This is a genomic window from Aquicoccus sp. SU-CL01552, from assembly GCF_040365005.1.
Taxonomy (GTDB): domain Bacteria; phylum Pseudomonadota; class Alphaproteobacteria; order Rhodobacterales; family Rhodobacteraceae; genus Antarcticimicrobium.
This window is the reverse complement of sequence record NZ_BAABWV010000016.1, coordinates 1-54,007: the sequence shown is the minus strand read 5'-3', so window position 1 is coordinate 54,007 and position 54,007 is coordinate 1. Positions and strand designations below refer to the sequence as shown.

56 protein-coding genes and 3 tRNA genes (1 of these 59 cut by a window edge) are annotated in these 54,007 nt (G+C 67.2%); 26 read left to right on the top strand and 33 right to left on the bottom strand.

Annotated features, from left to right (window positions below; genetic code table 11):
- On the top strand, positions 1-1,313 hold the 3' portion of the coding sequence (locus tag ABWV23_RS17370) for a divergent polysaccharide deacetylase family protein (protein ID WP_353349979.1). Its footprint begins 262 nt before the window's first position; 1,313 of the gene's 1,575 nt are visible here — the last part of the coding sequence; its start codon lies beyond the left edge, outside the window; it ends in the stop codon at positions 1,311-1,313.
- A gap of 20 nt (positions 1,314-1,333) precedes the next feature.
- Here ABWV23_RS17370 and ABWV23_RS17365 read toward each other — a convergent pair whose 3' ends face one another.
- The 5 genes from ABWV23_RS17365 to ABWV23_RS17345 all read right to left on the bottom strand — a co-directional run bounded on the left by ABWV23_RS17365 (position 1,334) and on the right by ABWV23_RS17345 (position 5,622).
- Complete coding sequence (locus ABWV23_RS17365; RefSeq protein WP_353349977.1) at positions 1,334-2,809, bottom strand: inorganic phosphate transporter; 1,476 nt, start codon at positions 2,807-2,809, stop codon at positions 1,334-1,336.
- 91 nt (positions 2,810-2,900) lie between these two features.
- Positions 2,901-3,380: an NUDIX hydrolase gene (locus tag ABWV23_RS17360; protein WP_353349975.1), complete on the bottom strand. Its 480-nt coding sequence runs from the start codon at positions 3,378-3,380 to the stop codon at positions 2,901-2,903.
- A 94-nt stretch (positions 3,381-3,474) separates the two neighbouring features.
- Positions 3,475-4,272 carry a glycoside hydrolase family 25 protein gene (locus tag ABWV23_RS17355; RefSeq protein ID WP_353349973.1) on the bottom strand — a complete coding sequence of 266 codons (798 nt, stop codon included), beginning with the start codon at positions 4,270-4,272 and terminating at the stop codon, positions 3,475-3,477.
- Between the two features lie 100 nt (positions 4,273-4,372).
- Positions 4,373-5,152 carry an exodeoxyribonuclease III gene (xth, locus tag ABWV23_RS17350; protein WP_353349971.1) on the bottom strand — a complete coding sequence of 260 codons (780 nt, stop codon included), beginning with the start codon at positions 5,150-5,152 and terminating at the stop codon, positions 4,373-4,375.
- A gap of 146 nt (positions 5,153-5,298) precedes the next feature.
- Positions 5,299-5,622, bottom strand: a complete 324-nt coding sequence (locus tag ABWV23_RS17345) for a HesB/IscA family protein (RefSeq protein WP_300243216.1) — start codon at positions 5,620-5,622, stop codon at positions 5,299-5,301.
- 78 nt (positions 5,623-5,700) lie between these two features.
- Between ABWV23_RS17345 and ABWV23_RS17340 the strand changes: the two genes are divergently transcribed.
- The 7 genes from ABWV23_RS17340 to ABWV23_RS17310 all read left to right on the top strand — a co-directional run bounded on the left by ABWV23_RS17340 (position 5,701) and on the right by ABWV23_RS17310 (position 12,788).
- Entirely contained in the window at positions 5,701-6,861 is a 1,161-nt protein-coding gene (locus tag ABWV23_RS17340; RefSeq protein WP_353349968.1) for a deoxyguanosinetriphosphate triphosphohydrolase, read from the top strand.
- 70 nt (positions 6,862-6,931) lie between these two features.
- A complete protein-coding gene (gene argS, locus ABWV23_RS17335; protein ID WP_353349966.1) occupies positions 6,932-8,677 on the top strand; it encodes an arginine--tRNA ligase in 1,746 nt (581 codons plus the stop codon).
- Between the two features lie 89 nt (positions 8,678-8,766).
- The gene (locus tag ABWV23_RS17330) at positions 8,767-9,867 is read left to right on the top strand and encodes an SPOR domain-containing protein (RefSeq protein ID WP_353349964.1); all 1,101 of its coding nucleotides are present in this window, start codon (positions 8,767-8,769) and stop codon (positions 9,865-9,867) included.
- Positions 9,864-10,871, top strand: coding sequence for a beta-N-acetylhexosaminidase (nagZ, locus tag ABWV23_RS17325; protein WP_353349962.1), 1,008 nt, complete (start codon positions 9,864-9,866; stop codon positions 10,869-10,871). The genes ABWV23_RS17330 and nagZ overlap by 4 nt, the downstream gene beginning before the upstream one ends.
- Positions 10,861-11,658 carry a segregation and condensation protein A gene (locus tag ABWV23_RS17320; RefSeq protein WP_353349960.1) on the top strand — a complete coding sequence of 266 codons (798 nt, stop codon included), beginning with the start codon at positions 10,861-10,863 and terminating at the stop codon, positions 11,656-11,658. Before nagZ ends, ABWV23_RS17320 begins: the two co-directional genes overlap by 11 nt.
- Before the next feature lie 50 nt (positions 11,659-11,708).
- Positions 11,709-12,317, top strand: a complete 609-nt coding sequence (gene scpB / locus ABWV23_RS17315) for an SMC-Scp complex subunit ScpB (protein WP_502901669.1) — start codon at positions 11,709-11,711, stop codon at positions 12,315-12,317.
- Positions 12,318-12,386: 69 nt separating this feature from the next.
- Positions 12,387-12,788 carry a hypothetical protein gene (locus ABWV23_RS17310; RefSeq protein WP_353349955.1) on the top strand — a complete coding sequence of 134 codons (402 nt, stop codon included), beginning with the start codon at positions 12,387-12,389 and terminating at the stop codon, positions 12,786-12,788.
- A 27-nt stretch (positions 12,789-12,815) separates the two neighbouring features.
- Here ABWV23_RS17310 and ABWV23_RS17305 read toward each other — a convergent pair whose 3' ends face one another.
- The 8 genes from ABWV23_RS17305 to ABWV23_RS17270 all read right to left on the bottom strand — a co-directional run bounded on the left by ABWV23_RS17305 (position 12,816) and on the right by ABWV23_RS17270 (position 18,329).
- Positions 12,816-13,892, bottom strand: coding sequence for a 2'-deoxycytidine 5'-triphosphate deaminase (locus tag ABWV23_RS17305; RefSeq protein WP_353349953.1), 1,077 nt, complete (start codon positions 13,890-13,892; stop codon positions 12,816-12,818).
- A 61-nt stretch (positions 13,893-13,953) separates the two neighbouring features.
- Positions 13,954-14,030, bottom strand: a tRNA-Pro gene (locus ABWV23_RS17300).
- 60 nt (positions 14,031-14,090) lie between these two features.
- Positions 14,091-14,819 carry a MerR family transcriptional regulator gene (locus tag ABWV23_RS17295; protein ID WP_353349951.1) on the bottom strand — a complete coding sequence of 243 codons (729 nt, stop codon included), beginning with the start codon at positions 14,817-14,819 and terminating at the stop codon, positions 14,091-14,093.
- Positions 14,820-14,834: 15 nt separating this feature from the next.
- On the bottom strand, positions 14,835-15,137 hold the full coding sequence (ihfA, locus tag ABWV23_RS17290) for an integration host factor subunit alpha (RefSeq protein WP_300243200.1): 303 nt from the start codon (positions 15,135-15,137) through the stop codon (positions 14,835-14,837).
- Positions 15,138-15,234: 97 nt separating this feature from the next.
- Positions 15,235-16,206: a beta-ketoacyl-ACP synthase III gene (locus ABWV23_RS17285; RefSeq protein WP_353349949.1), complete on the bottom strand. Its 972-nt coding sequence runs from the start codon at positions 16,204-16,206 to the stop codon at positions 15,235-15,237.
- Complete coding sequence (gene plsX, locus ABWV23_RS17280; RefSeq protein ID WP_353349947.1) at positions 16,203-17,348, bottom strand: phosphate acyltransferase PlsX; 1,146 nt, start codon at positions 17,346-17,348, stop codon at positions 16,203-16,205. The genes ABWV23_RS17285 and plsX overlap by 4 nt, the downstream gene beginning before the upstream one ends.
- A gap of 22 nt (positions 17,349-17,370) precedes the next feature.
- Positions 17,371-17,577: a 50S ribosomal protein L32 gene (gene rpmF, locus ABWV23_RS17275; protein ID WP_353349945.1), complete on the bottom strand. Its 207-nt coding sequence runs from the start codon at positions 17,575-17,577 to the stop codon at positions 17,371-17,373.
- A gap of 215 nt (positions 17,578-17,792) precedes the next feature.
- Positions 17,793-18,329 carry a YceD family protein gene (locus tag ABWV23_RS17270; RefSeq protein ID WP_353349943.1) on the bottom strand — a complete coding sequence of 179 codons (537 nt, stop codon included), beginning with the start codon at positions 18,327-18,329 and terminating at the stop codon, positions 17,793-17,795.
- Positions 18,330-18,434: 105 nt separating this feature from the next.
- Here ABWV23_RS17270 and ABWV23_RS17265 point away from each other — a divergent pair, with 105 nt between their 5' ends.
- From ABWV23_RS17265 to ABWV23_RS17255, 3 genes are all read left to right on the top strand, one after another.
- Complete coding sequence (locus ABWV23_RS17265) at positions 18,435-18,902, top strand: outer membrane protein assembly factor BamE (RefSeq protein ID WP_353349941.1); 468 nt, start codon at positions 18,435-18,437, stop codon at positions 18,900-18,902.
- Positions 18,903-18,985: 83 nt separating this feature from the next.
- Positions 18,986-19,714, top strand: a complete 729-nt coding sequence (locus ABWV23_RS17260; protein WP_353349939.1) for a GNAT family N-acetyltransferase — start codon at positions 18,986-18,988, stop codon at positions 19,712-19,714.
- Positions 19,715-19,782: 68 nt separating this feature from the next.
- Positions 19,783-21,591, top strand: a complete 1,809-nt coding sequence (locus tag ABWV23_RS17255; RefSeq protein ID WP_353349937.1) for an ABC-F family ATP-binding cassette domain-containing protein — start codon at positions 19,783-19,785, stop codon at positions 21,589-21,591.
- Between the two features lie 204 nt (positions 21,592-21,795).
- Here ABWV23_RS17255 and ABWV23_RS17250 read toward each other — a convergent pair whose 3' ends face one another.
- Positions 21,796-22,551, bottom strand: a complete 756-nt coding sequence (locus ABWV23_RS17250) for a 3-hydroxyacyl-CoA dehydrogenase (protein WP_353349935.1) — start codon at positions 22,549-22,551, stop codon at positions 21,796-21,798.
- A 343-nt stretch (positions 22,552-22,894) separates the two neighbouring features.
- Positions 22,895-24,151 carry a tyrosine--tRNA ligase gene (tyrS, locus tag ABWV23_RS17245; protein WP_353349933.1) on the bottom strand — a complete coding sequence of 419 codons (1,257 nt, stop codon included), beginning with the start codon at positions 24,149-24,151 and terminating at the stop codon, positions 22,895-22,897.
- Positions 24,152-24,213: 62 nt separating this feature from the next.
- On the opposite strand from tyrS, the gene ABWV23_RS17240 reads away from it, so the two are divergent.
- Positions 24,214-25,323, top strand: a complete 1,110-nt coding sequence (locus ABWV23_RS17240) for an anhydro-N-acetylmuramic acid kinase (RefSeq protein WP_353349931.1) — start codon at positions 24,214-24,216, stop codon at positions 25,321-25,323.
- Positions 25,324-25,418: 95 nt separating this feature from the next.
- Here the strand turns inward: ABWV23_RS17240 and ABWV23_RS17235 are convergent, their stop codons facing one another.
- Entirely contained in the window at positions 25,419-25,847 is a 429-nt protein-coding gene (locus ABWV23_RS17235; RefSeq protein WP_353349929.1) for a cupin domain-containing protein, read from the bottom strand.
- A gap of 69 nt (positions 25,848-25,916) precedes the next feature.
- Between ABWV23_RS17235 and ABWV23_RS17230 the strand changes: the two genes are divergently transcribed.
- Positions 25,917-27,335, top strand: coding sequence for a protein adenylyltransferase SelO (locus ABWV23_RS17230; RefSeq protein ID WP_353349927.1), 1,419 nt, complete (start codon positions 25,917-25,919; stop codon positions 27,333-27,335).
- Positions 27,336-27,419: 84 nt separating this feature from the next.
- Here the strand turns inward: ABWV23_RS17230 and ABWV23_RS17225 are convergent, their stop codons facing one another.
- Positions 27,420-28,295, bottom strand: a complete 876-nt coding sequence (locus ABWV23_RS17225; RefSeq protein ID WP_353350133.1) for a DMT family transporter — start codon at positions 28,293-28,295, stop codon at positions 27,420-27,422.
- 120 nt (positions 28,296-28,415) lie between these two features.
- On the opposite strand from ABWV23_RS17225, the gene ABWV23_RS17220 reads away from it, so the two are divergent.
- Complete coding sequence (locus ABWV23_RS17220; RefSeq protein WP_353349925.1) at positions 28,416-29,120, top strand: endonuclease/exonuclease/phosphatase family protein; 705 nt, start codon at positions 28,416-28,418, stop codon at positions 29,118-29,120.
- A gap of 271 nt (positions 29,121-29,391) precedes the next feature.
- On the opposite strand, the gene ABWV23_RS17215 is transcribed toward ABWV23_RS17220, so the two are convergent.
- A complete protein-coding gene (locus tag ABWV23_RS17215) occupies positions 29,392-30,681 on the bottom strand; it encodes a DEAD/DEAH box helicase (protein ID WP_353349923.1) in 1,290 nt (429 codons plus the stop codon).
- A 384-nt stretch (positions 30,682-31,065) separates the two neighbouring features.
- Between ABWV23_RS17215 and ABWV23_RS17210 the strand changes: the two genes are divergently transcribed.
- Positions 31,066-31,476 carry a Fur family transcriptional regulator gene (locus tag ABWV23_RS17210; protein ID WP_353349921.1) on the top strand — a complete coding sequence of 137 codons (411 nt, stop codon included), beginning with the start codon at positions 31,066-31,068 and terminating at the stop codon, positions 31,474-31,476.
- Between the two features lie 9 nt (positions 31,477-31,485).
- Here ABWV23_RS17210 and ABWV23_RS17205 read toward each other — a convergent pair whose 3' ends face one another.
- Positions 31,486-32,538: an AbrB family transcriptional regulator gene (locus ABWV23_RS17205; protein ID WP_353349919.1), complete on the bottom strand. Its 1,053-nt coding sequence runs from the start codon at positions 32,536-32,538 to the stop codon at positions 31,486-31,488.
- Between the two features lie 114 nt (positions 32,539-32,652).
- On the opposite strand from ABWV23_RS17205, the gene ABWV23_RS17200 reads away from it, so the two are divergent.
- Both ABWV23_RS17200 and eno read left to right on the top strand, forming a co-directional pair.
- Positions 32,653-33,540 carry a DMT family transporter gene (locus ABWV23_RS17200; RefSeq protein WP_353349918.1) on the top strand — a complete coding sequence of 296 codons (888 nt, stop codon included), beginning with the start codon at positions 32,653-32,655 and terminating at the stop codon, positions 33,538-33,540.
- Positions 33,541-33,606: 66 nt separating this feature from the next.
- Complete coding sequence (eno, locus tag ABWV23_RS17195) at positions 33,607-34,884, top strand: phosphopyruvate hydratase (RefSeq protein WP_353349917.1); 1,278 nt, start codon at positions 33,607-33,609, stop codon at positions 34,882-34,884.
- Between the two features lie 100 nt (positions 34,885-34,984).
- Here the strand turns inward: eno and trpE are convergent, their stop codons facing one another.
- The 4 genes from trpE to fabI all read right to left on the bottom strand — a co-directional run bounded on the left by trpE (position 34,985) and on the right by fabI (position 39,822).
- The gene (gene trpE, locus ABWV23_RS17190) at positions 34,985-36,499 is read right to left on the bottom strand and encodes an anthranilate synthase component I (protein ID WP_353349915.1); all 1,515 of its coding nucleotides are present in this window, start codon (positions 36,497-36,499) and stop codon (positions 34,985-34,987) included.
- Between the two features lie 9 nt (positions 36,500-36,508).
- A complete protein-coding gene (locus ABWV23_RS17185; RefSeq protein ID WP_353349913.1) occupies positions 36,509-38,353 on the bottom strand; it encodes a peptidyl-prolyl cis-trans isomerase in 1,845 nt (614 codons plus the stop codon).
- Between the two features lie 123 nt (positions 38,354-38,476).
- Positions 38,477-38,980: a xanthine phosphoribosyltransferase gene (gene gpt, locus ABWV23_RS17180; RefSeq protein ID WP_353349911.1), complete on the bottom strand. Its 504-nt coding sequence runs from the start codon at positions 38,978-38,980 to the stop codon at positions 38,477-38,479.
- Between the two features lie 35 nt (positions 38,981-39,015).
- Positions 39,016-39,822 carry an enoyl-ACP reductase FabI gene (gene fabI / locus ABWV23_RS17175; protein WP_353349909.1) on the bottom strand — a complete coding sequence of 269 codons (807 nt, stop codon included), beginning with the start codon at positions 39,820-39,822 and terminating at the stop codon, positions 39,016-39,018.
- A gap of 135 nt (positions 39,823-39,957) precedes the next feature.
- Between fabI and pdxH the strand changes: the two genes are divergently transcribed.
- The 6 genes from pdxH to ABWV23_RS17145 all read left to right on the top strand — a co-directional run bounded on the left by pdxH (position 39,958) and on the right by ABWV23_RS17145 (position 42,986).
- Positions 39,958-40,563: a pyridoxamine 5'-phosphate oxidase gene (gene pdxH, locus ABWV23_RS17170; RefSeq protein ID WP_353349907.1), complete on the top strand. Its 606-nt coding sequence runs from the start codon at positions 39,958-39,960 to the stop codon at positions 40,561-40,563.
- A gap of 151 nt (positions 40,564-40,714) precedes the next feature.
- The gene (locus tag ABWV23_RS17165; protein ID WP_353349905.1) at positions 40,715-41,257 is read left to right on the top strand and encodes a cold-shock protein; all 543 of its coding nucleotides are present in this window, start codon (positions 40,715-40,717) and stop codon (positions 41,255-41,257) included.
- Complete coding sequence (locus ABWV23_RS17160) at positions 41,257-41,718, top strand: DUF192 domain-containing protein (RefSeq protein WP_353349903.1); 462 nt, start codon at positions 41,257-41,259, stop codon at positions 41,716-41,718. Before ABWV23_RS17165 ends, ABWV23_RS17160 begins: the two co-directional genes overlap by 1 nt.
- A gap of 41 nt (positions 41,719-41,759) precedes the next feature.
- Positions 41,760-41,836, top strand: a tRNA-Pro gene (locus tag ABWV23_RS17155).
- Between the two features lie 189 nt (positions 41,837-42,025).
- On the top strand, positions 42,026-42,625 hold the full coding sequence (locus ABWV23_RS17150; RefSeq protein ID WP_353349901.1) for an RNA polymerase sigma factor: 600 nt from the start codon (positions 42,026-42,028) through the stop codon (positions 42,623-42,625).
- 109 nt (positions 42,626-42,734) lie between these two features.
- Positions 42,735-42,986, top strand: a complete 252-nt coding sequence (locus ABWV23_RS17145; RefSeq protein WP_353349899.1) for a zf-HC2 domain-containing protein — start codon at positions 42,735-42,737, stop codon at positions 42,984-42,986.
- 31 nt (positions 42,987-43,017) lie between these two features.
- Here the strand turns inward: ABWV23_RS17145 and ABWV23_RS17140 are convergent, their stop codons facing one another.
- The gene (locus ABWV23_RS17140) at positions 43,018-43,692 is read right to left on the bottom strand and encodes a hypothetical protein (protein ID WP_353349897.1); all 675 of its coding nucleotides are present in this window, start codon (positions 43,690-43,692) and stop codon (positions 43,018-43,020) included.
- A 520-nt stretch (positions 43,693-44,212) separates the two neighbouring features.
- Between ABWV23_RS17140 and ABWV23_RS17135 the strand changes: the two genes are divergently transcribed.
- Entirely contained in the window at positions 44,213-45,034 is an 822-nt protein-coding gene (locus tag ABWV23_RS17135) for a YiiX/YebB-like N1pC/P60 family cysteine hydrolase (RefSeq protein WP_353349895.1), read from the top strand.
- Between the two features lie 10 nt (positions 45,035-45,044).
- On the opposite strand, the gene ABWV23_RS17130 is transcribed toward ABWV23_RS17135, so the two are convergent.
- The 6 genes from ABWV23_RS17130 to rocF form a co-directional block, all read right to left on the bottom strand.
- Positions 45,045-45,695, bottom strand: a complete 651-nt coding sequence (locus ABWV23_RS17130; protein WP_353349893.1) for an ATP-binding cassette domain-containing protein — start codon at positions 45,693-45,695, stop codon at positions 45,045-45,047.
- Positions 45,692-47,398, bottom strand: a complete 1,707-nt coding sequence (locus ABWV23_RS17125) for an ABC transporter permease (RefSeq protein ID WP_353349891.1) — start codon at positions 47,396-47,398, stop codon at positions 45,692-45,694. The genes ABWV23_RS17130 and ABWV23_RS17125 overlap by 4 nt, the downstream gene beginning before the upstream one ends.
- Positions 47,395-48,576 carry an ABC transporter substrate-binding protein gene (locus ABWV23_RS17120; protein WP_353349889.1) on the bottom strand — a complete coding sequence of 394 codons (1,182 nt, stop codon included), beginning with the start codon at positions 48,574-48,576 and terminating at the stop codon, positions 47,395-47,397. Before ABWV23_RS17120 ends, ABWV23_RS17125 begins: the two co-directional genes overlap by 4 nt.
- Positions 48,577-48,651: 75 nt before the next feature.
- A complete protein-coding gene (locus ABWV23_RS17115) occupies positions 48,652-49,266 on the bottom strand; it encodes a CDP-alcohol phosphatidyltransferase family protein (RefSeq protein WP_353349887.1) in 615 nt (204 codons plus the stop codon).
- 546 nt (positions 49,267-49,812) lie between these two features.
- On the bottom strand, positions 49,813-50,874 hold the full coding sequence (gene ocd / locus ABWV23_RS17110; protein WP_353350131.1) for an ornithine cyclodeaminase: 1,062 nt from the start codon (positions 50,872-50,874) through the stop codon (positions 49,813-49,815).
- Positions 50,875-50,879: 5 nt separating this feature from the next.
- A complete protein-coding gene (gene rocF / locus ABWV23_RS17105; RefSeq protein ID WP_353349885.1) occupies positions 50,880-51,806 on the bottom strand; it encodes an arginase in 927 nt (308 codons plus the stop codon).
- 108 nt (positions 51,807-51,914) lie between these two features.
- Here rocF and ABWV23_RS17100 point away from each other — a divergent pair, with 108 nt between their 5' ends.
- Positions 51,915-52,340: an Lrp/AsnC family transcriptional regulator gene (locus ABWV23_RS17100; RefSeq protein WP_353349883.1), complete on the top strand. Its 426-nt coding sequence runs from the start codon at positions 51,915-51,917 to the stop codon at positions 52,338-52,340.
- Here the strand turns inward: ABWV23_RS17100 and ABWV23_RS17095 are convergent.
- Both ABWV23_RS17095 and ABWV23_RS17090 read right to left on the bottom strand, forming a co-directional pair.
- Complete coding sequence (locus ABWV23_RS17095) at positions 52,337-52,798, bottom strand: disulfide bond formation protein B (protein WP_353349881.1); 462 nt, start codon at positions 52,796-52,798, stop codon at positions 52,337-52,339. The genes ABWV23_RS17100 and ABWV23_RS17095 overlap by 4 nt on opposite strands.
- Positions 52,795-53,373, bottom strand: a complete 579-nt coding sequence (locus tag ABWV23_RS17090) for a YqaA family protein (RefSeq protein ID WP_353349879.1) — start codon at positions 53,371-53,373, stop codon at positions 52,795-52,797. The genes ABWV23_RS17095 and ABWV23_RS17090 overlap by 4 nt, the downstream gene beginning before the upstream one ends.
- Before the next feature lie 152 nt (positions 53,374-53,525).
- On the opposite strand from ABWV23_RS17090, the gene ABWV23_RS17085 reads away from it, so the two are divergent.
- Positions 53,526-53,611, top strand: a tRNA-Leu gene (locus ABWV23_RS17085).
- 79 nt (positions 53,612-53,690) lie between these two features.
- Here the strand turns inward: ABWV23_RS17085 and ABWV23_RS17080 are convergent.
- A partial coding sequence (locus ABWV23_RS17080) for a site-specific integrase (RefSeq protein ID WP_502901668.1) occupies positions 53,691-54,007 on the bottom strand: 317 nt, incomplete at its 5' end.

Genomic DNA, 54,007 nt, shown 5'->3' with positions numbered 1-54,007 from the left:
CCCAGCCCGCGGACAAGCCGCGCGTCGGCGATGCGACCGCCGGGCTGAACGACCCGGAGCAGGCCCCGGGTGCGCCGGAACTGGCGGCGGGCGGGGAAATGCCGGTCACGCCGCAGGGCCCTTCCGGTGGTCCCGACGCCCCGATGCAGGAGGCCGGGGTCCCGTCGGTCTCGGACCCGGCGCAGCCCGCGCCCCCGACGGTGCCGCAGACCGGATCCGGTTTCGACACGACCCCGCCCGAGGGCGAGGGGGCGCCCGAGGTCGCCTCGCTTGCGGATCCCGAACGGTCGGCGGCACCATCACCGGCGGCCGGCACCAGCCCGGACGGGGAAACCGCGCCCGAGGTGGGGACCGATCCCGGTGCCGCGCCGCAGGCGCAACCCGCCCCGGAGGCGGTCGCGGGCGCCGACAATGCGCCGGCCATGCCCGAGGGCACGCCACCGGCCACGACCTCCATGGCCGACGATATGCCCGGCGCCGATCCCGATGCTGACGATGCGCCGGACTCCCGAATCGCCGCGCTGCCACAGGCTGGGGCCGAGCCCGGAGCCTCTGACCGCGGCCCGGCCATCGGCATCCCGGTCAAACCGCTGACCGAGCGCGACGAACCGCAGGGTGCGGCCCCGGATGGCCCGCCCCCGTTGGAACGCTACGCCGCGCCCTTCGACAACCCCGAGGACCGACCGCTGATGTCGATCGTGCTGATCGACGACGCCGGCTCGATCGGGGCCGAGGCGCTGGCGGATTTCCCCTATCCGCTGACTTTCGCGGTCGATCCGGCCCTGCCGGACGCGGCGGACCGGATGGCGCGCCACCGCGCCGCCGGGTTCGAGGTGGTGTTGCTGGCCGATTTGCCCGCTGCCGCCACGCCGCAGGATGCAGAGGTCGCGCTGGAGGTGTGGCGCGACACGCTGCCCGAGGCAGTGGCGATCCTCGAAGGGACGGGCACGGGAGTGCAGGGCAACAGGGCGCTGTCGGACCAGGTGACCGATATTGCGCAGGGGACGGGGCTGGGGCTGATCACCCAGGCCAACGGGTTGAACACCGTGCAGAAACTGGCGGTGCGCGCCGGCGTGCCCTCGGCGGTGGTGTTCCGCGACTTCGACGGCGCCGGGCAAACCCCGGTGGTGATGCGCCGGTTCCTCGACCAAGCGGCGTTCCGGGCCGGACAGGAGGGCGCGGTCATCATGCTGGGCCGGGTGCGGCCCGACACGATCAGTGCGCTGCTGCTCTGGGGGTTGCAGGACCGGGCAGAGCGGGTCGCGCTTGCCCCGGTCTCGGCGGTGCTGACGCGGACGCCCGAGGCGCAATAGCCCGGCCGCCGCGCCGGGGCCTAGACGAACAGTGCGTGGAGGACCGTGAAAACCACCGCCGAGAGCAGCGCCGCGGCGGGCACGGTGATCAGCCAGGCTGCGACGATGGTCAGGAAATGCGACCTGCGCACCAGCTTGCGCCGGCGCCGCTCTTCGACGGCGAGTTTCTTGCGCTCAAAGGGCATGTTGCGGGGCCGCCGCCGTTCGCTGTGCCATTCGCGGAAGAACCCGACCCCGAACACCGCACCCACCGCGATATGGGTCGAGGACACCGGCAGGCCCAGCCAGCTTGCCACGATCACGGTGATCGCCGCCGAGAGCGCCACGCAATAGGCGCGCATCGGGTTCAGCTTGGTGATCTGGCTGCCGACCATCCGGATCAGCTTGGGGCCGAACAGCACCAGGCCGAAGGAAATGCCAAAGGCCCCGACGATCATGACCCAGCTGGGGATCGCGACCTTGCCCGCGAACTCGCCGAACTCCACCGAATGCACGATGGCGGCCAGCGGGCCGACCGCGTTGGCCACGTCATTGGCGCCATGCGCAAAGGACAGAAGCGCGGCAGAGATCACCAGCGGCAGGGCGAACAGGGTCTTGAGCGACTTGTTGCGGTTCTCCATGCCGATGGACTGGCGCCGGACCATCGGCGCGGCGACGGCATAGCTCACCGCGCCGACCAGGACCCCGATCAGAAGCGCGGTGCCCAGGTCGATATGGATCACCTTCTTCAACCCCTTGACCGACAGGTAGGCGGCAAAGGCCCCGGCCATGATCCCCACCAGAACCGGCACCCAGCGCCGGGCGGCGGCGATCTTGTCGTCCTGGTAGATGATCTGCGACTTGATGAAGGCGAGGAAGGAGGCGGCGATGACCCCGCCGAGGACCGGAGAGATCACCCAGCTTGCGGCGATCGCGCTCATGCTCGACCAGTTGACGGCGCCGAACCCGGCGGCGGCGATGCCCGCGCCCATCACCCCGCCGACCACCGCATGGGTGGTCGAGACCGGCGCGCCGATCCAGGTGGCCAGGTTGACCCAGAGCGCCGAGGAGGTCAGCGCCGCCATCATCGCCCAGATGAAGATCGAGGTATCCTCGAGGCCGGCCGGGTCGATGATCCCCTTGGAGATGGTCGAGACCACGTCGCCACCGGCCAGAAGCGCGCCCGCGCTTTCGCACAGCGCGGCGATCACGATGGCACCGCCCAGCGTCAGGGCATTGGCGCCGACCGCCGGCCCCATGTTGTTGGCCACGTCATTTGCGCCGATGTTGATCGCCATGTAGGCGCCGAGGACGGCGGCGGCGATGATGATCGCCGAGGTGGCGCCGCTGCCGGTGAAAACGGCTGCGATCAGCCCGACGAGAACCATGAAGGCCAGCGCGATGCCCAGCCCCACCATCGGGCGCGCGACATAGAGCGTTGCCAGTTCAAGCTGGCCGATCCGGCCAAGATCCTTGTCGAGGGTTTTCCAGTTCCGGGGGGAAGGGGGCTGGGACATTCACGCTTTCCAGTGCCATCCGGGTCCGCCCCGCGCACCTGTCATGAGGCTGTTGCAATCAGGGGGCGGATAAGGCGGATCTGCCTTCAGATCAAGCGCGCGCGACCATCTTTTCGGCGAACTGTTGCAGCGCGTCGCGCAGGCCCGGCTCTTCCGCCTTCTCGATCGCCTGTGCAATCGGCAACCAGACGATGTCGCGCCGGTCGGCCTCGGGGAAGTCGTCGCACATCCGCGTCACCTCGATCGGATAGACCCAGATGGTGCAGTCCCGTTCGAGCCCGCTGTCGTGCTGCTTGACGCAATCGTAGCTGGTCAGCGGCTCGGGCCAGGGTTTGCCGTCCTGCACGCCGGCCTCTTCCCAAGCCTCCTGCAGTGCGATCTGTGCCCCTTCCAGCCCGTTGATCGGCCAGCCCTTGGGCGCGATCCAGCGCCCGCGCGAGGAGGTGACCAGCAACACTTCGGGCGTGCCATCGGCACCGGGGCGATAGCAGAGCGCAGCAAATTGAACCGCCTTCGGGCGGCTCAGGATCAGCTTGATATTCTCCAGCCACGGAATCGTGTGCGTGCTCATGTCAGCTATGCCTCGGATGCTCGTCTGTTGGTCTTTTTTTAATTTTGGGACAAAATTGACCTAGATCAATATCTGGCATGGAAGAGGCAAAGAATCAACCCGGCCAGCCGGTCCAGGCCTCGGGGCGACCGGAAAACACATTGATATCAACCGGTCCCTTGACCCCTGGGACAACCCCGGTGCCGGTGTATTGCCAGAATGTCCAGCGCGCTCCGGGATAGACCTCGCGGGGGTGACCGGCGACCGAGCGCAGCCAGAATTGCGTTCCCGCCAGCCTGCCAATTCCGGTCTCGCGGTAGAAATCGGGCGTCGTGTAGATCACCGGGCGGTGGCCATAATGGCGTTCGAGGATATCGAGAAATCGGCGCGCCTCGGCCCGGACTTTGGCGCCGTCGGGGCGCTTGGTGCAGGTGCGGGAGCGGTGGTTCCACTCCATGTCCAGCACGTGGGGCAGGGCGGTGGCGTCGCGCGGCACATGGCGGATGAACCAGCGCGCCTGTTCCGCCGCCGGGCGGCAGAAGTAGAAATAATGATAGGCGCCGCGCCGCACCCCGGCCCGTTGCGCGCCGCTCCAGTGGTCGCGGAACATCGGATCGGAATGATCACCGCCCTCAGTGGCCTTGATATAGGCAAAGGCGATGCCGCCGCGCCGGGCTGCCTGCCAGTCGATCTCTCCCTGGTAGCGCGAGACGTCGATGCCATGCACCGGGTAGCGGTGGGGTGCGATGCCCTGCCAGTCATGCGGGTCAAGATCGTCGAACCGCGGCGCGGCGAGAAAGGACATGTGCGGATGCGCGGTGGTCTCGACCGCCGAGGGCGCGGGCGGAGCCGAGCCTTGGCCGCAGGCCACCAGCAGCAGCAGCGTCGAAAGCCGCAGGATCGCCCGAACCATGTTACACCCTTTCACCAAAACCATGAGCAACCATTAACGCGTGAAGCGTAGGGCATGGCAACGGGCCGGCGCCCCAACCGGCGGAAACACGCGGAGGCGGTCAGATGTCCAGGTCGACCCAGACGGGAACGTGGTCCGAGGGCTTCTCATACCCGCGGATCTCCTTGTCGATACCGACGTCGACCAGCAGGTCGGCCGCCTGCGGGGTCAGCAGCAGGTGATCGATGCGGATCCCGTCGTTGCGGTTCCAGGCCCCGGCCTGGTAATCCCAGAAGGTATAATGGCCGGGCCCGCGCAGCCGGGCGCGCACCGCATCGGTAAAGCCGAGGTTGACGATGCGCTGAAAGGCGGCGCGGCTGTCGGGGCGGAACAGGGCGTCCTCGATCCAGGCTTCGGGGCGGGCGGCATCCTCGGGCTGCGGGATGATGTTGTAGTCGCCGGCCATCATCGCCGGCTCTTCGGCGGCCAGAAGGTCGCGCGCGCGCGCCTCCAGCCGTTCCATCCAGGCCAGCTTGTAATCGAACTTCGGTCCCGGTGCCGGATTGCCGTTGGGCAGGTACAGCCCGCACAGGCGGATCGCGGTCTTGCCGACCACGGTGGCCTCGATCCAGCGCGCCTGTTCGTCCGCGTCGTCGCCGGGCAACCCGCGCCGGACATCTTCCAGCGGCAGTTTCGACAGGATCGCCACGCCGTTGAAACCTTTCTGGCCGTGGGTTTCGACGTTGTACCCGCGTTCCTCGAAGATCTCGCGCGGGAAATTCTCGTCGACCGACTTGATCTCCTGCAGGATCGCCACGTCGGGTTGCGCATCGTCCAGCCAGGCGCTCAGCGCGTTCACGCGCGCCTTGATCCCGTTGATGTTGAAGGTGGCGATCTTCATGGCGGCTCTCCCGTCGCGGTGCTGTGCGATCTATCGTCGATCCCGCCCGTGGGGGCAAGACGGGCGCGCACGGGCAGGGGGCACGGATGACCCTCAGGTTTGAAGTCTGTCGGCAAGACGCGGAAAGGTACGGCTTTCCCGTGACCTTACATCGAGAACGAGGTGCCGCAGCCACAGGAAGAGGTGGCATTGGGGTTCTCGATGACGAACCGCGCGCCGATCAACTCCTCGGTAAAGTCGATGGTGGCATTCTCAAGGAAGGGCAGCGAGACGGTGTCGACGACGACCTTCTGCCCCTTGCCCTCCAGCACCAGGTCGTCCTCGGCCGGGTCGTCCAGCGCGATGTCGTATTGAAAGCCCGAGCAGCCGCCGCCCTCGACGGCCACGCGCAGCGCCTTGCCCTGGTCGGCGGCGCCGATCTCGGCCAGGCGGGCAAAGGCACGCTCGGTCACTTTGGGTGGCAGTTTCATGGCGCTCTCCGGCGTTTGAATTCCTCTGAGATTCCAATATAGAGGCCATGAGCACAGGCACAAGAACAAGGACGGCAGATGCGCGCGCCTTACGCCTCGAATCCGGAGGCCAGCCGCGGGCGGCTGGTTGCGGAAGAGGAAAGCAGCTTTCGCTCCTGTTTCCAACGGGACCGGGACCGGATCATCCATGCCAGCGCCTTTCGGCGACTGAAGCACAAGACACAGGTCTTCGTCGAGCACGAGGGCGACAATTATCGTACCCGGCTGACCCATTCGATCGAAGTGGCGCAGGTGGCCCGCACCATCGCTGGTGCTCTGGGGCTGAACCAGGAGTTGACCGAGGCGGTGGCGCTGGCGCATGACCTTGGCCACACACCGTTCGGCCACACCGGCGAGGACGCGCTGCATGCGCTGATGGCACCCTACGGCGGGTTCGACCACAACGCCCAGGCAATCCGCATCGTCACAGCGCTGGAACGCCACTATGCCGAGTTTGACGGGTTGAACCTCACATGGGAAACCCTTGAGGCGATTGCCAAACACAACGGCCCGGTGGTGGGCGATCTGCCCTGGGCGCTGGCCGCCTGCAACCAGGAGATCGACCTGGAACTGCACACCCATGCCAGCGCCGAGGCACAGGTGGCCGCGCTTGCCGACGACATCGCCTACAACAACCACGATCTGCATGACGGGCTGCGGGCGGGGCTGTTCACCGACGAAGATATCATGTCCCTGCCGATCGTCGGCCCGGCCTATGCCGAGGTCGACGCGAAATACCCCGGCCTTGACTGGAACCGGCGCCGGCACGAGGCGCTGCGCCGGGTGTTCGGGGTGATGGTCTCGGACGTGATCGACACCGCGCGCGTCAACCTTGCCGAGAGTGGCGCGCAACGGGTTGAGGATATCCGCCATCTCGGTCGCCCGGTGATCTGCTTTTCCCCCGGTCTTTGGGCGGATCTGAAGGACATCCGCGCCTTTCTGTTCCGTCGCATGTACCGCGCGCCCTCGGTCATGAAGATCCGGCTGGAAGTGGCGGTGGTGGTCGAGGAGTTGTTCGCGCTGTTCCTCTCCGATCCCGGTCTGCTGCCGGCCCGCTGGCATCCCGACCTGGGTCGCGCGGCCAAGGCGGAAGAGGGGGAAACGGCGGTGGCGCGGATCGTTTCCGACTACATCGCCGGCATGACCGATCGCTTCGCGCTGCTCGAACATGCGCGGCTGTTGGGCGGTCGCCCCTCCTGACCAGTCGGCGCCGGCGGTTGACCGCCCCGTAAGGAGTGGTAAACCGCGCCAAAGCCCGAAAGGATGCCCGATGAACCTGTTTGCCGATATCCGCACGCTTGTCGTGTCCCACCTGACCGAGATGATGCAGTCCGGCGCGCTGCCCGAGGGGCTGGCGCTGGACAATGTCACGGTGGAACCGCCGCGCGATCCGGCCCATGGCGACATGGCCACCAACGCGGCGATGGTGCTGGCCAAGCCCGCCAAGATGAAGCCGCGCGACATTGCCGAGGCGCTGGCCAGCCGGCTGGCCGAGGATGCGCGGATCGAAACGGCCGAGGTGGCCGGTCCCGGGTTCCTCAACCTGCGCCTGTCCGGTGACGTCTGGCGCGGGGTGGTCTCTGGCGTGCTGCAACTGGGCGATGCCTTTGGCCGGTCCGAGATGGGGCAGGGGCGCAAGGTCAACGTGGAATACGTCTCCGCCAACCCCACCGGACCGCTGCACGTGGGTCACACCCGCGGCGCGGTGTTCGGCGATGCACTGGCCAGCCTGCTGGCCTATTCCGGCCACAAGGTGACGCGCGAATACTATATCAATGACGGTGGTGCGCAGGTCGATGTGCTGGCCCGCTCGGTCTACCTGCGGTATCTCGAGGCACAGGGCGCGGCGGTCGAGTTTCCCGAGGGCACCTATCCCGGCGAATACCTGATCGAGGTCGGCGAGACGCTGGCGAAAGAGGTCGGCGACCGCTACGTCGATCAGCCCGAGGCGGTTTGGTTGGAACAGCTGCGCGACTATGCCACCGACAAGATGATGGAGCTGATCCGCGCCGACCTGGCCGCGCTGGGTGTGAAGATGGACGTGTTCTTCAGCGAGAAATCGCTTTACGGCACCGGGCGGATCGAGGCGGCGATCGAGTATCTTCGCGGCAAGGGGCTGATCTATCGCGGCGTGCTGGAACCGCCCAAGGGCAAGACTCCCGAGGATTGGGAGCCGCGCGAACAGACCCTGTTCAAATCAACCGATCACGGTGACGACGTGGACCGCCCGATCATGAAATCGGACGGTAGCTGGACCTATTTCGCGCCCGACATCGCTTATCACTACGACAAGGTGACACGCGGGTTCGACGAGCTGATCGACGTCTTCGGCGCCGATCACGGTGGTTATGTCAAACGCATGAAGGCGGCGGTTTCGGCGCTGTCCGAAGGGCGGGTGCCGCTCGACATCAAGCTGACGCAGCTGGTCAAACTGTGGAAGAACGGCGAGCCGTTCAAGATGTCCAAGCGGGCCGGCAACTTCGTCACCCTGCGCGACGTGGTCGAACAGGTCGGCCCGGACGTGACCCGGTTCGTGATGCTGACGCGCAAGAACGATGCGCCGCTGGATTTCGATTTCGACAAGGTGCTCGAGCAAAGCCGGGAAAATCCGGTGTTTTATGTACAATACGCCCATGCCCGGGTGATGAGCGTGCTGCGCAAGGCCGAGGCGGCACAGATCGCCACCGACGACGCCACCCTCGGCGCGGCGGACCTGTCCCCGCTGGGCCACGAGGCCGAGCTGGCGGTCGCCCGCAAACTTGCCGAATGGCCGCGCCTGGTCGAGATTGCCGCCCGCTCGCACGAGCCGCATCGCGTCGCCTTCTACCTCTATGAACTGGCGGGCGAGTTCCACGCGCTGTGGAACCGGGGCAACGAATTGCCCGAGCTTCGGTTCCTGCAAGAGGGCGATGCGGCCACAAGCCATGCAAAAATGGCACTGGCGCGGGCCGTATCCGTTGTTATTTCTGCCGGCCTTGGTATTCTTGGGGTGACGCCGGCGCAGGAGATGCGGTGACAAAACCGCCCGAACCGCTGGCCTGAGGCAGATGACAAGAGACCCCATGCGCGGTTTGAACCCCGCGCCGAAGGGGCAGTGAGGCGGACATGGCGGAAATCGAGTACACCTATGGTGTGTATGGGGGCGATCTCTATGCAGAGGACGCCGTCCCACAGGACGGCGATGCGGCAGGAACCCGGGATCAGGGCTCGATCGGCAAGGCGGTCAACGTTGCCGGCGCGCTGGCATCCCTGGTGCTGGTGATCGGCGTTGGGATCTGGGGTTACAAGCTGTTGATGCGCGACGTCAGCGGCGTGCCGGTGGTGCGGGCGCTGGAAGGGCCGATGCGGGAACAGCCCAAGGATCCGGGCGGGCGTCCGGCCGATCACCAGGGACTGGCCGTGAACGCGGTGGCAGCCCGGGGAACGGCGGCCCCGCCGCCCGACCGCCTGGCACTGGCGCCGCGCCCGGTGCATCTGACCGACGAGGATCTGCCGATGGGCGAACTGGGCACCACGGCGACTCCGGCGGTGACCAAGGCCTCGGTCGACAGTGACACCATCGCGGCCTTCCGCGACGGCCAGGTCGACAAGCTGGTCGACGAGTTGACCCGCGATGTCGCCCCTTTGGAGGAGGGCGAAACCGAAGCGCCTGCAGAGGACCGGATCATTCAGCCCGCGCGGCTGCAGGGTGGCCTCTTGGGGGCGTCGTCGGACAGCGAGGCGGACCTGACGCCGGAGATCGGATCCGACATGGTTCTTGATACACCGGAACCCATTGAAGCCAGGGTGTCATCGACGGTGCTCAACGCGCCGGGGGTCCGACGCTCGTTGCGGCCGCTGGCCCGCCCGGTTCGGCTCGCCTCTGCGACGGGTTCGGATGCGGATGTCATGGCGGCGCTGAGCGCGGCGCAGGATGCGGTGGCCCGTGTCGATGTTACGGCGGACAGCGTTCCGGTCGGCACCCGGCTGGCCCAGCTTGGCGCCTATGACTCGCCCGAGGTGGCGCGCGCGGCATGGGATCGGCTGAATACCCGGTTCGAGGCCTATCTCGACGGCAAGAAGCGGGTGATCCAGAAGGCCAGCAGCGGCGGGCGCACTTTTTACCGGCTGCGCGCGATGGGGTTCGAGGACCTGTCCGATGCGCGGCGGTTCTGCTCGGCGTTGGTTGCCGAGAACGCCGATTGCATCCCCGTCACCGCAAGATGACCTTCGGCGCCACGATCCTTGATGCAGAGGGGCTGCGGCTGAGCCGGGAAGAGCGCGCGTTTTTCCGCGACGTGGATCCCTTTGGCTTCATCCTGTTCTCCCGCAATATCGACACGCCGGACCAGGTGCGCGCGCTGTGCAACGAGTTTCGCGCGGCCGTCGGGCGCGATTGCCCGGTCCTGATCGACCAGGAGGGCGGGCGCGTGCAACGGCTGCGGGCGCCGCTGGCGCGGGAGTGGCGGCCACCGCTGGAGCACGTGGCGCGGGCCGGAGACGGCGCGGCGCGGGCGATGTTTCTGCGCTATCGGTTGATCGCGGATGAATTGCGCGCCCTTGGCATTGACACCGACTGTGCCCCAATGGCCGACCTGGCGTTTGACGGCACCCACCCGTTTCTGCGCAATCGCTGCTATGGCACGCAGGCCGACAGGGTCGCGGAACTGGCGCGCGCGGTGGCCGACGGGCTTTTGGCGGGCGGGGTCCTGCCGGTGCTGAAACACATCCCCGGCCACGGTCGCGCCACCCAGGACAGCCATTTCGACCTGCCGCATGTCGCCGCCGATCCCGAAGATCTGGACGACACCGATTTCGCCGCCTTTCGCGCGCTGAACGACCTGCCGATGGGAATGACCGCGCATCTGGTCTATGACGCGCTGGATTCCGAACCGGCGACTCTTTCGGCCCCGGTGATGGGGATGATCCGCGACCAGATCGGCTTTGACGGGCTGATCATGACCGACGACATCTCGATGAAGGCGTTGCAGGGCGACCTGGGCGATCTCAGCCGCGCCGCGCTGACCGCGGGCTGTGACGTGGTGCTGCTCTGCAACGGCACGCTGGCTGAACGGGTCGCGGTGGCGGATGCGGCGGGCGCGATGACCGATGCCGCCCAGGCCCGGGCCGAGGCCGCGCTGGCGGCGCGCCGGGCGCCCGAACCGCTTGACATTGACGCCGCCGAGGCGGAGCTTTCTGCCCTCATGGGCGGTGAGGTTTATGTCGGATAACGGCGATCTGTTCCAGGAAGACACGCTCTCGGTCACCGAACGGTTGGCGGCCGAGGCGTTGATCGTGGATGTCGAGGGGTTCGAGGGCCCGCTCGACGTGCTGTTGATGCTGTCGCGCACGCAAAAGGTGGACCTGCGCACGATCTCGGTTCTGCAACTGGCGCGCCAGTACCTGATCTTTGTCGAAAAGGCCAAGACGCTGCGGATCGAGCTGGCCGCCGATTACCTTGTGATGGCGGCCTGGCTGGCGTTTCTGAAATCGCGGCTCCTGTTGCCGCCGGACCCGGACGAAGAGGGTCCCTCGGGCGAGGAACTGGCGGCGCACCTGGCGTTCCAGCTGGAGCGGTTGCAGGCGATGCGCGACGCCGCCGCGCGGCTGATGGGGCGGGACCAGCTGGGGCGCGATTTCTTTGCCCGTGGTCACCGCGAAGAGGTGACGCGGGTGCGACGGGTGACCTATACCGCAACCCTGTTGGACCTGATGCAGGGCTATGCCCGCATTCGCACCAAGGACGAGTTTCGCCCCTTCGTGATGGATCGCGACAACCTGTTCACCATGGAGCAGGCGCTGGAGCGGATGCGCCCGCTGATCGGCTTTGCCGGAACCTGGACGGACATCACCAGTTACCTGCCAGACGGCTGGGAAAACGATCCGATGCGGCGCCGTTCGGCCACGGCGGCGACCTTTGCGGCCTCGCTCGAACTGGTCAAGGAGGGGCATATGGAAATCCGGCAGAGCGAGCTGTTCGCCCCGATTCAATTGCGCAGAAGGGACGACAGGACGTGACCGACGACCACGAAGAAACCCGGAGCGACACCCTGTTCGAGGCCCCGCCCATGGCCGAGCAGGAGCGCATGGCCGAGGCGGTGCTGTTTGCCAGTGTCGACCCGGTCACCGTGCGTGACCTCGAGGCGCGGATGCCGCATGGCTGCGACGCGGCCGAGGCGCTGGTGCATCTGCGCAAACGCTACGAGGGGCGCGGGGTGCGCGTGGTCAAGGTGGGCGATGCCTGGGCGTTCCGGACCGCGCCCGACCTCGGCTACCTGATGCAGAAGGAGACGGTCGAGACCCGCAAGCTGTCGCGCGCCGCGATCGAGACGCTGGCGATCATTGCCTATCACCAGCCCTGCACGCGGGCCGAGATCGAGGAGATTCGCGGCGTCTCGGTCAGCCGGGGCACCATCGACCAGCTGCTGGAAATGGAATGGATCCGCTTTGGCCGCCGCAAGATGACACCGGGCCGCCCGGTGACCTTCGTGGTGACGCCGCAGTTCCTTGATCATTTCGGGTTGGAGACCGCCCGCGACCTGCCGGGGCTGAAGGAATTGCGCGCCGCGGGCTTGCTGGAAAACCGCCCGCGCCCGGGGCTGATGGGCGGGCAGGACGAGGATGACGACGAGGATGACGAGGTCATCGAGGGCCAGTCCGAGCTTTTCGAGGATTGATCGGGCCTCTGCCCTGAAATCGGCAAATTCCGACCCTATGTACTGCGCGAACGGCAGAGGAATCAGGACATGAACCTGAACCAGATCATCAACATGGTCCTGCGGCTGTTGATGCGGCGCGTGATCCATACCGGGATCAACGCGGGGATCAACGCGGCGTCCAACTTCGGCAAGAAGCGCAAGTCGCGGGTGAAGGCGCCCAAGCCGCAGCCTCAGGCGCGGGAAGAGCGGACAACCACACCCCGGCCCGAGCCGAAGCCAGCGCCGCAACCCGTTTCATCACCGGAGCCGGCGTCTCAGCAACGCGACGCCTTGGCACCGCCCCCGCCGCCGCAACCGAAACCGCGCGCCCAACCGGTCGCACCGGCGCCGGAGGCAGAGACGGGCATGTCTGCGCAAGAGCGCGCCTATCGGCGCCAGTTGCGCAGGGACCGGCGCGCCGCCTATGCGGCACAGCGCAACGCGCGGTGATCCCGCGGTGACTGCGCCGCGCGCCGGTTACGCGGCGCGGAAGTGCTTGGAGAGTTTCAGCCCCTGGCCCTGGTAGTTCGAGGCAATGCCCGCACCATAGAGGCGCGCGGGCTGGGCCGTCATCCGCTCATAGACCAGCCGGCCCACCACCTGCCCGTGTTCCAGGACAAAGGGGGCCTCGTGGCAGCGCACCTCGAGCACGCCGCGCGCACCGGCCCCACCGGCGCCCGCATGGCCGAACCCGGGATCGAAGAAGCCGGCGTAATGCACCCGGAACTCCCCCACCATGGCGAGGTAGGGGGCCATCTCGGCGGCATAGTCGGGCGGGATGTGCACCGCCTCCCGGCTGACAAGGATATAGAACGCACCGGGATCGAGGATGATCTGGCCGGTCTTGCTGCGCACCTCTTCCCAGAAGTCGGCCGGGTCATAGGCACCGATGCGATCCAGGTCGATCACCCCGGTATGCGGCTTGGCGCGATAGCCGACCAGGTCTGATTGCGCGGGCCGCAGGTCGACCGAGAAGCCAAGCCCCTGTTCGATCATCGCCGGACCATCGACCAGTGGGGCCTCCGCGTGCAGCGTTCGCAGTTCCGCGTCGCTCAGCACCGCTTGGCCGCGCCGAAACCGGATCTGGTTCAACCGCATGCCGGGACGCACCAGCACCGAGAAACTGCGCGGGCAGATCTCGGCGTAAAGCGGGCCGGAATAGCCCGGCGCGATTCGGTCGAACTCGGCCCCGCCGTCGGTGATGCTCCGGGTCAGCAGGTCGAGTCGCCCGGTGGAGCTCTTGGCGTTGGCGACCGCGGTCATATCGGCAGGCAGGGCGAGCGATTCCTCGAGCGGCACCAGGTAGACGCAGCCCTTTTCCAGCACCGCGCCGCCGTCCAAGTCGATTCGGTGCATCTCGAACTCGTCCAGACGCTCGGCCACGGTGCGGCCCTGTCCGGCCAGGAAGGAGGCGCGGATGCGATAGGCCACGCGGCCCAGTCGCAGATCGAGGCTGGCGGGCTGGACCTGTTCGTCCAGCACCGGCGTTGCGGCGCGGATCGCGCCGCTGTCGATCATGGTGCGGATCTGGTGATCGGGGCAAACGCCGGTCATGCCTATCCCCCGCCGCGCCGGGGGTGGGGGCGGCATGATTGTTCTCTACGTCGGTGTAATTTGGTCGGGCTAGCAGGACTCGAACCTGCGACCTTCCGTCCCCCAGACGGACGCGCTACCAGGCTGCGCCATAGCCCGACGTGTGCGCCTTCATACCGTTTCTGCGGCGGGGAGCAAGAGGAAAACATTGATTTTTCGTCAGCCCCAGCCGGCTTTGGCGTGACGGTCGTGCCAATCACGCAAAGCCCGCGCCAAGGGCGCGATCCGGTTGGCCTGGTCCGGGCTCAAAACGGTGACTCCGGCCAGGTGGCCCAGCACGCCCGGTGTATAGGGCAGGTCGGCCTCGAGCGGTGCGCCGGTGCCGGGCGCTGCGGCCACAGGGGCCGGTGTGACCGGGACGGGTGTGACCGGGGTCGGCGGCGTTGGGCGCGCCATGTCCGGTGTCGTTTCCGGTGGCCGACTCAGGAACGAGGGCAGGGTGCTTGCCGGCGGGGCGTCGTCCGCCGCCGCGTCGTGGTCCGGGGTGTCGGTCTGCTCGGGTTGCGACCCGACCGTCCCCGAAACCTCTGTCGACGGGGCGTCCTTTGCCTTGAAGGCCAGCACGGTGCCCCCCGACTCCACCACCGCCTCAAGGCTGTCGTCCGCCTCTCCCTCCAACGCGGGGGAGAGCGCTGAAACATGGGCAACGCCCTGTTCGCGCAGGATTTTCTGAACACCCTTGATGGTCATGCCGTCGTCGTGCAGCAGCGTCTTGATGCCGCCGATCAGGCGCATGTCGGAGGGGCGGTAATAACGCCGCCCGCCGGCGCGCTTGACCGGACGGACCTGGCTGAACTTGCTTTCCCAGAACCGCAGGACATGCGCCTGAACCCCCAGCCAGGCCGCGACTTCGCTTATGGTGCGAAAGGCATCGGGAGATTTGGCCATACGCCCGTAACCCGCCTATTTCCGGTTGCCGTCGGCGACCCGGTCTTTCATCAGGTGCGACGGTCGAAAGGTCAGAACCCGGCGCGGCTGAATCGGAACCTCTTCGCCGGTCTTCGGATTGCGACCGATTCTGGCGGATTTGTCGCGAACGCTGAACGTGCCGAAAGACGAAATCTTGACCTGTTCGCCGCGCACCAGCGCGTCGGAAATCAGGTCCAGCATGCTTTCGACCAACTGGGCGCTTTCATTGCGCGACAGCCCGACCTCGCGGAATACTGCCTCGCTCAGATCCATCCGCGTGAGTGTTTTTGAGCCCATACCATCCCCCGTTTTATTCTGGGAGAATAGGGTGAGCGCAAATTCACTGTCAATATCAATGAATTAAACGAGGCGGTTTAGGTGGCAAACCGCACCGTTACCAGCGCAGAACCACCGCGCCCCAGGCCAGGCCGCCGCCGATCGCCTCGGTCACCACCAGATCGCCTTGCTTGATCTGGCCGCGGGCCTTGCCCACCGACAGCGCCAGCGGAATCGATGCGGCCGAGGTATTGCCGTGGTCCTGGACCGTGACCACCACCTTGTCCATGCTCAGCCCCATCTTCCTGGCGGTGCCCTGGATGATGCGGATGTTGGCCTGGTGCGGTACGATCCAGTCGAGATCATCGGCACCGAGACCGGCGCGCTCCAGCGCGGTCTCTGCCGTCTTGGCCAGCTTTTCGACCGCGTGACGGAATACCTGGTTGCCCTGCATCCGCAGATAGCCCGAGGTGCCTGTGGATACGCCGCCATCGACGTACAGCAGGTCCTTGTAGCGTCCGTCGGAGTTCAGGTCGACGGCGAGGATTCCGCGATCCTGCGCGGTGCCGCTGCCCTCCTGACCTTCGAGAATCAGGGCGCCGGCGCCATCGCCGAACAACACGCAGGTCGACCGGTCGGTCCAGTCCATGATGCGCGAGAAGGTCTCGGCCCCGATCACCATGACCCGCTTGGCTTGGCCGGACAGGATCATCGCGTTGGCATTGCTCAGCGCATAGATGAACCCGGCGCAGACCGCCTGGACGTCAAAGGCAAAGCCGGTGGTCATTCCCAGCCGGGCCTGCACCATGGTCGCGGCCGAGGGAAAGGTCAGATCGGCGGTCGAGGTGGCCAGGATGATGGCGTCGATGTCGTCCGCCTCGATCCCGGCATCGGCCAGGGCCGCCTGCGCAGCATGGGTGGCCAGGTCCGAGGTGGACTCATCCTCGGCGGCGAAATGGCGGCGCTCGATGCCCGAGCGGCTGCGAATCCATTCGTCGGAGGTGTCGAGAGTCTTCTCGAACTCGGCGTTGGGGACCACCCGTTCCGGCAGATAGTGGCCGACCCCGATCACCACAGAACGTTTTGTCATGCCTCTCGCCCGCCTCCCTGTTTTTCTGTTTTTTCGGCTGTTGGCGCCGTCGCGGTCGCACCATCCTCGACAAGTGTGGCGGTGGATGCAACCCGTGCCGCCAACCGTTCGGCAAAGCCCGACTCTGCCAGGTGAAAGGCCAGCTTGATCGCCGCCGACACCCCGGTGGCATCGGCGCCGCCGTGGGATTTGACCACCGTGCCGTTCAGCCCGAGGAACACGCCGCCGTTGACCCGGCGGGGGTCGATCCGCTTTTGCAGCCGGCGCAGCGAGGTGATCGCCAGCACCGAGGCAAGCCGCGACAGCAGCGAATAGCGGAACGCCTCGCGCAGCGACGCGCCGATCATCGCGGCGGTGCCTTCCCCGGTCTTGATCGCGACGTTGCCGGTGAACCCGTCGGTCACGATCACGTCGGCCACGTTACCGGGTATGTCGCGCCCCTCGACGAAGCCGACGAAATCGAAATGGGCCTGATCGGCGAACTGCGCGATCAGCCCATGCGCCTCTTTCAGCTCGGGGCGGCCCTTGTGTTCCTCGGTGCCGACGTTGAGCAGGCCGATCCGGGGGCGTTTGAGGTCCATCCCGTTGCGCGCGTAAGAGGCGCCCATCAGTGCGTATTGCAGCAGGTCGCGCGCGTCGGCACGCACATCGGCGCCGACGTCGAGCATCACGTTGAAGCCCTGGGGGTTGCGCGACGGCCACAGCACCGCGATCGCCGGGCGGCTGACGCCCGGCAGCTTGCGCAGGCACAGCATGCTCAGCGCCATCAGCGCGCCGGTATTGCCGCAGGAGACGGCGCCATGCGCCTCGCCGTCGCGCACCGCCTGCAGTGCCGACCACATCGAGGTGCTCTTGCCGTGACGCATCACGTGGCTGGGCTTGTCCTCCATCGTGACGACGTCGGGCGCGTCACGAAAAAACACGCGCCCCGCAAGCGTGCGGCGGCGCGCGACCAGCTTTCTCAGCGTCTCTTCCGGACCGTGCAGGATGAACCCCAGGTCGGGGTTCTTCATGGCGGATTCCGCCATCCCCGAGATCACCACCCCGGGGCCCGCGTCGCCACCCATCGCATCGACCGAAATGACGATTTGCGCGCCCTCGGGGCGGTTTCGATCGTTCATCTGGTCGGACTTAGCCGTCATGCGCAGGTGGCTTCGGTGTGGCTCAAGCCGCGTCTTCGTCCAGATCGACCTCGTCGGCCATGGCGACAATTTCCTTGTCGTCATAGTGGCCGCAGGACGGGCACACGTGGTGCGGACGCTTCAACTCGCCGCAGTTCGGGCACTCGTTGGGGTTCGCAGCAACCAAGGCATCATGCGCCCGGCGGTTGTTGCGGCGCGACTTGGATACTTTGTTCTGTTGGACAGCCATGTCTCAACCCTTGTCTGTTTTGGGGGCCCGGAGCGGTCCCGCGGGCCATGTTTCGTTTCCGTTTGCTACGGCGTGACGTGCGTTTAGGCCGCAGCCTGCGCGATGTCCAACCCTAATTCGGATGAGCGGGCGAAAATACCGGCATTTTTGCCGCTTGCAACCGATTCTTGCCCCCGCGCCCCGACTGACGGATGCGAGAGGGGGCAAGGCGCCGGTCATTCGTCTTTTTTCAGCGCATCGCGCAGCGCGGCCAGCCCGGCAAAGGGGCGGGCGTCCTCGTCGCGCAGCGGCGCCTTGCCCGGTTCGGTATAGACCGCCTCGCCCAGTTCGGCGTCCTCCTTGCGCGGGTAGAGCGGCAGCGCCAGCGCCAGTGCCTCGGCCATCACCGCGGCGGGGTCGATCCAGGCCCCCAGCGGCTCGGTGGTGTCATCCTCGCCCATTTCCACCTCGGGCGCTTCGGTCTCGGGCATCTTGGCCAGGAACAGCCGCCGTACGTCGGTCTCGATTCGCGTGGTCACCGGCTCCAGCGTCACCACGCAGGGCTGCACCACGGTGGCGCCGAGATGCCCTTCGAGCAGCCAGTCGCGCTTGCCGCTGGTGCGGATCCGGCCAGCAAAGCGCAGCTTGCGCAGCGCGCTCAACTCCAGCTCGGCCGCCAGCGCCGCGCGCGCCTCGGGTCCGGGGACCAGTTCAAAGGGGGTGGGGGCGGTCTGTGGCAGGTCGGCCACCCGCAGCGCATTTGTGTCGGTCATTCCCGGGGGTCGCCTTTCTTCATTGGTGTTCGCAATCTTGAACCGTGGGCGCAGTTTATATAAGCGGGATGGCAGGCACAGAAAAGCCAAGCCGAAAGGGCAGCAATGAATGCATCTCTCTCTCCGCTGAAAGCGGCCCTGCGCGGCGCCGGTCTGACGCTCATGGTTCTGGCCGTGTCGGGGTGTGTCACGATCTATCGCAACCACGGCTATGTGCCCACGCCCGAGGATCTGGACGCGATCCAGGTCGGCAAGGACACCCGCGACAGCGTGGTCGAGGCGGTCGGCCCGCCGACCTCCTCCGGCGTGCTCAAGGACAGCGGATTTTATTATGTCGCCTCCCGCATGCGCCACTTCGGGCCGACGGAGCCCAAGGTGGTCTCGCGCGAGGTGGTGGCGATCAATTTCGACCAGCGTGGCGTGGTGCGCGGTATCGAACGCTACGGGCTCGAGGATGGCCGCACCATCCCGCTCGAGCGCCGGGTGACCAGTTCCAGCGTCGAGGACAAGACCTTCCTGCGGCAGCTGCTGGGCAACCTCGGACGGTTCAACCCGGGCAGCGTGCTCGAGTAACTGACCGGCATCAAGCCGGCGTCTTATCTTGTGTGCTGGACGGCGCAGACCTACGATCCTGCCGAAGCATCGCGGAGGGACATATGCCGCTGTTGACCAAGGGCCGGTACCGGGCGCGTCTGGCCGAAACCGCCGACGATATCGCGGCGGCGCAGGCGCTGCGCACGCGGGCGTTCCGCACCGAGCAGCCCGACCGCGATTCCTTTGACGAGATCTGTTCGCACTTCCTTGTGCACGACACCCGCAGCGGCGCTCTGGTCTGCTGTTTCCGCATGCTGATGTTCGAGGACGGCGCACAACTGGCGCGCAGCTACTCGGCGCAATTCTATGAGCTTTCCGGGCTGCAAAGCTTTGACGGGCGCATGGTCGAGATGGGGCGATTCTGCATCGACCCCGATGTTCACGACCCCGACATCCTGCGGGTCGCCTGGGGGGCGATGACCCGTTTTGTCGATGACAACGACGTCGCCATGCTGTTCGGCTGTTCCTCCTTCGCGGGGACCGAGACCGCGCAATACCTCGATGCCTTTGCCATTTTGAAACATCGCCACCTCGGACCGAAACGCTGGCTGCCACGGGTCAAGGCGCCGGATGTGTTTCGATTCGCCGCGCGGTTGCGGCGCAAGCCGGACGCCAGGAAAGCGATGGTACGGATGCCACCGCTGCTGCGCACCTACCTGATGATGGGCGGCTGGGTCAGCGATCACGCGGTGGTCGACCGGCAGATGAACACGCTGCATGTCTTTACCGGGTTGGAAATCGGGGCGATTCCCCCGGCGCGCAAGAAGCTGCTTCGGACCGTGGCGGGCTGAGCCGGGGTTTTCCGCGGCGCGGGTGCAGGGGCGTTGACGGCGCGCGCGGGCGAGGATAGCTGGCGGGCATGGCACGTATACCCCTTTTGCAGCTCAACGGCATTTCCCTCACCTTCGGTGGCGATCCGGTGTTTTCCGGCATCGACCTTGTGGTGCAACCCGGCGACCGGGTCGCCCTGGTCGGGCGCAACGGATCGGGCAAGTCGACCCTGATGAAGGTGATGGCCGGCCTGGTCGAGCCGGACAAGGGCGAGGTCATCGTAGGCCCCGGATCCTCGGTTGGCTACATGGAGCAAGACCCTGACATGACCGGGTTTTCCACGCTCGGAGATTTCGCGACCTCCGGGTTGGAGCCGGGAGAGATGTACAAGGTGGAGCGCGCCGGAGAGGGGCTGAAATTCGATCCCGCGCGCCCGGTCGAGACCGCCTCGGGCGGCGAGCGACGGCGCGCGGCGCTGGCGAAGCTGATGGCCGAGGCGCCGGAACTGATGCTGCTGGACGAGCCGACCAACCATCTCGATATCGAGGCGATCGGCTGGCTGGAACAGGAGCTGAAGGCGACGCGCGCGGGCTATGTTCTGATCAGCCACGACCGCGCCTTCCTGCGTAACCTTACGCGTGCAACCCTTTGGTTGGACAGGGGAATTGTACGTCGTCAGGACAAGGGGTTCGCCGACTTCGAGGCCTGGCGCGACGCGGTCTGGGACGAAGAGGACATGCAGCGGCACAAGCTGAACCGGCTGATCAAGTCCGAGGCCCGCTGGGCGGTGGAGGGGATCAGCGCGCGGCGCAAGCGCAATCAGGGCCGGGTGCGGGCGTTGCAGGCGTTGCGGGCCGAACGCGCGGCCCAGATCACGCGACAGGGCGCCGCCGGAATGGCGCTGGACTCAGGCCCGAAGTCCGGCCGAAAGGTCATCGAGGCAACAGATATTTCAAAGACTTACGGGGATAAGGCTATCCTTCGTGACTTTTCGATCAAGATCCAGCGCGGCGACCGTGTGGCCTTTGTCGGGCCCAACGGCGCGGGCAAGACCACCTTGCTCAAGATGCTGCTGGGCGAGGTCGAACCGGACGGCGGAACCGTGGTGCGGGGCACCAACCTGGAGATCGCGGTGTTCGATCAGGCGCGCGCGCAGCTTGATCCCGATGCGACCCTTTGGGAGAGCCTGACCGGCGATCCGCAGATGCGCGTCTCGGGCAAGGCCGACCAGGTCATGGTGCGGGGAACACCCAAGCATGTCGTTGGTTATCTTAAGGAATTCCTGTTCGACGAACGCCAGGCCCGGGCCCCGGTAAGGGCGCTTTCGGGCGGGGAAAAGGCGCGATTGCTGTTGGCGAAGCTGATGGCGCAGCCGTCGAATCTGTTGGTGATGGACGAACCGACCAACGATCTGGACGTGGAGACGCTGGACCTGTTGCAGGAGTTGCTGGACGATTACGACGGCACCGTTCTGCTGGTCAGCCACGACCGGGATTTCCTCGACCGGATGGCCGCCACCACGGTGGCGATGGAGGGCGACGGGCGCGCGGTGATCTATGCGGGCGGCTGGAGCGATTACCAGGCGCAACGCCCGGATCCTGTCAAAGAAAAAGGCGAAAAGACAAAAGGTTCCAAGTCGAAGGTAAAGCAGGAAGAGAAGGTGAAAACCGGTCTTTCCTTTACCGAGAAGCACCGGCTGGAGGCGCTCCCGGGAGAGATCGAACGGTTGGAGGCCGAGATCGGAAAGCTGGAGGAATTGCTGGCCGATCCGGCGTTGTTCACCCGTGAGCCGGTGAAGTTCCAGAAGGCAACCGAGGCGCTGGTGGCGCGTCAGGAGAAGCTTTCTTCGGCGGAAGAGGAATGGCTGGAGTTGGAAGAAAAGGCGGCTGACTCGTAGGATTCAGGCTGCGTTTCGTACAAGTCGCGACGCGGAAAAACGGCCCGGAAACGCCGATTGGGGAGTTTCCGGGCCGTTTTGTACGTTTCGGGTTGTCTTGCCACCGTTTCCGCGTTCGCGGTCGAAATTCCTGTGGATTTAGAGATCCCCGCTTTCGCGGGGATGACAGGGTGGCGGGGATGACAGGGCGCGGGTGCGTCCCGCTCAGCGCATCCGCAGGGCGCCGTCGAGACGGATCACCTCGCCGTTGAGATAGCCCATCTCGACGATGAAGCCGGCCATGCGACCGTATTCCTCGGGTTGGCCGAGGCGGGCGGGATTGGGCACGTCGGCGGCGAGCTGTTGCTGCACCTCTTCCGGCAGGCCGGCCAGCATCGGCGTCATGAAGATACCCGGCGCGATGGTCATCACGCGGATGCCGGAGCTGGCCAGATCGCGCGCCATCGGAAGGGTCATGCCGACGACACCGCCCTTGGAGGCGGAATAGGCGGCCTGGCCCTTTTGCCCGTCGAAGGCGGCGACCGAGGCGGTGTTGACGATGACGCCGCGCGCGCCGTCGGGTTCGGGCTCGTTCCGGGCCATGACCTCAGCCGCCAGCCGGCAGACATTGAAGGTGCCCACCAGGTTGATGTCGATGGTGCGCTTGAAGGCATCCAGCGGATGCGGGCCGTCCTTGCCCACGGTCTTGATGCCATAGGCGATGCCGGCGCAGTTCACCGTGGCGGTGATCTTGCCCATCTTCTCGACGGCCATGTCGATCGCCGCCTTGACCGAGTCCTCGTCGGTCACGTCGGTCTCGGCGAAATACCCGCCGATCTCCTCGGCCACCTTGGTGCCGCGCTCGGCGTCGCGGTCGAGCAGGGTGACCTGTGCGCCGTTCGCTGCGAAGTGGCGCGCGGTGGCCTCGCCCAGGCCGGAGGCGCCGCCGGTGATGACCGCTGCGGTGGTGCTGAGTTTCATGTCGGGTCCCTCTCCCTTGATCTGAACATGTGTTCAGATAACAGGCGGCGGGTGGGGAAATCCAGAGGGCGCCTGCGGGAACGCGGCGGAATCGGGCGGTGAATGGAATGCGGCTGTCATTCCGGAGGTGTTGGCGGTGTGGCGAGAGGCCCGGGTCAGGCGCGGGGTGACAGCGTTGGTGTGCTGTGGGGCTGTCATCCCGGAGGTGATCCGGGATCTTGGGTGTGTGACGGTAGACCCCGGGTCAAGCCCGGGGTGACAGGGAGGGTTGGGAGGCCCCGAGTCAGGCGCGGGGTGACAAAAAAAGCGCCGGGGGGGGGCAGGGCGCGGGGCGCCCTGCCGGTCAGTCGGCCAGCTGCACCAGCGCGTGGCGCTTCTTGCCGGCGGAGAGCTTGATCGGCGCGGAGAGCGCGGCGGCGTCGAGCATCAGCCCGGCGTCGGTGAGCGGCGCGTCGTCGAGCCGGGCGCCGTTCTCGGCGATCAGGCGCTTGGCCTCCTTGCCGGACTTGGCCAGACCCGCGCGCACGATCACCTGCACGATGGAAATGCCACCATCGGCCAGGTCGGCGGGCGTCAGCGCCAGCGTCGGCAGGTCGTCGCCGACACCGCCCTTTTCGAAGACCTCGCGCGCGGTAGCCTCGGCCGCTGCCGCCGCCCCGGCGCCGTGGCACAGCGTCGTCACCTCGTTGGCGAGGATGATCTTGGCGGCGTTGATCTCGGAGCCCGCCAGCGCGCCGAGGCGGTCGCATTCCTCGACCTCGAGCTCGGTGTAGAGCTTGAGGAAGCGACCGACGTCGGCGTCGGTGGTGTTGCGCCAGAACTGCCAGAACTCGTACGGGCTGAGCATGTCGGCATTGAGCCACATGGCGCCGCCCTGGCTCTTGCCCATCTTGCGCCCGTCGCTGGTGGTGAGCAGCGGCGAGGTGAGGCCGTAGATCTCGTGATCCAGAACCCGGCGGGTGAGGTCGATGCCGTTGACGATATTGCCCCATTGGTCCGAGCCGCCCATCTGCAGCACGCAGCCGTAGCGGCGGTTCAGCTCAAGGAAGTCATAGGCCTGCAGGATCATGTAGTTGAATTCGAGGAAGGACAGCGATTGCTCGCGGTCGAGCCGGGATTTCACGGACTCGAAGCTGAGCATCCGGTTGACCGAGAAATGCCGCCCGATGTCGCGCAGGAACTCGAGGTAGTTCAACCCGTCGAGCCATTCGGCGTTGTTCAGCATCAGCGCGCCGTTTGGGGTGTCATCGTAGCTGAGGTATTTCGAGAACACCTGTTTCATGCCGGCGATATTGGCGTCGATCTGCTCCGCGCTCAGCAGCGGGCGTTCGTCGGCGCGAAAGCTGGGATCGCCCACCTTTGTCGTGCCGCCGCCCATCAGGGTGATCGGTTGGTGCCCGGTCTTTTGCAGCCAGCGCAGCATCATGATGTTCAGCAGATGCCCCACGTGCAGCGATTTCGCGGTGGCGTCATACCCGATATAAGCGGTCACCACGCCCTTGTTCAGCGCCTCGTCGAGGCCCTGGTAATCGGTGCAGTCGGCCAGATAGCCGCGGGTCATCATCACCTGCATGAAGTCCGATTTCGGGTGGTATGTCATGGCTTGCCTCGGGTTTGATTTGCGGGGAGTGTATAGGCGGCAGTGAGACAAAGGAAAAGGCCATGAATAAGGCCGGGAGAATCGGCGCGCCGCTGCGCGCGCTCGGGGCGATGAGCGGAACCTCCCTTGACGGGGTCGATGCGGCGGTGGTCGACACCGACGGGCGCTGGATACTGGGATTTGGCGAGACCGGCTATCGTGCCTATTCGGACGAGGAGCGCGCGGTGTTGCGGGCCGGGCTGGGCCAGTGGGCCGGGCCGAAGGCCGAGGCAGCCGGGCGCGTGGTGGACGGCGCGCATGCGGAGTTGCTGGCGGGGTTCGAGGGCGTCGAGCTGGTGGGCTTTCACGGCCAGACCCTGGCGCATGAGCCACGCGGGCGGGGCACCTGCCAGGTGGGCGACGGGGCTGCCCTGGCCGAGGCCATTGGCGTGCCGGTGGTCTGGGATTTCCGCAGTGACGACGTGGCGATGGGCGGCGAGGGGGCGCCGCTGGCGCCGTTCTTTCATTTCGCCTGTGCCAAGTGGATCGGGGCGCAGGAGCCGCTGTGCTTTGTCAACCTCGGGGGGGTCGGCAACCTGACCTATGTCGATCCGTCGTTCGACGAGCCGGAGGTGGAGGGCGCGCTCTTGGCCTTTGACACCGGGCCGGCAAATGCGCCGATCAACGACCTGATGCAGGAACGGTTGGGCCGGGCGATGGACGAGGGCGGCGCACTGGCCGCGACCGGGCAGGTCGAGGAGGGCGCGCTGGAGCTGTTCCTGGCTGAGCCATACTTTGCGCGGATGCCGCCGAAGTCGCTGGACCGAAACGATTTTTCCGAGATGATCGGGCTGGTCGGCGAATTGAACGATGCCGACGCCGTGGCGACGCTGACGGCGATGAGCGCGGCGGGCGTGGCGCAGGGGATGGAGCATTGCCCGCGCCCGCCCGCGCGGGTGCTGGTCACCGGCGGCGGGCGGCTGAACCCGGTGCTGATGGAGATGCTGCGGGTCTCGCTGGAGTGCCCGGTGGAGCCGGTCGAGGCGGTGGGGCTGGATGGCGACATGCTGGAGGCGCAGGCCTTTGCCTTTCTCGCGGTGCGGGTGGCCTACGGGATGGCGACCTCTTGCCCCGGCACCACGGGGGTGCGGGCGCTGGTCGGCGGCGGGATCGTGAGCCGACCGGGCAATTAGGGGGCGTTGCCCCCTCGGGCCTTGCGGCCCTCACCCCCAGAGTACTTGAGCAGAGAAGAAGGGGCGGACGCTGCCTTGGACGTGGGACCGAAGGCTCAGCCGCGCGGGATGTCGAAGCCGGGCGCGGCGAGGGTGAAGCCGGAGAACTCGAACCCGGGCGAGACGGTGCAGGAGACCAGCGTATAGGCGCCGGTGCTGCGGGCGGCCTGCCAGTGGTGTTCGGGGACGATGATCTGCGGGCGGCCTGTTGCCAGGTCGGGGGTGAGCAGGTGGTCCTGCGCCGGACCCGCATCGGTGGCGCTGAGCGAGAGCAGCAGCGGCGCGCCGGCGTGGTAGTGCCAGATCTCGGTGGCGTCGACCCGGTGCCAATGGCTCGCCTCGCCCTCGGTCAGCAGGAAATAGATGCAGGTGCCGGAGGCGCGGCCGGGGGTGTCGGCGCGCCAGGTCTCGGCGAACCAGCCGCCCTCGGGGTGGCGGTGCAGGTTCAGGGTTTCGATGATCTGCTTTGCGGTCTGCGCGGTCATGGTCGCGATTATGCATCTTGCGGCCCGGGCTGCTATGGCAATCCTGCGTGCAGGAGTTATCTTTGCGTCATGACCCTGCATATCCCCTTTGACAACTCCTTCGCCCGGCTGCCGGGCGCGTTTTTCACCGCGCAGGACCCGCAACCGGTGCGAGCACCGCGGCTGGTGGCGTTCAACGCCGACCTGGCCCGGGTGATGGGCATCGCGCCGGGAGAGGTGCGCGATATGGCGCAGGTTTTCTCGGGCAATCTGGTGCCGGAGGGGGCCGCGCCCTTGGCGCAGCTGTATTCCGGGCACCAGTTCGGCCAGTACAACCCGCAGCTTGGCGACGGGCGCGCGGTGCTGTTGGGCGAGGTGGTGGGCGTGGACGGTCTGCGTCGGGACATTCAGCTGAAGGGATCCGGGCGCACGCCCTATTCGCGGGGTGGTGACGGGCGCGCCTGGCTGGGGCCGGTGCTGCGCGAATACCTGGTGTCCGAGGCGATGCACGCCCTTGGCATCCCGACCACGCGGGCGCTGGCGGCGGTGGAAACCGGCGAAGAGGTGCTGCGCGAGCGCGCCTTGCCCGGCGCGGTGCTGACGCGGGTGGCGGCGAGCCACCTGCGCGTGGGCAGCTTCCAGGTCTTTGCCGCGCGCGGCGATCTGGAGAGCCTGAGGCGCCTGACCGACTATGCCATCGCGCGCCATTACCCGCAGGCCGAGGGGCCGATGGGCCTGTTGCGGGCGGTCTGCGCGGCGCAGGCGCGGCTGGTGGCGCAGTGGATGGGCGTGGGGTTCATCCACGGGGTGATGAACACCGACAATTGCGCGATCTCGGGCGAGACGATCGATTACGGGCCTTGCGCCTTTATCGACATGTTCCATCCGCAGACGGTCTACAGCTCGATCGACCGTCACGGGCGCTATGCCTATGACCGGCAGGCCGAGATGGTGGTGTGGAACTTGGCGCAGCTGGCCACCGCGCTGATCCAGCAGATGGAGGACCGCGAGGCGGCGGTGGAGGAGGCGACCGAGATCGTCCACGCCATGCCCGGCCAGATCGAGGCGGCGTGGCTGCGGCTGTTCCGGGCCAAGCTGGCGCTGAGCGATGCGCGGGAGGGCGACCAGCAGTTGATCGAGGATCTGCTGCGCCGGATGGTGGCGGGGCAGGCGGATTTCACCAATACGTTCTGTGCCTTGGGGGGCGAGAAGGCGCGCGATCAGTTCACCGATCCCACCGCCTATGATGGTTGGGAGGCGGAGTGGCGCGCCCGGCGTGCGGGCTTGCCCGAGGCGGGACCGCTGCTGCGCGCGGCCAACCCGGCGTTCATCCCGCGCAATCACCGGGTGGAACAGATGATCGCGGCGGCGGTCGAAGGCGATTACGCGCCGTTCCATCGGCTGAACGCGGTCTTGGCGCGCCCCTATGACGACCAGCCCGAGGCCGAGGAGCTGACCCGCCCGCCTTTGCCCGGCGAGGCGGTGGAGGCGACCTTTTGCGGCACGTGACCGGGGTTTGCTTGACGTTGGCCGGGGCAAGTTTCGACCGACAGGCGATTGCGCGCAATCTCCGAGAGGCGGGTGAGGCGCGGGTTATTTCCGGTTGATCAGAACCAGCCCCAGGGCCACCAGTACCAGCGCGATCCAGACCGGCGGGCCGATATGTTCGCCCAGGATCGCCCAGCCGAAGACCACCGCGAAGACCGGCGAGAGAAAGCTGAACGAGGCGACGCCCGAGGCGCGGAACACCGACATCAGGTGGAACCAGACGATATAGCCCAAACCGACGACACAGATCGCCTGGAACGCCAGACCGGCGACATGCAGGGCACCGGGATCGCGGGTGAGCGGGCCGAACAGCGGCGCGACGGCCAGCAAAACGGGGGCGGAGACCACCACCTGGACCAGCAGTTGCATCACCGGGGCCATCTGCGACAGCGGGGTCATCCGCAGCAACAGGATGATACCGGCCCAGCCGAAGGCGGCGATCAGGGCCAGCAGGTCGCCGATCAGGCTGGCCTGCCCGTTGGAACGGTCGGCCAGCGCCAGCGCCACGCCGCCCATCGCCAGCGCCATGCCCAGGGCCCCCGGGCCGGTGATCCGTTCGCCCGGCAACCACAGGTGCGCGGCCAGCCCCAGCCAGACCGGCATCGAGTAGAAGATGATCGAGGCGCGCGCCACGGTGGTCAGGTCCAGCGCGATGTAGAGGCAGGTGAACTCGAAGGCGAAGACCAGCCCGGACAGCACGCCCCAGAGAATCGCCGCGCGTGGTGCAGTGACTGGCAGGCCGCGGAGCCGCATCCAGAGCAGCACCACCAGTGCCGCCCCGACCGAGCGCAGCCCGGCCTGGAACACCGGTGCGAACCCGTCGCCGGTGAGCTTGATCACCACCTGGTTAAAGGCCAGCAGCAGCGCGAACCCGGTCAGGGCCGCGGCACCGGCCGGGTCGATTGCGCGTTTCTCCTCCATGCGCCCAAAGGATGCGCAAGTCATGCAATTGTCAAGGTCACGTAAATCACCGGGCTTGCGTCCGGGGGCCGCATCGGCACAATTGGTTGTCACAGCCGAGTTGTACCCGGACCGAGAGGCATGAGTGAGAGCGCCAAGCTGCGCCTGGCCAGCTATAACATCCAGAAATGCGTCGGGCTGGACCTGCGCCGGAAACCGCGCCGTATCCTTCAGGTGCTGGACCGGCTGCGGGCGCAGGTGGTGGTGCTGCAGGAGGCCGACAAGCGGTTGCCGCCGCGCCCGGCCGCCTTGCCGCATTTCGTGCTGGAAGAGGCCGGATGGGAGGTGGCCGACCTGGGCGGCGCCGGATCGCTGGGCTGGCATGGCAACGCGGTGATCTGGCGCCGCGGGGCGCTGGAGCTGACCGGAAAAGGGCATATCGACCTGCCGGGGCTGGAACCGCGCGGCGCGGTCTGGGTCGCATTCGACAGTCCGCTGGGGTCCCTGCGGGTGGTGGGCACGCACCTGGGGCTGGTGGGGCGGTCGCGGCGCCAGCAGGTGCAGCACCTGGCGCAGGAATGTGCTGGGCTGCCAATGATGCCGATGATCTGGGCCGGGGATTTCAACGACTGGTCGCCGCGCAGCGCGCTGGAGGGGCTGGCACCGCGGATGCGGTTCCTGCCGCCGCGCGCGAGTTTTCCGGCGCTGCGCCCGCTGGGGCCGCTGGACCGGATCGCGGTGAGCGACGGGCTGGGCGTGGCCGGGCACGGGGTGCACCTGGAGCAGCCGGCGCATATCGCCTCGGACCACCTGCCGATCTGGGCCGACGTGGTGACGCAGGGGTAGCGGTGGAAGGCCCCGGGTCGAGCCCGGGGTGACAGGTGCGGGGGCGAGAGACGGCTGTCATCCCGGACCCGATCCGGGATCTGCGGCAGGCGCGGCGGAAGGCCCCGGGGCGAGCCCGGGGTGACAGGTGGGGGAGACAGGTGTCATCCCGGACCTGATCCGGGATCTGCGGCAGGCGCGTCGAGAGGCCCCGGGGCGAGCCCGGGGTGACAGGGGCCGGAAACGGAAAAGGCCCCGCCGGGGGGCCTTTTCGATGGTCTTTCTGAAAGGGTCAGGCGGCTTGCCGGCCGCGACCCTGGCCGCCGCCGCCACCGGAGCGCCGGCGCCGGCGCTGACCGCCGCCCGGCTTGCCGCCGCCGTTGCCGCCACCACCGCCGCCGCCGCCGCGACGACGGTTGCCGCCGGAGGGTTTGGCGGGGGCATCGACGGGTTCCCACGGGCGGCCCGAGGCGACCGGGATCGAGATCCCCATCACCTTCTGGATCGCCTTGAACTCGCCCATCTCGTCGGGGGCGCAGAAGGCGATGGCGGCGCCGTCCTTGCCGGCGCGCGCGGTGCGGCCGATCCGGTGCACGTAGCTGTCGGGCACGTTGGGCAGGTCATAGTTGTAGACATGCTTGACGTCGGGGATATCAAGCCCGCGCGCGGCGACATCGGTGGCCACCAGCACCTTGATCTCGCCGGCCTTGAAGGCGGCGATGGCGCGGTCGCGTTGACCCTGGCTCTTGTTGCCGTGGATCGAGGCGGTCGAGAACCCGGCCTTTTCCAGCGATTTCATCAGCTTTTCCGAGCCGTGCTTGGTGCGGCCGAAGACCAGCGCGCGTTCGTCGCGGTGGGTGTCCAGCAGTTCCTTGAGCAGGGCGGCCTTTTCGGCCTTGGCGATGAAATGCACCGATTGGGTGATCTTGTCGGCGGCCTTGCCCGGGGGCGAAACCTCGACCCGCATCGGGTTCTGCAGGTAGCTCTTGGCGATCTCGTTCATCTGTTTCGGCATGGTGGCCGAGAACAGCATGGTCTGGCGCTCCTCGGGCAGCAGGGCGGCGATCTTGCGCAGGGCGTGGATGAAGCCGAGGTCGAGCATCTGGTCGGCCTCGTCGAGCACCAGGAATGAGCATTCCTCGAGCGTCAGCGCGTTGCGGTCCAGCAGGTCGAGCAGCCGGCCGGGGGTGGCGACCAGCAGGTCGGTGCCGCGTTCGAGCCGTTTCATCTGGGCGTTGATCGACTGGCCGCCGACCACGAAGCCGACCCTGAGGTGGGTGCCCTCGGTCAGGGCGCGCAGGGTCTGGCTGATCTGGTTGGCCAGTTCGCGGGTGGGGGCGAGCACGAGGCCGCGCACGGTATAGCGGTCGGGCTTGCGGCCGATCTCCATCATGCGGGTGACCAGCGGCAGGCCGAAGGCGGCGGTCTTGCCGGTGCCGGTCTGGGCCAGGCCCATCACGTCGCGGCCGTCCAGCGCATGGGGAATCGCGCGGGCCTGGATCGGGGTCGGCTCGGTAAAGCCCATCTCGGTGAGGCGGGTCACGATCGAGGCCGGAAGCCCCATCATTTCGAATTGGTTCAAGTCGTATCCTTTCGGGCCTGCGACGGTCGCAGGCCGGGCGTTCTGCCGCATCTCGCGCGGCGGTTGGGGCGCAAGATGCTCTGACCCGGCGGCAGGATGCCACGTCGGGACGCATCGGCGCATTGGCCCCACGCGTGATCTTGGGAACTCATTGGCGCGTCCCGGTCTGTCGGGCCCCATGCGGGCCGGGCGGGTTGTTGTCCGCTCTTGGTCTGGTCTGCTCACGCGGCAGGAGACGGCGCCAATAGAGGGCACATGGCCTCCGGCGGCCCCGATGTCAACCTTTATGTCAGGCTTTCATCCGCGGGCCTGTGACGGAAAACCCTGTGGCAGCCTGCGGAAACACGCGCTAAACCCGAGGGCCAGAGGACAATGGGATCGCCGATGACCGACACCATCATTGAGCGCTGCGAGGCCAAGGGGCTGCGCATGACCGGGCAACGCCGCACCATCGCGACGGTGTTGCAGGACAGCGGCGACCACCCGGACGCCGAGGAATTGCACGCCCGCGCCAGCGCGATCGACCCCGGCATTTCGATCGCCACGGTCTATCGCACCGTCAAGCTGTTCGAAGAGGCGGGGATCCTGGACCGGCTGGAGTTCGGCGACGGGCGCGCGCGCTACGAGGACGCCGAGCGCGATCACCATGACCACCTGTTCGACATGAACTCGGGCGAGGTGATCGAGTTCTGCGACCCGGATATCGAGGCCCTGCAGGAGAAGATCGCGGAGCGGCTGGGATACGAGCTGCGCGGGCACAAGCTGGAGCTTTACGGGGTGCCAAAGCGGAAATAGCCCCCGGCTTCAGGCGGCGCGGGTCTGCCGCTCGGCCCGGTGCAGCGCGATCGGAATCAGGACGCTGAGGATCAACAGCCGGATGATGTGACAGGCGGCGACAAGGCCGGGGCTGGCACCGAGGACGGCGGCGAGCGCGATCATCGTCTCGAGCCCGCCGGGCGCGAAGCCGGCGAGCACATGGGCCGCCGGGATTCCCAGCGCCAGCGCCACCGGCACCGCCGCCAGCGCCGCGATGCCGCCGCCGACGAGGGTGACGGCGAGGCCGGCCAGCAGCGCCGCGCGCACCTGCGCCACCTGCATCCCCGAGAACCGTGTGCCGATCAGCGTGCCCATCATCAGGAAGGCGGGGATCATCAGCCAGGCGGGCAGGGTGCCGGGGGTGAGCCCGGTGACATGGCCCAGCATCGAGGCCAGCATCGGCCCCAGCAGGATCGGCGCCGGCAGGCGCAGTCGGCGGAACACCAGCCCCAGCGCCACGCCGATCACGGCGAGGGCGACCAGGTGCACGGGATGCATCGGCGCCCCGGCGGGCAGGACGCTGGCGCCCATGCGATAGCCCATCGCCAGCGCCGCGAAGGGCACGATCAGGGTCAGCGCCAGCAGCCGGATCGACTGGACCACCGCGATCCGGGCCAGGTCGCTGCCGCTGTCGGCGGCGGCGGCGAGCACGAAGCTCAGGTGGCCGGGGGCGGAGGCCAGCACCGCGCTTTGCCGGTCGAAGCCGAAGCCGCGTTGCAGCAGCAGCCGGCACAGCGTCATGGTCACCGGCATCGCCAGCGCCAGCGCGGCAAAGGCCAGCGGCCAGTGCAGCACCGCGCCGCCGGCCTGTTCGGTAAAACCTGCGCCGACCCCCATGCCGAGCACGACGAAACAGACCTGCATCATCGGCGCCGCGATGGCGCAGCGCAGCCCGGCCAGCCCGGCCAGCGTCACCGCCAGTGCCGGGCCGACCAGCAGCGCGGCGGGCAGCGACAGCGACCAGCCCAGGGCGGCCCCCAGCGCGCCCACCGCGATAGTGCGCGCGTTGATCCCGATCTGCTTGATAAGCGTGGCCTGCATGGGCCTTCCATAGCACCCGCGCCCGGGTTCAACAATTGGGCGCGAGGGCTTGCGGCGGCGGGCGAAACCGGCCAATGGGGGGCATCCAACACTCTCTTTCCGGGACATTTCGACATGGACAATCTGCGCGGTGCGGCCCTGATGACGCTGGCCATGCTCGGCTTTGCGGGCGAGGACATGTTCATCAAGCTGATGGCGGGGGCGCTGCCGACCTGGCAGATCATCGCCGCTCTGGGCTGTGGCGGGGCGCTGGTCTTCGGCACGCTGACGGTGCTGATGGGGCAACGTCTGTTGACCCGGGCGTTCCTGAGCCGGGCGGTCCTGTTGCGGAACCTGGGCGAATTGATCGGCACGGTGGGCTTTGTCACCGCGATCGCGCTGACGCCACTCTCCTCGGCCTCGGCGGTGTTGCAGGCGACGCCGCTGGCGGTGACGCTGGGGGCGGCGCTGTTCCTGAATGAGCCAGTGGGCTGGCGGCGCTGGAGCGCGATCCTGGCCGGGTTCGTCGGGGTGCTGCTGGTGATCCGTCCCGGGCTGGACGGGTTCGACATCAATTCCCTGTTCGCGGTGCAGGCGGTGTTCGGGCTGGCGTTGCGCGACCTGAGCACGCGGCGGGTGGATGGTGGCGTCTCCTCGTACCAGCTGAGTTTCCTGGCCTTTGTCACCCTGATCCCGGCGGCGGCGGTGCTGTCGCTGGTCAGCCCGCGCGCGCCGGTGGCCCCGGATGGTTACCTGTGGGCGATGACCGCCGGTGCGGTGCTGCTCGGGGCGCTGTCCTATTACGCCATCGTCGGTGCGATGCGCATCGGCGAGGTCTCCTTCGTGACGCCGTTCCGCTATTCGCGCCTGCTGTTCGCGCTGGTGGTGGGATTCTTCGTGTTCAGCGAGCGGCCGGACTGGCTGACCCTGCTGGGGGCGGTGGTGATCGTCGGTTCGGGCATCTACACGGTGCTGCGCGAACGGGCGGTCTGGCGTGAGCGCAAACATCGCCCTGCGGCCTGAGCGCCCCTTTTCCTTGGGCCTTTGCCCCGGTATGAGGCGGTCAACGATCATAGCGGGACATTGAAAATGAGCACGATTATCGACATTCACGCGCGCGAGATCCTGGACAGCCGGGGCAACCCCACCGTCGAGGTGGACGTGCTGTTGGAAGACGGCACCATGGGCCGCGCGGCGGTGCCCTCGGGCGCTTCGACCGGTGCCTATGAGGCGGTGGAGAAGCGCGACGGCGACAAGGCCCGCTACATGGGCAAGGGCGTGCTGGAGGCCGTGGCAGCGGTGAATGGCGAGATCGCCGATGAGCTGGTCGGCTTTGACGCCACCGAGCAGGTCAGCCTCGACCAGGCGATGATCGAGCTGGACGGCACCGAGAACAAGGGCCGGCTGGGCGCCAACGCGATCCTGGGCGTGAGCCTGGCGGTGGCCAAGGCGGCGGCGGATTTCACCACCCAGCCGCTGTATCGCTATGTCGGCGGCACTTCGGCGCGGGTCCTGCCGGTGCCGATGATGAACATCATCAACGGCGGCGAACATGCCGACAACCCGATCGACATCCAGGAATTCATGATCATGCCGGTGGCGGCGGAGAACATCCGCGACGCGGTGCGCATGGGCTCCGAAGTGTTCCACACCCTGAAGAAAGAGCTGTCGGCGGCGGGCATGTCCACCGGGCTGGGCGACGAGGGTGGCTTTGCCCCCGAGCTGGCCTCGACCCGCGACGCGCTGGACTTCGTGCTGAAGTCGATCGAGAAGGCCGGTTACAAGCCGGGCGAGGATATCTGCCTGGCGCTGGATTGCGCCGCGACCGAGTATTTCCGCGACGGCGCCTATCACCTGCTGGGCGAGGGCAAGACGCTGAGCTCGGAAGAGAACGCCGATTACCTCGCCGCGCTGTGTGCCGACTACCCGATCATCTCGATCGAGGACGGCATGAGCGAGGATGACTGGGACGGCTGGAAGATCCTGACCGACAAGCTGGGCGACAGCGTGCAGCTGGTGGGCGATGACCTGTTCGTGACCAACCCGGCGCGACTGGCTGACGGGATCCAGAAGGGCGTCGCCAACTCGATGCTGGTGAAGGTGAACCAGATCGGGTCGCTGACCGAGACGCTGCAGGCGGTGGATATGGCCCATCGCGCCGGTTACACCAACGTGATGAGCCACCGCTCGGGCGAGACCGAGGATGCCACCATCGCCGACCTGGCGGTCGCCACCAACTGCGGCCAGATCAAGACCGGTTCGCTGGCGCGCTCGGACCGGCTGGCGAAATACAACCAGCTGATCCGCATCGAAGAGATGCTGGGCGACGTGGCGGAGTATGCCGGGCGCTCGATCCTGAAGGGCTGATCGCCGTCCCGGATCGCAGGGATCTGCCCCCGCTGCCGAAAGGCGGCGGGGGTTTTTCGTTGTCGGGACTGGCGGTGTTCGAGACTGGCCGTGTTCGGAGCTAGCGGGTGTTGCCGCCGCCGGCAAAGCGCGCCGCATCCGCTGCCGCGCGGCGGATCGCGTTCGATTTGTGCACCGTTTCCTGGTACTCGGACTCGGGGTCGCTGTCATAGACGACGCCGCCGCCGGCCTGGATATAGAGCTTGTGATCCTTGACGATGGCGGTGCGCAGCGCGATGCACATGTCCATGTCGCCGCCAGCGCTGAAATAGCCGACGCCGCCGCCGTAAATCCCGCGTTTCTCGGGTTCCAGCTCGTCGATGATCTCCATCGCGCGCACCTTGGGCGCGCCGCTGACCGTGCCGGCGGGCATGCCGGCAAAGAAGGCGTCGAGCGCATCCTTGTCGGCGTCCAGCTCGCCCACCACGTTGGACACGATGTGCATCACGTGGCTGTAGCGTTCGATGATGAATTTCTCGGTCGGGCGCACGGTGCCGATTCGCGAGACCCGGCCCACGTCGTTGCGGCCGAGATCCAGCAGCATCAGGTGTTCGGCGCGTTCCTTCTGGTCGGCCAGCAGCTCGGCCTCGAGCGCGCGGTCTTCCTCCGGGGTCGCCCCGCGCGGCCGGGTGCCGGCGATCGGGCGGATGGTGACCTCGTTCCCGAACACCCGCACCAGGATCTCGGGGCTGGCGCCGATCACCTGGAAGCCGCCGAAGTTGAAATAGAACATGAAGGGCGAGGGGTTGGTGCGCCGCAGCGAGCGATAGAGCGAGAAGGGCGGCAGCGGGAAATCCTGGGTCCAGCGTTGCGCCGGGACCACCTGGAAGATGTCGCCGGCGCGGATGTATTCCTTGGCCTTTTCCACCGCGGATTTGTAGCTTTCGCGGGTAAAGGTCGAGACCGGCGCCGCCACCTCTTCGGCCTCGCCCAGATCGCGGCTTTCGGCGGGCATGGCGCGTTCCAGGTCGCGGACGGCGTCCATCACCCGTTCAGCGGCCTGGGCATAGGCGGCGCGGGCGCTCTGGCCGCCGCTGACCCAGGCGGGGGCCACCACCGTGACCTCGCCCTTGACCCCGTCCAGCACGGCCACCACCGAGGGGCGCAGCATCAGCGCGTCGGGCAGGCCCAGCGGATCGGGGTTCACGTTCGGCAGATGCTCGATCAGCCGCACCATGTCATAGCCGAGATAGCCGAACAGGCCGGCGGCGGCCTGCGGCAGGTCGTCGGGCAGGTCGATCCGGCTTTCGGCGATCAGCGCGCGCAGGCTGGTCAGCGGATCGGCCTCTTCGGGGGTGAACCCCTCGGGGTCGAATCGCGCCTGCCGGTTCAGCGCCGCCTTGTCGCCGTCGCAGCGCCAGATCAGGTCCGGTTTCAGGCCGATGATGGAATAGCGCCCGCGCACCTCGCCGCCGGTCACCGATTCCAGCATGAAGGCATCCTTTTGCCCGCTTGCCAGTTTCAGCATCAGCGAGACCGGCGTGTCGAGATCGGCGGCCAGTCGGGTATAGACGACCTGGTTCTGCCCGGCCTCGTAAGCCGTGGCGAAGGCATCGAAATCCGGGGTCAGTGGCATCTTGTCCTCTTATTGGAAGCTGGACTGGACCGCGTTCAGCGCACGCTGGTCCACCATCGGGCGGGCGCGGAGCTGGGCGTCGCGGGCAAAGGCCTCGAACAGGGCCTGTGCCAGCGTCTGGTCCAACTCCTGGCCAAAGCCGTCGCGCATCCGCTGCAGGTCGGCGGTTTCATCGGGCGGCAGCGCCGCGTCGAGCCGCACCACGTGCACCCGGTCGCCGGCGCCAATGACGCGGAAGTCGCCCGGCTCCATCTCGAACACCTTGGCCATGAAGTCGGGCGGCGTCCCTTCGAGATAGGCACCACGGGTCAGCCCGGTCTCGACCTTGACCTCCAGCCCGGTGGCGGTGAAATCGCCGCTGTCCTTCAGCTCCGTCACCAACGCCTCGGCCTGCGCGGTCAGCGCCGCCTCGGTCTGGTCCAGCGTCCAGCCCTCGATCACCCGGTCGCGGGCCTGGTCAAAGGGCTCGGGGCGCGGCGGCAGGGTGTCGTCGAGCCGCAGGGCAAAGACGCCGCCATCCTCGAGAAAGGTGACCTGGGGGAAATCCTCGACGCTGACCGCCTGCGCCGCCTCACGGAAGGCATCATAGGCGGCGACCCCGTCAGAGCTCTGCGCGGTCCAGTCGATCTGGCCCAGCTCCATGTCGGTTTCCTCGGCCAGATCTTCCAGCGTGGCGCCACCGGCCAGCAGATCGTCGATGTTCTCGGCGCGGGTCTCGATCAGCCGGCGGGCACGTTCGGCGGCCAGTTCCTCGCGCAGAGCGGCGCGGGCGTCCTCGAAGGAGGTTTCATGCGCCTCAAGCTGGCCGTTCACGCGGTAAAGCGCCGGGCCGAGGTCCGAGGGCAGGGGGCCGACCACGTCGCCGATGTCGGCGGCAAAGACCGCCTCGGCGGCGGCGCCCAGGGCGCTTGCGGTCATGTCGCCCATGTCCACGTCGGACAGCGACAGTCCGCGCGCCTCGACCAGTGCCTCGAAGGTGGTGCCGCCGACCTCGATCTGGGCCATCGCGCCCGAGGCCGCAGCCTCATCGGCGAAGGCCAGCCGTTCGATCAGCCGCCGTTCCGGCACGCTGAATTCGGACGCGCGCTCGTCGTACAGGCTGCGCAGCGAGGCCTCGTCGACCTCGACCTGGTCGAGGATCATCGCCGGGGTCAGGGTGACATAGGTGATCTTCTTGGTCTCGGGCAGGGTGAACCGGTCGAGATTGGCGTCGTAATAGGCCCGCAGCGCGGCGTCGTCGGGCGCGGGCAGGGGGGCGGCCAGGTCGTCGCCCGTCAGCGTCGCCATGGTGAAGCTGCGGCGCGCGGCCACGTAATCGGTCAGCGTGTTCACCAGCGTCTCGGGCATCCGGACCCCGCCGATCACCGCGCCCTGCACCAGGGTGCGGGCGGCCTCGGCGCGCAGGTCGGCCTCGAAGGCGGCTTCGGACAGGCCGGCCTGTTCCAGCGCAAAGCGATAGGTTTCGCGGTCGAATTTCCCGTCGGGGCCGTGAAAGGCCTGGATCGCCAGGATTTCCTGCTGCAGTTTCTCGTCGCCCACCGACAGGCCAAGCTCAGCGACCTCGTTGTCGATCGAGGCCAGCGCGACCAGGCGGGACAGGGCCTGTTGGTCCAGCCCTATCGCCCGCGCGTCGCTCATCTGCAGTGATTGGCCGGTCTGCGCCTCGATGGCGCGAATCTCGCTCTGCAACTCTCGGGAATAGTCGTCGACGCTGACCGTCTCGCTGCCGACCGTGGCGACGGTGCGCACGGTGCCGGTCAGGTTGGTGGCGCCGAAGCCCGCCAGGCCGGCGATCAGCAGGCCGAGCAGGATCCAGACAAAGGTTGACGACAGCTTTTTGATCCGCGCGGCCATGGTGCCCCTCTCCTGACGGTGCCTTGTTGTTCGGCGCCCTGCATACGATGCGCGCCAAGGGGGGGCAAGGTCAGATGGACAGGGCGTCGGACAGTGCGCCAAACCGGGCGGATCGGGCGGCGATCACTCGCCGCCGCGATAGGGTTCGACGTATTGCAGCGCCATGTCCCAGGGGAAGAAGATCCAGGTATCCTGGCTGACCTCGGTGATATAGGTGTCGACCATCGGCCGCCCCTTGGGCTTGGCATAGACGGTGGCGACATGCGCCTTTGGCATGTGCTGGCGCACCACCTCGAGCGTGCGTCCGGTATCGACCAGGTCGTCGACGATCAGCACGCCGGTGCCGTCGCCCACCACCCCCATGTCGGGCGACTTGATCACCACCGGGTCGCTCTGGGTCTGGTTATCGTAGGATTTCACGCTGATGGTATCGACGGTGCGAATATCCAGTTCGCGCGCGACGATCATCGCCGGCGCCATGCCGCCGCGGGTGATGGCCACCACCGCGCGCCAGCCGCCCTGTTCGGGGGCGTTGCCCTGCAGTCGCCAAGCCAGGGCGCGGGCATCGCGGTGCAACTGGTCCCAACTGACGTGGAAGCCTTTTTCGTGCGGCAGACGGTCGGTCATGGCGCGGGTCCTCTCCTTGGTCCTTCCGGGCTCTGTCAGCCCTTGGCGATATCGGGGGCGTCGACCGCCTTCATGCCGACGGCATGATAGCCCGCGTCAACATGCAGCACCTCGCCGGTGACGCCGCCGCCAAGCTCGGACAGCAGGTAGAGCGCCGAGCCGCCGACATCGTCGATGGTCACGTTGCGCCGCATCGGCGAGTTGTATTCGTTCCACTTCATGATGTAGCGGAAATCGCCGATGCCCGAGGCCGCCAGCGTCTTGATCGGGCCGGCGCTGATCGCGTTGACGCGGATGCCGTCCTTGCCCAGGTCCTCGGCAAGATAGCGCACCGAGGCCTCCAGCGCCGCCTTGGCCACGCCCATCACGTTATAGTGTGGCATCACCTTTTCGGCGCCGTAATAGGTGAGGGTGAGGCAGCTGCCGCCATCCTTCATCATCTTCTCGGCGCGCTGCACCACGGCGGTGAAGGAATAGACCGAGATATCCATGCTGAGCTGGAAATTGGCGCGGCTGGTGTCGACATAGCGGCCGCGCAGCTCGTTCTTGTCGGAAAAGCCGATGGCGTGGACCAGGAAGTCGAGGTTGCCCCAGCGTTCCTTGAGGCTGTCGAACAGCGCGTCGATCGAGGCCTCGTCGCCGACGTCGCAGGGCAGCACGATGTCGCTTCCCAATTGCGCGGCCAGCGGATCGACCCGCTTTTTCAGCGCGTCCCCCTGGTAGGAAAAGGCGAGTTCGGCACCCGCACCCGCGAGGGCCTTTGCGATCCCCCAGGCAATGGACTTGTCATTGGCCAGGCCCATGATCAGGCCGCGCTTGCCGGCCAACAACTGATTTGACATGAAGGTTCTCCGCCTATCCTAACGGTGTGAGAGTGACGTTTAGGCGATTGGTGGTGGCGCATCAAGTGCATCAGGCTTGTGGCCGGTCCGGGCGCGTCCTAGGGTTTTTCCCACAGTGTTGATGACGGGGATACCATGGGCGACAGAACTGGAATTTTCTCAGGCGACGATCCGTTCGAGATCGCGCGCCGATGGCTGGCCGAGGCGGAAGACAGCGAGGTCAACGATCCCAACGCGATCGCGCTGTCGACAGTGGACGCCGGCGGTATGCCGAATGTGCGCATGGTCCTGCTGAAGGAGATCGAGCCGGCGGCCTTCGTCTTCTACACCAATTACACCAGCACCAAGGCGCAGGAACTGGACCAGGCCGGCATGGCCGCCTTTGTCCTGCACTGGAAATCGCTGCGCCGTCAGATCCGTGTGCGCGGCCACATCACCCGCGAGGACGGGCCGCAGGCGGATGCCTATTACAAGTCGCGCTCGCTCAAGAGCCGGCTTGGCGCCTGGGCCTCGCACCAGTCACAGCCGCTGGCCAGCCGCGCCACGCTGATGGCCGAGGTGGCGAAAGTGACCGCGCGGCTGGGGCCGAACCCGCAGCGGCCGCCGTTCTGGGGCGGATACCGGCTGGTTCCGGTCGAGATCGAGTTTTGGGCGGATGGGGCATTTCGGCTACACGACCGCTTTGCCTGGCGCCGGGAAAACGCGGAATCCGCTTGGGAAATCCACAGGTTGTGCCCCTGACACTCACGTGACGTGAAATGCAACACTTTGAAAATATGCGTGGATTTCCGCCGAGTTCGATGTTTTGGACTTGAAGTGTCCGTTGCGTTTATTGCACACCATTCAACATGAGCCGACCTCAGCTGAACAACGAAACGCGGAAATAGCACAAGTGGCAGAAGACCTCAGCAGCATGAACCAGGTGACCGGACAGGTGAAATGGTTCGACCCGACCAAGGGATACGGGTTCGTGGTGGCCGACCAGGGCGGTCCCGACATCCTTTTGCACATGAACGTGCTGCGGAATTTCGGGCAAAGCTCGGTCGCCGACGGATCGCGAATCGAGATCCTGACGCAAGAGACCGATCGCGGGGTGCAGGCGATCGAGGTGCTGGCGATCGAACCGCCCGAGCGCGAGGATTGCGGCCCGGTGCTGTCGGACTTCAGCCACCTGGAGCCGGAAGAGATCCGTCAGAGGCCGCTGGAACCGGCCCGTGTCAAATGGTTCGACAAGGGCAAGGGGTTCGGTTTCGCCAATGTCTTCGGGCGCAACGAGGACGTGTTCCTGCATATCGAGGTGCTGCGGCAATCCGGGCTGGCCGACCTGCAGCCGGGCGAGGCGCTGGCGATGCGGGTGATCGACGGTCGTCGTGGCCGGATGGCCGCCGAGGTGCTGGCCTGGGAGGCAGGGCTGACGGAAGCGGGGGCCGCGTGATGCGCGCGCTTGCCGCCCTTTTGATCCTGCTGATCGGGGCGATGCCGGCCTTGGCCGAGTGTCGGGCCGACCGCGTGGAGTTGCGCGGCGACTGGGGGCAGGCGCAATTCACCGTGGAACTGGCCGATACGCCCCAGGCGCGCGGGCTTGGATTGATGTTCCGCGAGTCCCTGCCGCGCACGGCCGGGATGCTGTTCGTCTATGAGCGTCCGCAGCATGCGAGCTTCTGGATGAAGAACACGCTGATCCCGCTGGACATGATTTTCACCGACCGGACCGGGCGCGTGACCCGGGTCCATTCGGGCGCGATCCCGGGTGACCTGACCCCGATCGACGGTGGAGAGGGCGTTTTCGCGGTGCTCGAGATCAACGCCGAGCTGGCCAAACGCCTTGGCATCGCGCCGGGCACGGTGATGCGCCACCCGGTTTTTGCCGGCGGACCGGCGGCCTGGCCCTGTTAGGGCTTTTCAAGCCGCGGAACTGTCGCTAGACAGGCCGTCGTCGGGGCGTGGCGCAGTCTGGTAGCGCACCTGTTTTGGGTACAGGGGGTCGTGAGTTCGAATCTCGCCGCCCCGACCACTTTTTCAAATGATACCAAGAACCTGGACTTTCCTTGAAGGGGTTTCCCTTTGGGGTCCGCCGGTTTGCGTCGCAGGGTCCCCGGGGCGGCGGGGGCGCAATTCACGATCCATTGTCCTATAACCCTGGTCTCTGGACTTCCACGGGGTTTGTTTTGCTTAGTGGGGCAAGGCAATACGGGGGGATGTGATGCCTACGGCTCGGGCGACGGAAACGGATCTTGTTCAACGACTTGCTGCGGGCGACCGGGCCGCGTTCGAGGAGCTGTACAACCGGCACAATAGCTCCCTGATCCGCGTTGCGACCGGCGTCGTCCGCAACCGTGCCACGGCGGAAGAGGTGGCCCAGGACACCTGGATCGCGGTCCTCAGGAACATTTCCGGGTTCGAGGGACGGTCTTCGCTGGCAAGCTGGATCTTCTCGATCCTGATCAACAAGGCCCGAAGCCGCGCCAAGCGCGACGGGCGCATCGTCTCGTTCGATGGCGCGGGCGAGGGGGACAACCTGGCGGCCGCCTTTGACGGTCGGGGGCGCTGGAAGAACACCCCCGAGCTGTGGGAGAGCGTGACCCCCGAACGCATCCTGGCGGGGCGCAGCGTGATGGAGCATGTGAACGCGGCCATCGAAGCCCTGCCGCCCGGCCAGCGATCGGTGATCATCCTGCGCGCGCAACAGGGGCTGGAGGCGCAAGAGGTCTGCGCCATTCTCGGCATCAGCGAGGGCAACATGCGGGTCCTGCTGCACAGGGCACGTCTGGCGGTGCGGGCGGCCCTCGACGGGGTGATGTGACGCGGTGAGCTTGCGTGGAAGCGGGGCCGGGATTCTTTTTCGCCAAGTGTAACGTGGCCCGGTTCCGATTGTCCTGTTCCCGTGAGGCACGTGAAAGGGACACCGCCAGATGTTGAGCTGCCAAGAGGTTTCAACCCGCGCCAGCGCGCTGATCGACAGGGAGCTGGGCCCCTGGCAAGCGCTGCGGATGCGCCTGCATCTGGCGATGTGCAAAGGCTGCCGCCGGTTCATCGGTCAAATGCGAACCACCCGCGATCTGACCGAGGGGCCGCCCGCAGCCGATGCGCAGGGAGAGACGGACGCGGACCGCATCGGCGCGATCCTGTCGCGGCTTGATGACCAGGGGCCGAGGCGCGGCTGAGTCGCGGCGTCTGGCTTGGGCAGGGCCGCGGTCAGTGCAGGATGTCGATCCCGAAGGCCCAGACGGTCAGCGGCACCGGCATCACGGCCAGCGCAACGGTAACGGCCACACCGGCCGGTTTGAACAGCCGGCTGAGGCCGGTGAGGAACAGGATGCCACCGCCGCCGCCGATCACCGCGTTTCCCGGCAGGTTGATGACGGCCGCCACGAACAGGTACCGATAGCGGGAAATCAGCGGCCGCAGCCACTTCGGCGCGTTGTCGCGCAGCAGCAGGACCCGCTCCTCTCGGCTGAGCGGGTGGATCCGGTCCAGCAAGGCGCAGGCGCGGTGCATGTGGAGGTCGGCCAGGACCCGGTGCAGGTGCGGATAGGGCACCCATTCACCCGCCCCGTAGGCGAACAGCAGCCCGGCGGTGGTGGCCAGATAGAGCCATGGAGCGATCCAGGCCCCCTCGACCGCGAGCAGCATCAGGCCGATCTCGATCCCCGGCACGAAGGGGAGGGCGATCAGCAACGCGTAGATCAGCAGCAGCACGAGTATCATGCCGATCTGTGCACCGGGGTGGATGTCTTCGGTCCGGGCCGAGAACCAGGCGAGCAACAGGTGGGCGCCATAGACCAGGATCAGCAACAGGACCAGGTGCAGCACGACCCGGAAGAGGCGGGCGGCGGTGGTCCCTTGCGGGGCTTGGGGTCCCTCATCCATGCCAGCCCCGATGGCCCCCGACTTCCCCGCCGCAGGATGTGGCCACGACGGACCGCAATCGGGACAGGCCGACCGAGCCCGGGCACAGGGCAGAGCGCGTCATGGTGGACCCCCTTTTTTCGCCCCCAGTGTCCGACAGCCTGCCGGGAAGTAAAGGGAAAGCCCCCGGTCTCCCGGGAATGTGAGTGCGGTGGATGTGGGGGGGGCTGTTCCGGCCCTCACGAAATGGTGTGGCGTCGCGGTGAAACACCCGGCGCCCCTGCATGTCACCGTAGAGGACAAGGGGAGGAGGCAACATGGAAAACGCCCTGGGTTTCGCCGCACGGGTGCCGCCGCCGGGGGAACGACGGGCGCGCGTCGGGGCTGGCGCGGGATATGTCCTTTGGCCCCGAGGCGGGTCGGGACCATGCTGCCCGGATCCGGGCCTGTTTGCCGAAGATGATCCGCGCCAGACCGCAACAATTCACCGCGCCCGGTGTCGTCCTCACACCGCCAAGAACGCGCCAAACGGAGGGGACCGATGCCTGTCACACTACGAGAGCGCTATGATTCCCTGTTAAGCGGGGTGGGTCGACGTCTGGCCGGTCACCTGCACCGCCCGAGCCTTGGCTATACGCCCTTCACGCCCTCGGATTACGAGACCCTGTGCCGCACGCTGCGCCCCGGCGATGTGCTGCTGGTCGAGGGGCAGGAGCGGATTTCCAACGCCATCAAGTACCTGACCCAATCGACCTGGTCCCATGCCGCGATGTATGTGGGCGACGGCCTGCCCGCCGTCCCGGGAACCGATGAGCCGCACCGGCTGATCGAGGTCAATCTCAATGAAGGCTGCGTCTCGGCGCCGCTGTCGAAATACGCGCGCTTCAACACCCGGATCTGTCGCCCGGTCGGCCTGACTCCCGAGGAATGCCGGGCGGTGGCCGATTTCATGGCGGTGCGTGTCGGCCTGAAATACGATCTGCGCAACGTCTTCGACCTGATGCGCTATTTCTTTCCGACGCCGCCGGTTCCGGTGCGCTGGCGGCGGCGTATGCTGGCCTTTGGCTCGGGCGACCCGACGCGGGCGATCTGCTCGTCGCTGATCGCCCGGGCGTTCCAGTCGGTCCGCTATCCGATCCTGCCTGAATTGCGGGTGGTCAAGGCGCGGCGCGGATCCCGGTTCGCACGGCGCGAAATCCTGCACATCCGCCACCATTCGCTGTACGCGCCACGCGATTTCGACCTGTCGCCCTATTTCCAGATCGTCAAACCGCATCTGGTCGACGGGTTCGATCCGCATATTCTGGAATGGTCCGCCGATCCCGCACCGGGGCCGAGGCAGGTGGGCGTATCGGTGACGTAGCGCGCGGATTTCACGGGGGCGGGGCGGCCTTCAGGGCGATGACCGGTCCCCCTGCGGCGGTGGCATCGTCGGGGTCATGGGTGACCATCAGGGTCGGGATGGCGCGGGAGGTCACGTGATCGAAGGTAAAGGCCCGCATCTCGCCGCGCAGCCCGGCATCGAGTTTCGAGAAGGCCTCGTCCAGAAGCAGCGCCGCGGGATCGGCCAGCAGGGTGCGCATCAGGGCCGCGCGGGCGCGCTGCCCGCCTGACAGCGTCGCCGGGTCGCGCTCGTACAGCCCGGCCAGCCCGGCCTGTGACAGGGCCGCCTCGACCGCCGCGCGCCGGGGGGCGCGCCCGCGCAGGCTGGCCGGAAGGCCAAAGGCCAGGTTGTCGCCGACCGACAGGTGCGGAAACATCAGCGCGTCCTGAAACAGCAACCCGATCCGCCGTGCCTCGGCGGGCAGGCCGGTCACGTCGCGCCCGTTCAGCCGCACCGTGCCGGACATGTGGAACCCATGCGCCAGATGGCCACCGATGGCGTCGAGCAGGGTCGATTTCCCCACCCCCGACGGCCCCATGACCGTGACCACCTTGCCGGCCGGGACATGCAGCGTCAGCGGCTGGAACAGCGAAACGCCGTCGGCGGAACGGATGCACAGGGCGTCAAGATCAAGGCTCATGGGGCAGATGCTCCGGTCAGGGCGCGGCGGTTGCGGTGCAGGATCGCGGGAATCAGGAAGGCCGCAAGATAGGCGGCAAAGGGCAACCCGGCCTGCAGGCTGGCATAGACGCCGGTTACGCGGCGGTCGGACCCTGAGGACAGGGTCACCGCCTCGGTGGTCAGGGTGGCGATGCGGCCCGCGCCCATGAACAGGGTCGGCAGGTATTGCGCCACCGAGACCGATACCCCGATGGCGGCGGCGGTCAGGATCGGGCGGATCAGCATCGGCAGCTTGACCGCCCACAGCCTGCGCCCCGGCCCGGCGCCAAGGGCGGCGGCGACGCGGATCACGCGCGGGTCCAGCGCGCGCCAGGGGTCCGACAGCGCGATCATCACATAGGGAAACACGAACAGCGCCTGCGCCCAGATCACGGCAATGATCCCGCCCGACAGGCCGATCTGCAGAAAGCCGACGTTCAACCCGTAGAGAAACCCGATCTGCGGGATCAGCAGCGGCAGGTAGATCAGCGCCTCGGCCCAGGGGGCGCGGGCGCGGCGGGCGCGATCCTCGCCCTCGAGCCAGGCGATCGCCAGCGCCAGCGACAGACCCACCGTCGCACCGGCCAGCAGCAGCGTGTTCGCAAGCGCCCGCATCCAGCCGTCCTGCGCGCCGGTCCAGGGCTTGAGCGACCAGCTTTGCGGCAGGATCTGCGGATAGGACCAGCGCCAGGCCAGCGACCAGACCACGAGCGACACCATCGCCAGCACGCCCACCGCCATCAGCGCCATCGTCACCGCACTGGCCGCCCAGAGCCCCGGTTCCGCCGACAGCCCGCGCCCGCCGCGCCTGAGCCACCAGCGGCCCAGCCGCTTGCCCAGTGCCTCTGCGACGAGCATCAGGGCGACCGCGAGCGCGACAATCCCCGCCTGCACGATGGCCCCGGCCGAGGCGGGCAGGATCATTGCCGGATCGGGGTCAGTGAACCAGCGCGTGACCGCCACCGCCAGCGTCGGCGGGGTCGAGGGACCAAGGATGATCGCCATGTCCACCACCGACAGCGCATAGGCCAGCACCACCCAGACCGGCAGCCGGATCAGCGGCCAGACCTGCGGCATGATGATCTTGATCCAGACGATGCCGCGCCCATAGCCCAGCGCGCGCCCTGCCGCCATGTGGCGCGCCACGGGAATCTGGCCAAGCGCCGAGAGGATCACCAGCAACAGGAACGGCACCTCCTTGACCATCAACCCGATCATCAGGGCGAGGCCCCAGCCGTCATGGACGGTGGCGATGTCGGGCGGGCGGTCCCAGCCGGCCAGTGGCGCCAGCATCCGCGCGATCCAGCCCGACGGGGCCAGGACGAAGGCCAGCCCCACCGCCATCGCCGCATGGGGAATGGCCAGGAACGGCGTCAGCATCTGCGCCCCGGCGGACGGCCGCATCCGGGCGTGAACGGCGGCACAGAACCCGGTTGCCAGCAGCAGCGACAGCAGGGTGGAGCCGAACCCGGTGATCAGCGTCAGCCGCAAGCTGGTGCCGATGCCGGGCAGGGCGGCCAGCGCCTGCCACGGCTCGAGCGAGGCCACCTCCTGCCCCAGCGCGGGGAGAATGCCGAAGGCGGCGCGCCCGGTCTCCCACAGGCCGATGACAATGGGGGTGATCAGGCCAAGCCCGATGCCCGCCAGCACGGCGGCGCGCAGCAGGCGGCCATCGTGGTTCATTTGACGTAACGCCGCGTCCATTCCTCGGTCAGCCGGGTCATCCAGCTTGCGTGGGGCTCCAGCAGCGTCGGGCCGAGATCGGCCAGCGTCGGCAGCGCCGGGGCAGAGGGCAGGGCGGCGAAGGCGGCCTTGGCGGCCTCGTCCAGCCGCGCCGGATCCAGCACCGAGAAGGACCCCAGCACCTCGATATTCTGCATATGGGCTTGCGTCGCCGGATCGAGCAGGAAGTTCGCCACCACCTCGGCCCCCTCGGCATTGGCGGCGTTATAAGGGATCGCGACAAAGCTGATGTTGCCGATGCTGCCGCCCTCGGGCACGAAGACCCGCGCGCTGTCGGGCAGCAGCCCGTCCGCGATGGCGGCGGCAGCCGAGGCCGGATCGAAGGACATGGCGATGTCGACCTCGCCGTCATTGAGCAGTTGTTGCTGCACCGATTCATTGGCGGGATAGGTTTCGCCCCCGCGCCACAGGTTCGGGCGCAGCGCATCGTACCAGTCCCACAGCGGCGCGGTGGCGGCGTCAAAGGTGGCCTCCGTGGCGGGGTCCTGCAGGACGCTTGCATCGGGGGTCAGCTCGATCAACGCCTGTTTCAGAAAGGTCGCGCCCATGAAATTCGACGGATCGGGATGGGTGACGCGCCCCGGGTTGGCCGCCGCCCAATCCACGAAAGCCGCCATGCTGCGCGGCGGTTCGGCCACGCGCGCGGAATCGTAGGTGAAGACGAAGCGTGCCAGCCGCCACGGGCTTTCCATACCATCCACCGGCACGGTGAAATCGACCGATGCGGCCGAACCCGGCGCTAGGTCCAGGTATCGCGCGTTGGGCAGATCGGCCACGAAGGGCCCGTGCAGCAGCCCCTGGTCCTTCATCGCCAGGAAGTTCGGCCCGTTGAGCCAGATCAGGTCGACGCTGCCGCCCTCGTCCTGCCCGGCCGCCTTTTCGGAGATCACCCGGGTCACGGCCTCGGCGGTGTCGCTCAGCTTGGCCTGTTCGACGCGGACGCCGTAGCGCGCCTCGGTCTGGTCGCCGACCCAGGCGATAAAGGCGTTGGTGCGCGCATCCCCGCCCCAGGCGTTCCAATAGACGGTCTGGCCGCGCGCGGCCTGCAGGGTCTGTTGCCAATCGGCCAGCGCCGGGGAGGCAAGCAGGGACAGGGCAAGGACGAGAGAAAGTTTCATGGGGTCTCCGGTATCAGGCGAAAGGGGCTCGGGTAAGGACAGTCACGGCGCCGGTCCGTTACAGAATCGAGACGATTATTCCCGGGGTGCAAAGGCCCGCCACCCCTGGTGCCAGCGCAGCAAAGCGGTGACGGCGCAGGCGGCCGCATACCCATAGGCAAGGATCGCGAAGGCGCCGGGAAACAGGCACATCGCCACGAAGACGGCGATGGTCTCGACCCCTTCGGCCAGGCCACCGAGGTAATAGATCCCCTTGGCGGGAAAGGCTGCCGCGCTTTCGCCGCGCTTGGCGGCGATGGAGGCAAAGGCCAGGAAGGACGACCCGGTTCCCACGAAGGCGGCGATCAGCACCGCTGCGGGCAGGGCGTTCATCGTCGGATCGGCGAGCGCGAACCCCAGCGGAAACAGCGCGTAAAAAACAAAATCGAGGGCAATGTCCAGGAAGGCGCCGCGATCGGTCGGCCGGGTCAGCCGCGCAACCGTGCCGTCCAGCCCGTCAGCCAGGCGGTTGATGACCAGCAGCACCAGCGCCAGGCCATGGGCCCCGAATGCCAGGGCCGGCACCGTCAGCACGCCGACCGCAAAGCCCACCAGCGTGAGGTGGTCGGCGTGCATGCCGCGCGCCGCCAGCCACCGACCGGGCGGGGCCAGCAGGCGCCGTTGCAGGGGCAGAATGGCCGCGTCGATCATCCCGGCCTCCGATCATGACACCCTGTCACCCGGGCCGGTCGCCCCGCGCGCCCCGACCGCCATGCGCCGGCCAAACAGTCCTCCACCCCGGCCCGGGTCAGGGTGCCGCCCGGGCGGGCAGTGGGTTCGGGGTGGGTCTGCAAGCTTGGGACCATTGGGCAATCCACAGGGAAATATTCAAAAGGGCAAAAGACAAGATGACGACAACGGGCACGACGCCCGACAGGTGTTCAAGCCGGGCAAGCTACCTGCCGACCATGTCATACACCGCTGCCGTTTCCTGCCCAAGCCTGTCGTGAAGACGCATGACGCACGAATACGTTACAGATCTTTTCGTGCGATCGCGCACCGGAGCCCGATCGGGAGACCGCGTTTGCGAGGGCAGGCGGGACCGGGCCCCGCAAACCCGAGGGGCCACGAGGCGTGAAACACGACGCCGCACAGGCCGCCCTGATGCGTCATCGCCGCGACGACAGCCGGGGCGCGGCGCCTTCTTCTCTTTGCCAAATACTCCCGCCGGAGGCAGCCCGGCGCAGCCGGGCCGATCTACCGAGCTGCGGCACCGGGCGCGGCGCGCTGGACCATGCCGAACAGGTCGCGCGGATCGTCGGGGTCGGCGAGAAGGTCAAGCGGGTGATACAGGTCGGTGCCCGCCACCCGGTCGCGCACGAAGCGCAGCGCGCTGAAATCCTCGATGGCAAAGCCGACGCTGTCGAACAGGGTGATCTGCTCGGCGCGCTGCCGGCCCGGTTTCCGGCCCGCGATCACCTCCCAGATCTCGGTTACCGGGAAATCCTGGGGCATCTGCTGGATCTCGCCCTCGATCCGGGTCTGCGGCGGATACTCCACGAAGACCCCGGCGCGGGTCAGGATGCCCTGGGCCAACTCGGTCTTGCCGGGGCAGTCGCCGCCGATGGCGTTGATGTGCACGCCGGGGCCGACCATGTTGTCGCTCAGGATCTTGGCGCATTGCTTGTCGGCGGTGCAGGTGGTCAGGATCTGCGCCCCCTCGATCGCCTGTTCGGCGCTGGCGCAGGGCACCACCTGCATCCCGTGCCCGGCCAGGTTGGCGGCGCATTTTCGGGTCGCGGCCGGGTCGATATCCCATAGCCGCACGCTGTCGATGCCGCAGATCGCTTTCATCGCCAGGCTCTGGAACTCCGACTGGGCGCCGTTGCCGATCATCGCCATGGTCGTCGCGCCCTTCGGCGCAAGATGCTTTGCCACCATCGCCGAGGTCGCCGCCGTGCGCAGCGCGGTCAGGATCGTCATCTCGCTCAACAGCACCGGGTAACCGTTGCCGACATCCGCCAAAAGTCCAAAGGCGGTAACGGTTTGCAGTCCTTCCTTCATGTTCTTGGGGTGACCGTTGACGTATTTGAAGCCATAGACCTCGCCGTCGGAGGTGGGCATCAGCTCGATCACCCCCTCGGCCGAGTGGCTGGCCACGCGCGGTGTCTTGTCGAACAGCTCCCAGCGGCGGAAATCGGCCTCGATGTACTCGGCCAGCCCGCGCAACATCTGTTCCAGCCCGACGCGGTGGATCAGCTGCATCATGTGGTCGACGGAGACGAAAGGCACCAGCGCCTTGTCGGAGGGTTCGGTCATATGTGTCATGCAAAGGCCCTTGTCGGTCGGTCGAAAACCCGGCGCCCCAGCGCCGAGGCGGTGAGGTCCACCAGAAGCTGCGCGGTGCGGCCGCGCTCGTCGAGGAACGGGTTGAGCTCCACCAGGTCGAGCGAGCTCATCAGCCCGCTGTCGCAGATCATCTCCATCACCAGGTGCCCCTCGCGCAGGGTGGCGCCGCCCGGCACGGTGGTGCCGACGGCGGGGGCAAAGGTGGGGTCGAGGAAATCCACGTCGAGCGAGACATGCAGCAGCCCGTTGGCGGCGCTGACCCGGTCGAGGAAGGCGGCCAGCGGGCGGGCGATGCCGCGCTCGTCGATCTCGCGCATGTCGTGGCGGTGGATCGTGGTCCGCTCCAGCGCCGCGCGTTCCGCTGCATCGACCGAGCGCAGCCCGAGCAGGCAGATATTCTCCTGCGGCACCGGGTTGGCAACCGGGGGAAACCCGTCGAACCCGTCGCGCCCGGTCACATATCCCAGCGGCGTGCCGTGCAGGTTGCCCGAGTCGGTGGTCTGCGGCGTGTGATAATCGCTGTGGGCATCCAGCCAGAGCACGAAGAGCGGTCGCCCGGTGCGGGCGGCATGGCTGGCAACCCCCGCGACCGACCCCAGCGACAGCGCGTGATCGCCACCGAGGAAGATCGGCAGCCCACGCGCCATCGCCCCCTCGGCCGCCGCGATCAGCCGCGCGGTCCAGCCGGCGGTTTCCCGTGGTTTGTGGAGGTCTTCGCCCTCGGATTCCGGATCGTACGGTTCGGGGGTCAGATTCCCCGAATCCTCGACCCGGTGCCCCAGGTCGCGCAAAGCCTCGGCCAGCCCGGCGGTGCGCAGCGCATCCGGCCCCATCAGGCAACCGGTCCGGCGCTTGCCACTGTCGACCGGCGCGCCGATCAGGATGCAGTCCCTCTGTGTCATCCGTGTTCCGTCCATGTCCTGTTTTCTCAATGATTCAGCCGAAACGGATTGAACTCCAGCCGACAGAGTGGTCGAATTGGATACAATATGTGCAAAACGGAGGGGAAAATGGACAAAACGGACGAGCGCCTGATCGCCGCCCTGCGCCACGACGCGCGCAGCTCTCTCTCCGACCTGGCCCTGCATCTGGGCCTGTCGCGTACCACGGTACGGGCGCGGATCGAGCGGTTGCAGCAACGCGGCGACATCCTGGGCTTTACCGTGGTGCTGAAACAGGATGTGCTGCACGACCCGGTGCGCGGGCTGATGATGATCGGGATCGAGGGCAGGGGGGCGGCGCGCATCACCCGGCAGTTGCACGGACTGCCCGAGGTGCGGGCGATCCATTCCACCAACGGGCGTTGGGATCTGATCGTGGAACTGGGGACCGAAACGCTGGAGGCGCTGGATCAGGCGCTGGCGCGCATCCGCATGCTGGACGGGGTCAGCACCAGCGAGACCAGCCTGCTGCTGTCCACCCGCAAGTCGGCCTAGCGTTCGGCGCGGGCCGCCGCCAGCCAGACCAGCGCAAGCGCCAGCGCCGCAAGGGCGTTCCAGCTGGCCATCGACAGGCCCAGCAACTCCCAGGCGACCTCGTCGCAGCGCACCAGCGGGGCGGCCATGATCTGTTCCATCAACTGTTCCGGCGTGAGCCCGGACACCGCGCCGGAGGTGCAGGTGGTGGGCCCTTCCCACCAGCCGCGCTCGACCCCGGTGTGAAAGAGTCCGACGCCGGAGGTTGTCAGCGCCGCCAGCGCCCCGAGCAGCGGCAACAGACGACCGGGCAGGGCCAGCGCGGTCCCGCCGATAATCACGGCCGCCAGGTGCGGCCAGCGTTGCCAGATGCACAGGTCACAGGGCGGCAGGCCACCGATGTACTGGAAGCCGAGCGCGCCAAGCAGCAGCGCGGCGGAGCCGCTGGCGGCGACAAGGATCAGAAAACGACGTGTCATAGGTATTTCACCAAGAGGAAACCGCCGATCAGCAGCACGACGAAGACGGTAAAGAGGAGGTTGAGCCGCGATTCGATGAAGGTGCGGATCGGCGCGCCAAAGGTGCGCAGCAGCCCGGCCAGAACGAAGAACCGCAGCGCGCGCGCAAGGATCGAGGTGGCCACGAAGGTCAGGATCGGCATCCCGGTCCAGCCCGACATGATGGTGATCACCTTGTAGGGAAACGGCGTGACACCGGCGGCCAGGACCGCCCAGAAGCCGAAATCGTTGAACCGCGCGTTGAACTGTTCCATCGCGTCGCCCTTGCCCATGGCGGCCAGGATCGGCTGGCCGATCCCCTCGTAGGCAAAGGCGCCGATGGCATAGCCCAGCAGGCCGCCCAGCACCGAGGCGATGAGCGCGACCCCCGCGGTCGCCCAGGCGCGGTTGGGCCGGGCCAGGATCATCGGGATCATCAGCACGTCGGGCGGGATCGGAAAGACCGAGCTTTCGACAAAGGCGACCAGCGCCAGTGCCCACATCGCCCGGGGGTGATCGGCGAGGGCAAGGGTGCGGTCGTAAAGGCGGTTCAACATGAAAGGGCCGGTCCTGGCGCTGCGAGGTCTCTGACACTTCGCCAAAGCACGCGCCGCCGGTGTGGTCAACCGTGGCGGTGCCGTCGCGGAGGCAGATGTCGTGTTTTTCACTCTGGACCTTGCCCCGCGCCTTGGGGTAATCCCGTGGCGAGGCCCAAGTGGCGGAATGGTAGACGCAGGGGATTCAAAATCCCCCGCCTTAACGGGCGTGCCGGTTCGAGTCCGGCCTTGGGTACCAGGGTTTTCAATGGGTTGCGCTCGATATCGAGCGCAACCCATTTCAGAAATGAAGCCGTCTCCCACATGCGACTACCACATCATTGTTTGGCACGGCGCATCTGGGCAGTTTGCGAAAGCCGCTTGCGGTTCGCTTCTTTCCGGTACTTGGCCACCGTTGCAAGGCTTTGACCGGTGACAGACTGGATCTCTGAGTCCGAGCACCCCGCTTCAGCAAGCTCCACGCACGCGCGCTTGCGCAGGCCGTGCAGACTGTATCGACTGGCGTAATCATCATGTTCTTTTGCGCGCTCGGCGAGTGTCGCGCGCCAAGCCCGAAAGGACTTCTCTAAGGCATCGTAAGAACGCGGCTCCGTCTTTGTCTTGGCAAGGACGTGCCGGGGCCCCGGTGCGAGGC

What these genes read in the sequence shown, in the direction of transcription:
- ABWV23_RS17225 (WP_353350133.1), bottom strand. Translation starts at nt 28,295, where the DNA reads ATGGAGGAGAAACGCGCAATCGACCCGGCCGGTGCCGCGGCCCTGACC.
- xth (WP_353349971.1), bottom strand. Translation starts at nt 5,152, where the DNA reads ATGAAGATCGCCACCTTCAACATCAACGGGATCAAGGCGCGCGTGAAC.
- ABWV23_RS17310 (WP_353349955.1), top strand. Translation starts at nt 12,387, where the DNA reads ATGAACCTGAACCAGATCATCAACATGGTCCTGCGGCTGTTGATGCGG.
- ABWV23_RS17140 (WP_353349897.1), bottom strand. Translation starts at nt 43,692, where the DNA reads ATGGATGAGGGACCCCAAGCCCCGCAAGGGACCACCGCCGCCCGCCTC.
- ABWV23_RS17265 (WP_353349941.1), top strand. Translation starts at nt 18,435, where the DNA reads ATGAATGCATCTCTCTCTCCGCTGAAAGCGGCCCTGCGCGGCGCCGGT.
- ABWV23_RS17235 (WP_353349929.1), bottom strand. Translation starts at nt 25,847, where the DNA reads ATGACCGCGCAGACCGCAAAGCAGATCATCGAAACCCTGAACCTGCAC.
- ABWV23_RS17295 (WP_353349951.1), bottom strand. Translation starts at nt 14,819, where the DNA reads ATGGCCAAATCTCCCGATGCCTTTCGCACCATAAGCGAAGTCGCGGCC.
- ABWV23_RS17090 (WP_353349879.1), bottom strand. Translation starts at nt 53,373, where the DNA reads ATGTTGAACCGCCTTTACGACCGCACCCTTGCCCTCGCCGATCACCCC.
- ABWV23_RS17150 (WP_353349901.1), top strand. Translation starts at nt 42,026, where the DNA reads ATGCCTACGGCTCGGGCGACGGAAACGGATCTTGTTCAACGACTTGCT.
- eno (WP_353349917.1), top strand. Translation starts at nt 33,607, where the DNA reads ATGAGCACGATTATCGACATTCACGCGCGCGAGATCCTGGACAGCCGG.
- rocF (WP_353349885.1), bottom strand. Translation starts at nt 51,806, where the DNA reads ATGACACAGAGGGACTGCATCCTGATCGGCGCGCCGGTCGACAGTGGC.
- ABWV23_RS17210 (WP_353349921.1), top strand. Translation starts at nt 31,066, where the DNA reads ATGACCGACACCATCATTGAGCGCTGCGAGGCCAAGGGGCTGCGCATG.
- ABWV23_RS17250 (WP_353349935.1), bottom strand. Translation starts at nt 22,551, where the DNA reads ATGAAACTCAGCACCACCGCAGCGGTCATCACCGGCGGCGCCTCCGGC.
- ABWV23_RS17270 (WP_353349943.1), bottom strand. Translation starts at nt 18,329, where the DNA reads ATGACCGACACAAATGCGCTGCGGGTGGCCGACCTGCCACAGACCGCC.
- ABWV23_RS17230 (WP_353349927.1), top strand. Translation starts at nt 25,917, where the DNA reads ATGACCCTGCATATCCCCTTTGACAACTCCTTCGCCCGGCTGCCGGGC.
- ABWV23_RS17120 (WP_353349889.1), bottom strand. Translation starts at nt 48,576, where the DNA reads ATGAAACTTTCTCTCGTCCTTGCCCTGTCCCTGCTTGCCTCCCCGGCG.
- ABWV23_RS17095 (WP_353349881.1), bottom strand. Translation starts at nt 52,798, where the DNA reads ATGACACGTCGTTTTCTGATCCTTGTCGCCGCCAGCGGCTCCGCCGCG.
- ABWV23_RS17365 (WP_353349977.1), bottom strand. Translation starts at nt 2,809, where the DNA reads ATGTCCCAGCCCCCTTCCCCCCGGAACTGGAAAACCCTCGACAAGGAT.
- ABWV23_RS17125 (WP_353349891.1), bottom strand. Translation starts at nt 47,398, where the DNA reads ATGAACCACGATGGCCGCCTGCTGCGCGCCGCCGTGCTGGCGGGCATC.
- trpE (WP_353349915.1), bottom strand. Translation starts at nt 36,499, where the DNA reads ATGCCACTGACCCCGGATTTCGATGCCTTCGCCACGGCTTACGAGGCC.
- argS (WP_353349966.1), top strand. Translation starts at nt 6,932, where the DNA reads ATGAACCTGTTTGCCGATATCCGCACGCTTGTCGTGTCCCACCTGACC.
- ABWV23_RS17145 (WP_353349899.1), top strand. Translation starts at nt 42,735, where the DNA reads ATGTTGAGCTGCCAAGAGGTTTCAACCCGCGCCAGCGCGCTGATCGAC.
- ABWV23_RS17205 (WP_353349919.1), bottom strand. Translation starts at nt 32,538, where the DNA reads ATGCAGGCCACGCTTATCAAGCAGATCGGGATCAACGCGCGCACTATC.
- ABWV23_RS17100 (WP_353349883.1), top strand. Translation starts at nt 51,915, where the DNA reads ATGGACAAAACGGACGAGCGCCTGATCGCCGCCCTGCGCCACGACGCG.
- ABWV23_RS17305 (WP_353349953.1), bottom strand. Translation starts at nt 13,892, where the DNA reads ATGACCGGCGTTTGCCCCGATCACCAGATCCGCACCATGATCGACAGC.
- ABWV23_RS17135 (WP_353349895.1), top strand. Translation starts at nt 44,213, where the DNA reads ATGCCTGTCACACTACGAGAGCGCTATGATTCCCTGTTAAGCGGGGTG.
- tyrS (WP_353349933.1), bottom strand. Translation starts at nt 24,151, where the DNA reads ATGACATACCACCCGAAATCGGACTTCATGCAGGTGATGATGACCCGC.
- ABWV23_RS17355 (WP_353349973.1), bottom strand. Translation starts at nt 4,272, where the DNA reads ATGGTTCGGGCGATCCTGCGGCTTTCGACGCTGCTGCTGCTGGTGGCC.
- ABWV23_RS17160 (WP_353349903.1), top strand. Translation starts at nt 41,257, where the DNA reads ATGCGCGCGCTTGCCGCCCTTTTGATCCTGCTGATCGGGGCGATGCCG.
- ABWV23_RS17285 (WP_353349949.1), bottom strand. Translation starts at nt 16,206, where the DNA reads ATGACAAAACGTTCTGTGGTGATCGGGGTCGGCCACTATCTGCCGGAA.
- ABWV23_RS17220 (WP_353349925.1), top strand. Translation starts at nt 28,416, where the DNA reads ATGAGTGAGAGCGCCAAGCTGCGCCTGGCCAGCTATAACATCCAGAAA.
- gpt (WP_353349911.1), bottom strand. Translation starts at nt 38,980, where the DNA reads ATGACCGACCGTCTGCCGCACGAAAAAGGCTTCCACGTCAGTTGGGAC.
- ABWV23_RS17240 (WP_353349931.1), top strand. Translation starts at nt 24,214, where the DNA reads ATGAATAAGGCCGGGAGAATCGGCGCGCCGCTGCGCGCGCTCGGGGCG.
- fabI (WP_353349909.1), bottom strand. Translation starts at nt 39,822, where the DNA reads ATGTCAAATCAGTTGTTGGCCGGCAAGCGCGGCCTGATCATGGGCCTG.
- ABWV23_RS17345 (WP_300243216.1), bottom strand. Translation starts at nt 5,622, where the DNA reads ATGAAACTGCCACCCAAAGTGACCGAGCGTGCCTTTGCCCGCCTGGCC.
- ABWV23_RS17330 (WP_353349964.1), top strand. Translation starts at nt 8,767, where the DNA reads ATGGCGGAAATCGAGTACACCTATGGTGTGTATGGGGGCGATCTCTAT.
- pdxH (WP_353349907.1), top strand. Translation starts at nt 39,958, where the DNA reads ATGGGCGACAGAACTGGAATTTTCTCAGGCGACGATCCGTTCGAGATC.
- ABWV23_RS17320 (WP_353349960.1), top strand. Translation starts at nt 10,861, where the DNA reads ATGTCGGATAACGGCGATCTGTTCCAGGAAGACACGCTCTCGGTCACC.
- ABWV23_RS17130 (WP_353349893.1), bottom strand. Translation starts at nt 45,695, where the DNA reads ATGAGCCTTGATCTTGACGCCCTGTGCATCCGTTCCGCCGACGGCGTT.
- rpmF (WP_353349945.1), bottom strand. Translation starts at nt 17,577, where the DNA reads ATGGCTGTCCAACAGAACAAAGTATCCAAGTCGCGCCGCAACAACCGC.
- ihfA (WP_300243200.1), bottom strand. Translation starts at nt 15,137, where the DNA reads ATGGGCTCAAAAACACTCACGCGGATGGATCTGAGCGAGGCAGTATTC.
- ABWV23_RS17360 (WP_353349975.1), bottom strand. Translation starts at nt 3,380, where the DNA reads ATGAGCACGCACACGATTCCGTGGCTGGAGAATATCAAGCTGATCCTG.
- ABWV23_RS17200 (WP_353349918.1), top strand. Translation starts at nt 32,653, where the DNA reads ATGGACAATCTGCGCGGTGCGGCCCTGATGACGCTGGCCATGCTCGGC.
- ABWV23_RS17340 (WP_353349968.1), top strand. Translation starts at nt 5,701, where the DNA reads ATGCGCGCGCCTTACGCCTCGAATCCGGAGGCCAGCCGCGGGCGGCTG.
- ocd (WP_353350131.1), bottom strand. Translation starts at nt 50,874, where the DNA reads ATGACCGAACCCTCCGACAAGGCGCTGGTGCCTTTCGTCTCCGTCGAC.
- ABWV23_RS17115 (WP_353349887.1), bottom strand. Translation starts at nt 49,266, where the DNA reads ATGATCGACGCGGCCATTCTGCCCCTGCAACGGCGCCTGCTGGCCCCG.
- scpB (WP_502901669.1), top strand. Translation starts at nt 11,709, where the DNA reads ATGGCCGAGCAGGAGCGCATGGCCGAGGCGGTGCTGTTTGCCAGTGTC.
- ABWV23_RS17260 (WP_353349939.1), top strand. Translation starts at nt 18,986, where the DNA reads ATGCCGCTGTTGACCAAGGGCCGGTACCGGGCGCGTCTGGCCGAAACC.
- ABWV23_RS17185 (WP_353349913.1), bottom strand. Translation starts at nt 38,353, where the DNA reads ATGGCCGCGCGGATCAAAAAGCTGTCGTCAACCTTTGTCTGGATCCTG.
- plsX (WP_353349947.1), bottom strand. Translation starts at nt 17,348, where the DNA reads ATGACGGCTAAGTCCGACCAGATGAACGATCGAAACCGCCCCGAGGGC.
- ABWV23_RS17255 (WP_353349937.1), top strand. Translation starts at nt 19,783, where the DNA reads ATGGCACGTATACCCCTTTTGCAGCTCAACGGCATTTCCCTCACCTTC.
- nagZ (WP_353349962.1), top strand. Translation starts at nt 9,864, where the DNA reads ATGACCTTCGGCGCCACGATCCTTGATGCAGAGGGGCTGCGGCTGAGC.